Below are 57,008 nucleotides of genomic sequence, written 5' to 3'. Positions count from 1 at the left end.
CACCTGTGAGCACCACACCTGACCTGCTCGCCCTCGGCGACGACGCGCTCATCGCGGCGCAGCGGCTGGCCGAGTGGGTGTCGCGCGCGCCCACGCTGGAGGAGGACGTGGCGCTGGCCAACATCGCCCTCGACCAGCTCGGCGCCGCCCGGCTGCTGCTGACCGCGGCGGGCGAGCGGCTGGACCCGCCGCGCACCGAGGACGAGCTCGCCTACCTGCGCGCCGACCACGAGTTCCGCAACTGCCTGCTGGCGGAGCTGCCGCTCGGCCCGGCCCGCGGCGACCTGGACTTCGGCTGGACCACGGCCTGGCTGCTGCTGCTGTCGGCGGCGCAGCTGCTGCGCTACACCGACCTGGCCGCCGGGGACGACGTGCTGGCGGCCGCGATCGGGGCGAAGGCGGTCAAGGAGTCGACGTACCACGTGGACCACGCGACGCAGTGGGTGCTGCGGCTGGGCGACGGCACGCCGGAGTCGCACCTGCGCATGCAGGAGGCGCTCGACGCGGTGTGGCCGTACGCGCACGAGCTGACCGAGGGCATCCGGGAGCGCTGGCTGGCACTGGTGGAACCGGTGCTCGCGCAGGCGACGCTGACCCGCCCCGCCGACCGGTGGCAACCGTCCGGCGGCCGCACCGGGCAGCACACCGAGCACCTGGGCTTCCTGCTGGCCGAGATGCAGTCACTGCACCGCGCCCACCCCGGGGCGTCGTGGTGAACACGACCGCGCTGCGTGACCCGCTGGAGCTGGCCGGGGCCGTCCCCGACCCGGAGCTGCGCGTGATCACCATCGCCGAGCTGGGCATCCTGCGCGGCGTCGAGACCGGCGCGGACGGGCGGGTCACCGCGGTCATCACGCCGACGTACTCGGGCTGCCCGGCGATGGACGCCATCGCCGACGACGTACGCGCGGCGCTGGCCGCGGGCGGCTACCCGGACGCGCGGGTGCGGACCGTGCTCAGCCCGGCCTGGTCCACCGACATGATCACCGAGTCGGGGTGGGCCGCGCTGCGCCGCACGGGCATCGCCGCGCCCGGCGAGGGCGGCACCCCGTCCTGCCCGCACTGCGCGGGCGGCTCGGCCGGTGCCGACGGACCGGTGGTGGTGCAGCTCAGCCGGTACGCCTCGACGCCGTGCCAATCGCTGTGGCGCTGCCACGGCTGCCTCGAACCGTTCAACGCGATCAAGAAGCTGTGAGCCGTGAGCCCGACTTTCCATGAGCTGACCGTGGCCGCCGTCGAGCAGCTGACCCCGTCGGCGGTGGCGCTGACCCTGGCGGTGCCCGAGCCGCTGCGCGAGGTGTTCGCGTTCCGGCCGGGACAGCACGTGACGGTGCGCCTCGACGAGGCGGAGCGGCGGTCGTACTCGATCTGCTCGACGCCTGCCGACCTGCGTGAGCACGGCCTGCTGACGATCGGGGTGAAGCGGGTGCCGGGCGGTGCCTTCTCGACCCGGGCGCAGGAGCTCGCGCCCGGCGAGCCGCTCGCGGTGCTGCCGCCGCTCGGCCGGTTCACCACCGAGCTCGACCCGGCCCGCGCCCGCCGCTACGGCGCGATCGTGGCCGGCTCCGGGGTCACCCCGGTGCTGTCGCTGGCCGCCACCGCCCTGGGCACCGAGCCGGGCAGCACGTTCACGGTGCTGTGCGGCAACCGCAGCGCCGCCGAGGTGATGTTCGCCGACGCGCTGGCGGACCTGAAGGACCGCTTCCCGGGGCGGTTGCAGCTGGTCCATGTCCTGTCGCGGGAGATGCAGCCCAGCGAGCTGCTGTCCGGGCGGCTGGACGCCGACCGCACCACGGCGCTGCTGAAGGCGTTCGAGCTGGCGGCGGTGGACGAGTGGTTCCTGTGCGGGCCGCTGGGTGTGGTGCGCTCGGCGCGCGAGGCGCTGGCGGCGGTCGGTGCCGCCGGGCGGGTGCACGTGGAGCTGTTCCACGCCGAGGAGCCGCCGCCACTGGCGGCCGCGGTCGAGGGCGGCGGGACGGTCGGCGTCCGGATCCTCCTGGACGGACGGTCGACCGAGTTCGCGATGGAGCGGGGCGAGCGGGTGCTGGACGCGGCGCTGCGGCACCGCGGCGAGCTGCCGTACGCCTGCAAGGGCGGCGTCTGCTCGACCTGCCGCGCCAAGGTGGTCTCGGGCTCGGTGGAGATGGCGGCGAACTGGGCCCTTGAGCCCGACGAGCTGGCCGCCGGATACGTGCTGACCTGCCAGTCGACCCCCACCAGCGACGACCTGGCCCTCGACTTCGACGCCTGAGCTGGAGAGACGAGGAAGGGCACCTTCTCACCGCATCACGCGGTGGAAGGTGCCCTTCCTCACCTCACCTCAGGGCAGGGGGTGGTGGGTGAAGAAGTCCCAGATGAGGGTGTCGGCGTCTACCGGGTGATCGCCCCCGACGGGCCAGTCGTGGCCCATGTCGATCACGCTGTAGACGACGTGTTCGGTGCCCCCGGCGCAGGCGGCGGTGTAGCGGTGGGCCTTGCCGTGCGGGCCGTTCAGGGTGCGGACGGCGGGTTCGCCGCAGGCGGCCAGGCGGCGCCACAGGTTGTTGGTGCCCGGCCAGGAGCCGGCGAACCGGTCGACGCTGCCCTGGAAGGTCAGCAGGGAGACCGGCGTCGCCAGCGGCGGGGCGGCGTCCCGCTCGGTCTCGATGCGGCCGCTGACCGGCGCGAGCGCGCCGAAGCGCCCCGGCAGGTCGCGGGCGAGCCGGTAGGTGAACGCGGCGCCGTTGGAGAAGCCCGCCGCGTACGTCCGCTTCGGGTCGGCGCCCCAGTCGCGCGACAGGTGGTCGAGCAGGGCGGCGACGAAGCCGACGTCGTCGGCGCCGCCGGAGGCCGAGGTGTTCCAGCGCTCACCGAACCCCTGGGGGTACGCGACGAGGAAGCCCTTCGCGTCGGCGACCGGTGTCATCCGGCTGATCCTTTCGGCGTCCGCGCCGGTCCCGGGCTGTCCGTGGAAGACCAGCACCAGCGGCAGCACGGTGCCCGGGGTCCAGCCGGGCGGGGCGTGCAGCCGGTAGTCGCGGCGCACCCCGCCGTGCAGCAGGGCGAGGTCGTGGCCGCCCGGCCCCGGGTGCTCGGGCGGCAGGCTCACGGCCGGGCTGGGCGGGGCGGCGGTCGTGGGTGGCTCGCCGGTGGCGGCGCAGCCCGTGAGTACGGTGGCGAGGGTCAGCAGCACGGCGAAATGTTTCACGTGAATCCCCCCTATGTCAGAGTCGACATGTCAGAAGTTACATAGTGAGGAGGCGCGATGCGGGCGCGCGACGGTGACGATTCGGCATCGGTGTCCGGTTCGGCGCTCGGTTACGCCCTGCTCTCGCTGCTCACCCGGGGTCCGGCGACCGGTTACCAGCTGACGCAGCGGATGAAGTCCCCGATCGGCCACTTCTGGACCGCCAAGCACAGCCAGATCTATCCGGAGCTGGCCCGGCTCGCGGCGGCGACGTGGGTCGAGCTGGCCGAGGGTGCCGGTCCGGGCCCCCGGGCGAAGAAGACGTACACGCTGACCCCGGCCGGGCTGGCCGCCCTGGGCGAGTGGCTGGTGCGGCCGCCGGTGGTGGCGCCCCGCAGCGAGACCGTGCTGAAGGCGTACGCGGCGAACAGCGCCGATCCGGTGGCCATGGCCGACCTGTACGCCCGCATCGCCGCCCGCCAGCGCGACCTGCTGGACGAGTGGGAGCAGGAGGCGGCCATGCTGCGCGGCACCGGCCACGACCGGCCCGACCACCCGGGGTTCGGCAACTACGCGGTGCTGCTCATGGGGATCGAGTCGGCCCGCGCGACGGGCGCGTGGGCGCAGTGGCTCGCCACCTGCCTGCGGACCGGACGTGCCGCGGCGTTCGGCGACCCGATACCCTCGGGGACGTGACTGGGAACCGGGAGATCGACAGCATCGTGCAGCGGGCCGCCGACGGTGGCCGCATCAGCGCCGAGGAGGCGCTGCTGCTCTACACCGACGCACCGTTCCACGCGCTCGGCGAGGCGGCTGACGCGGTGCGGCGGCGGCGCTACCCGGACGGCATCGTCACGTACCTGATCGACCGCAACATCAACTACACGAACGTCTGTGTCACCGCGTGCAAGTTCTGCGCCTTCTACCGGGCGCCCAAGCACGCCGAGGGCTGGACCCACGACACCGCCGAGATCCTGCGCCGCTGCGGCGAGGCGGTCGAGCTCGGCGCGACCCAGGTGATGCTCCAGGGCGGCCACCACCCCGAATACGGCGTGGAGTACTACGAGAACCTGTTCTCGTCGGTGAAGCAGGCGTACCCGGACCTGATGATCCACTCGATCGGGCCGAGCGAGATCCTGCACATGGCCAAGGTCTCCGGCGTCTCCATCGAGGACGCGGTCGTCCGGATCAAGGCCGCGGGCCTGGACTCGATCGCGGGCGCAGGCGCCGAGATGCTGCCCGAGCGCCCCCGCCGGGCGATCGCCCCGCTCAAGGAGTCCGGCGAGCGCTGGCTGGAGGTCATGGAGGTCGCGCACCGCCACGGCGTCGAGTCGACCGCCACCATGATGATGGGCACCGGCGAGACCAACGCCGAGCGGATCGAGCACCTGCGGATGATCCGCGACGTGCAGGACCGCACGGGCGGCTTCCGGGCCTTCATCCCGTGGACGTACCAGGCGGAGAACAACCACCTCAAGGGCCGCACCCAGGCCACCACGCTGGAATACCTGCGCCTGATCGCGGTGGCCCGCCTGTTCTTCGACAACGTCAACCACCTCCAGGCCTCCTGGCTCACCACCGGCAAGGACGTGGGCCAGCTCGCGCTGCACATGGGCGTCGACGACCTCGGCTCGATCATGCTGGAGGAGAACGTCATCTCCTCGGCCGGTGCCAAGCACCGGTCCAACCTGGTCGACCTGGTGCAGCTCATCCGCACCGCCGGGCGCATCCCGGCCCAGCGCGACACGCTCTACCGCCACCTGGACGTGCACTGGACCCCGGCGGACGACCCGACCGACGAGCGCATCACCTCGCACTTCTCCTCGATCGCGATCCCGGGCGGCGGCGTCGGCAAGACCCTGCCGCTGGTCGAGGCCCGCTGACGGTTCCGGGTTCCGGTGGCGTCCCGGCGCCGGGTACGGGCGGCGGACATCGGGCTGTAGTGAGCGACGGCATATGCCGAAGTGACCGATCAGCCCATGTTCCGGGCGGTTGTCCCTATCTATCGTCCACGCGTGCGTGAACGGGGAACGTCTCTGGCGGCGCGGGCCGCGACGGTGCTGCTGTCGGCGGCCGTGCTGGTGCTCGGCGCGGCGCTGCCGTCCTGGGCCGACGGCAAGGCCGACCTGGCGGTGCGGGCGATGGCGGTGCGCGAGGTGAAGCTCGGCGACACCGTCACCATGCGGCTGGGCGTGGTCGACTACGGCCCGGCCGCGCCCGCGTCGAGTGCGCGCCTGACGTTGCAGGCGCCGCGCGGCACCAGGTTCGTACGCGGCTCGGTGGACCACGGCGGCGGTGCCTGCGAGATCAACTCCCTGGACACCAGGGTCGTCTGCGGGCTGACCCGGACCCAGCAGTGGAAGGACGTCCAGCCGGGCGGCCCCATGGTGTGGGGCACCTTCCAGCTGGTGGTGGTCGGCAAGATCGGGTCGGTGGGGTCGGCGGTGGTGAGCTGCTCCTGCGACCCGTACTCGCCGAACAACCGGACCGCCCTGGTGCTCAACGGCAACAACCCGCCCGCGCCCAAGCCGGGCCCGCACACCTCGCCCACCCCGTCGAAGTCGGCCTCGCCCTCGGCCACGCCCAGCCCGACCCCGGTCGAGATGCCGACCGAGGCCAGCCCCGTGGTGCCGACCGACGTGGCTCCCGGCGCCGACGGTTCCGGGTCCGCGCCGGAGGACGACTCCGGCGTCGACCTGCTGTTCGTGATCGGCGGCGCGGCCGTGGTGCTGGCGCTGGGCGGGCTCGGGTTCGCGGTCTACCTGTGGCGCAACAGCAGCGACGACGAGGACGACGAAGCCGGCGAGTAGCCGGTCGCGGCGGGTATCGGCCGATCAGCCCATCCCCCGCCCAGTGACGCCCGCCTATGGTCCACTGGTGATCAGGCGGGGATGGGCGGCAGTGCTGGGCGTGCTGGCCGTGGCGGCGTCGGCGGTGCCGGCGTACGCGGCCGGAGGCTCGGATCTGGCCGTGGGCGCGCGCCCGGCCGTCGGGAAGGTCAACGGCGTCGTCGGGCTGGAGCTGTCGATCGCCAACTTCGGCCCGGACCAGGTCGGCGCGACGGTGAAGGTCCGCTTCGACTACACGGCCCCGCCCGGCACCCGGTTCGTGGGCGGGTTCGAGGGCGAGGACTGCAACCTGCGCGAGGACTCGACGCGGGCGGAGTGCTACACGGTCGGGCCGTGGCCCGGCGTCGCGCCCGACGGCAAGGCGGTGTGGCGCACGGTCCAGGTGCGCATCGACGGCCCGGTCACCGGCCGGGGCTCGCTCAAGGTGACCTGCTCATGCGACCCGAACGCGGCCAACGACCAGGTGCCGCTGCTCGTCAACGACCCCGGCCCGGCTCCGTCGGCCACCCCGCAGGCATCCCCGGCCGCCGCCTCGGCGCCCGCCCGGTCCAGCATGGCGCCGTCCGTCTCGCCGCAGGCCTCGGCGGTGCCGGTGGCGGAGTCGCCTGACTCCGGCACGGGCGTCGTCGCGGTGCCGGAGGCGGTGCCGGCGGCTGCCGACCCAGACCTGAGCAGCGCCAGCCGTACGCTGATCATCGTCATCCTGTGCGTGGTGCTGATCGGGCTGCTCGCGCTGGCGGTCGCCGTCTACGTGCTGCGGCGCGGCGCCGAGCGCGACGGCTGACCAGCGCTCGCGGCAGCGCCGCGCGGGTGGCGCGGCAGACGGCGGGGTGAGCCGGATGCCGGGTCACCGGAGCCGTTTGGCAGAGTGACGCCATGACGCGCGCAGACCTGGACAAAGAGCCGAACGAGATCGCCGCGATGTTCGACGGCGTGGCCGAGAACTACGACAAGACGAACTCGGTGCTGTCGTTCGGTCAGGACAAGTCGTGGCGGCGCGCGACCCGCTCTGCGCTGGACCTCAAGCCGGGTGAGAAGGTGCTCGACCTCGGCGCGGGCACCGGCGTCTCCACCGAGGAACTGGCCCGCTCGGGGGCGTACGTCGTGGGCGCGGACCTGTCGCTGGGCATGCTCAAGGTCGGCCGGCGCACCCGCCCGCACGTGCCGCTGACGGCGGCCGACGCGCTGGCACTGCCCTTCGCGGACGAGACGTTCGACGCGGTCACCATCTCGTTCGCGATCCGCAACGTGGCGAACACCCCGGCGGCCCTGCGCGAGCTGGCCCGGGTCACCAAGCCCGGCGGCCGCCTGGTCATCTGCGAGTTCTCGCACCCGACCAACGGCGCGTTCCGCACCGTCTACCTCCAGTACCTCATGCGCTCGCTGCCCGCGGTGGCCCGCCGGGTCGCCAGCAACCCCGAGGCGTACGTCTACCTGGCCGAGTCGATCCGGGCCTGGCCCGACCAGCGCGAGCTCGCCGCGATCATCGGCGAGAACAACTGGTCGCAGGTGAAGTGGCGCAACCTGACCGGCGGCATCGTCGCCCTCCACCGCGCCACCCGCCCCTGACGGGCCCGCGTCGCCCCGGCGCGCGCCCGCCCCGCCGCCGCGCGGGGCTGTTCGTGCAGTTTCGGGGAAACTGCACGAATCAACGCGGCCATTCCAGCACTTTCCCCGAAACTGCACCCTGCCCAGCCCCGCCCCGGGGACGATCGGGGTATGGGGTACGAGGAGAGTGCGGTGCTCGGCACCCTCGGCGGGGGGTACGGGGAACCGCCGGTGCGGGTGGCCGACCTGGAGGCGGCGGCGCGGCGGCGTGCGGCCGCGCGGCAGGCTGAACGCGAACGCCTCGCGAAGGCGGACCGGCCTGATCCTGAACCGGCGGCACCGGCGGCGAGCCCCGAATCCTGACCACCGCCGACGCGTCCGGGCGGCTGTGCCGACGGGTGCGGGCATCCTAGTGGCTTGATCGCCGCGGCGGGCCGGAAACGCCGCCATACCTGCCGTCCCTTAGGTACTTAGGCTCACCTAACCACTACGTGGTCTCGGCGCAGTTCTAGACTGCACGCCGGACTGGCTTGTGAAGACTTTCACGAGCCCGGAACGAGCGTTAAGGCCGAGGTGGAGGTGAGCATGACACCGACCGATGTCGATGCAGATGTGATCGTCGTAGGTGCCGGTCCGGGGGGCTCCGCCACCGCGTTCCACCTTGCCAAGCACGGTGTGAAGGTCCTGCTGCTGGAGAAGACCGAGTTCCCCCGGGAGAAGGTCTGCGGCGACGGCCTGACCCCGCGCGCGGTCAAGCAGCTGATCGACATGGGCGTGGACGTCAGCCCCGAAGCCGGCTGGCTGCGCAACAAGGGCCTGCGCGTCATCGGCGGCGGCGTACGGCTGGAGCTGGACTGGCCCGAGCTGGCCAGCTTCCCCGACTTCGGCCTCGTCCGCACCCGCATGGACTTCGACGACATGCTCGCCAAGTGTGCCGTGGCCGCCGGTGCCGACCTGCGGACCGGCCACAACGTGACCGGCCCGGTGCTCGACGCCGAGGGCCGCGTCGTCGGCGTCGAGGTGAAGACGGCCGAGGGCGTCAAGGTCATGCGCGCGCACCTGGTGGTCGCCGCCGACGGCGTCTCGGGCCGGTTCCCGCTCGCGCTGGGCATCACCAAGCGCGAGGACCGCCCGATGGGCGTCGCGGTGCGCCGCTACTACCACTGCGAGGCCAAGGCCAACGACGACTACCTGGAGTCGTGGCTGGAGCTGCGCAGCCGGGAGGCGGGCAGCGCGCAGCTGCCCGGGTACGGCTGGATCTTCGGTCTCGGCGACGGCCGGATCAACGTCGGCCTGGGCGTGCTCAACTCGTCCAAGGCCTACCAGCAGACCAACTACCGCACGATGCTGACCGACTGGCTCACCGCGACCCCGCCGGAGTGGGGCCTGACCGAGGCCAACGCGGACGGCAAGATCCTGGGCGCGGCGCTGCCGATGGGCTTCAACCGCGTTCCGCACTACACCCGCGGCATGGTGCTGGTGGGTGACTCCGGCGGCATGGTCAACCCCTTCAACGGCGAGGGCATCGCGTACGCGATGGAGTCTGGCCAGCTCGCAGCCGAAGTGATGATCCAGGCGCTGGCGCGCCCGGCCGGTCCGGCCCGGGAGCTCGCGTTGCAGGGGTACGGCACCGAGCTGCGGCGCCGGCTCGGCGGGTATTACCGCATCGGCGGCGTCTTCGTGAAGCTGATCGGCAACCCGCAGGTCATGAAGGTCGCCACCAAACACGGCATGCCGCACCCGACGCTGATGCGCTTCGTACTGAAGCTGCTGGCGAACCTGACCGATCCTCGCGGTGGCGACGCGATGGACCGGATCATCAATGCCCTGTCCCGCGTGGCACCCGCTGTCTAGCGGAACGCCGCGCGAGGATCTTACGAGTACCGCAACCAGGCGAAACAGCCCGCCTGAACCAGAGGAAGGGACGCAGGCAAGTGTCGCTCTCCGCGTACATCCCGATTGTGGGGCTCTTCGCGCTCGCCGGTGCCTTCGGGCTCTTCTCGGTGGCGGCTGCACCCTTCATCGGACCCCGTCGCTTCAACAAGGCGAAGCTGGACGCCTATGAATGCGGCATCGAGCCGACCCCTCAGCCGGTCGGCGGCGGACGCTTCCCGGTCAAGTTCTACCTGACCGCGATGCTCTTCATCGTCTTCGACATCGAGATCATCTTCCTCTACCCGTGGGCTGTCAGCTTCAACGCGCTGGGCAGCTTCGCGTTCTGGGAGATGATCATGTTCATTGGCACGGTGTTCGTCGCGTACGCCTATGTGTGGCGTCGCGGCGGCCTGGATTGGGACTGACATGGGACTCGAAGAGAAGCTCCCGAGCGGGGTGCTGCTCACCACCGTCCAGGGGCTCGTCAACTGGACTCGCAAGGCCAGCTTCTGGCCGGCCACCTTCGGCCTGGCCTGCTGCGCCATCGAGATGATGGCCACCGGTGCGGCCCGGTTCGACTCGGGCCGCTTCGGCATGGAGGTCTTCCGGGCGTCGCCCCGCCAGGCCGACCTGATGATCGTGGCCGGCCGGGTCAGCCAGAAGATGGCCCCGGTGCTGCGCCAGATCTACGACCAGATGCCCGAGCCCCGCTGGGTGCTCTCGATGGGTGTCTGCGCGTCGTCGGGCGGCATGTTCAACAACTACGCGATCGTGCAGGGCGTCGACCACGTCGTGCCCGTCGACATGTACCTGCCCGGCTGCCCGCCGCGGCCGGAGATGCTGCTCGACGCGATCCTCAAGCTGCACGACAAGATCCTGGCCGAGCCGCTCGGCGCCGGTGGGCGCAAGATGCTGGCCGCCAAGGAGGCCCGCGAGGGCAAGCCCGTCGTCGCGCCGGGCGCCATGCCCTCCAGCTACCGGTACAACAAGCAGCTGCGCCACGAGTGGGAGCAGGCCGCTGCCGAGGGCCGCGAGGAGCAGCTGCGCATCGAGAAGTGGATGGAGCGCAACCGATGACTCAACCTGAGGGCCTCTTCGGGGTCACCGGGTCCGGTGACACGTCCGGCTTCGGCGGCCTGGTCCGCAAGCGGCCGGTGGTGCTGGAGGCGCAGCGCCCCCTGGGCGGCGACTTCGACGAGATCGTGGACGCGCTGGAGGAGGCGTACCCCGGCTTCGGCGACGCCATCGAGCGCATCGTGATCGACCGGGGCGAGCTGACCCTGCACATCGTCCCGGCGAAGATCGCCGAGGTGTGCCAGGTGCTGCGTGACGACGCGTCGCTGCGCTACGAGCTGTGCAGTTCGGTGTCGGGCGTGGACTACCTCAGCGAGGAGCGCCGCCTGCACGTGGTGTACCAGCTGACCTCGATGACGTACCGCCGCCGGCTGCGCCTGGAGTGCGCGGTCACCGTCGCCGACCCGCACCTGCCCAGCGTCACCCAGGTCTACCCGACCGCGGACTGGCAGGAGCGCGAGGCGTACGACATGTTCGGCGTCATCTTCGACGGCCACCCCAACCTGACCCGGATCCTGATGCCGGACGACTGGGACGGCCACCCGCAGCGCAAGGACTACCCGCTGGGCGGGGTCCCGATCGAGTACAAGGGCGCCGAGATCCCGCCGCCCGACGCGCGGAGGTCATACCGATGAGCAACGCTGGTTACGCGCAGGAGCGCGAGACGACCGAGGGCAAGGTCTTCACCGTCACCGGTGGCGACTGGGACTCCATCGTCTCGGGCCACGACCCGCTGCACGACGAGCGCATCGTCGTCAACATGGGTCCGCAGCACCCGTCCACGCACGGCGTGCTCCGCCTGGTGCTGGAGCTGGAGGGCGAGACGGTCACCGACGCCCGTACCGTCGTCGGCTACCTGCACACCGGTATCGAGAAGAACATCGAATACCGCACCTGGACCCAGGGCACGACCTTCGTGACCCGGATGGACTACCTCGCCCCGATCTTCAACGAGACGGCGTACTGCCTCGCGGTGGAGAAGCTGCTGGGCATCGAGGACCAGATCACCGAGCGCGCCACCACCATCCGCGTGCTGATGATGGAGCTCAACCGGATCTCCTCCCACCTGGTGTGGCTGGCGACGACCGGCATGGAGCTCGGCGCGCTGTCGATGATGATCTACGGCTTCCGCGAGCGCGAGTTCATCCTCGACATCTTCGAGATGATCACCGGTCTGCGCATGAACATGGCGTACGTCCGGCCCGGCGGCGTGTCGCAGGACGTGCCCCCGGAGGCGGTCAAGAAGATCCGCGAGTTCCTGGGCTTCATGCCCAAGCGGATCAAGGAGTACGAGGACCTGCTCTCCGGCCAGCCGATCTGGACCGCGCGCACCAAGGGCGTGGCCGTGCTCGACGTCACCGGTTGCGTGGCGCTCGGCATCACCGGCCCGGTGCTGCGCAGCTCCGGCCTGGCCTGGGACCTGCGCAAGACCATGCCGTACTGCGGTTACGAGACGTACGAGTTCGACGTCCCGACCCAGCCCGACGGCGACGTGTGGTCCCGCTACCTGGTCCGTCTGGCCGAGATGCGTGAGTCGCTGAAGCTGGTCGAGCAGGCGCTGGACCGGCTCAAGCCGGGCCCGGTCATGGTCGAGGACAAGAAGATCGCCTGGCCGGCGCAGCTGGCCGTGGGCAACGACGGCCTGGGCAACTCGCTGGAGCACGTCGCGCACATCATGGGTCAGTCGATGGAGTCGCTGATCCACCACTTCAAGCTGGTCACCGAGGGCTTCCGGGTCCCGGCCGGCCAGGTGTACGTGCCGATCGAGGCGCCGCGCGGCGAGCTCGGCGCGCACGTGGTCTCCGACGGCGGCACCCGGCCCTTCCGGGTGCACTTCCGCGAGCCGAGCTTCGTCAATCTCCAGGCCATCCCGGCGATGGCGGAGGGCGGCCTGCTGGCCGATGTGATCGCGGGCGGGGCCAGCCTCGACCCGGTGATGGGTGGGTGTGACCGATGACAGCGCCGAAGACTGACGTCTTCACCGAGGAGACCCTGGAGCGGGCCCGCGAGATCGTCGCGCGCTACCCCGAGGGCAAGCAGCGCTCGGCGCTGCTGCCGATGCTGCACCTGGTGCAGTCGGTCGAGGGCTACGTGTCGCCGAACGGCGTGACGTTCTGCGCCGAGCAGCTGGGCCTGACCAAGGCCCAGGTCGGCGCGGTCGCGACGTTCTACACGATGTACAAGCGCCGCCCGACCGGTGACTACCTGGTCAGCGTCTGCACCAACACGATGTGCAACGTGCTCGGCGGCCAGGCCGTCTACGACGAGCTGTCGCAGGCGCTGGGCGTCGGCCACGACGAGACCACCGAGGACGGCAAGATCACGCTGGAGCACGCCGAGTGCCTCGCCGCGTGCGACTACGGCCCGGTGCTCACCGTCAACTACGACTTCTTCGACGGGGTCACCCCGGAGAGCGCGCTGGAGCTGGCCGCGGGCCTCAAGTCGGGCAAGCGCCCGATGCCGACCCGCGGCGCCCGCCTGTGCACCCTCAAGGAGATGTCGTTGCAGCTGGCGGGCTTCGCCGACGAGCGCGAAGGCGCGGTCGCCGACGGCCCGGCGGGCGACGCCACCCTGCGCGGCCTGCGCCTGGCGCAGGAGCACGGGATCAGCCCGGCCGGTTTCGACATCAACACCCCGATCCCGACTCCCTCGAAGGAGGCGGCGAAGTGACCACGCCAAGCAAGGCCGTGCTGGAGAAGCTCACGCCGGTCCTGACCAAGCGCTGGCTGTCGCCGGACGCGTGGCGCCTGGACGTGTACGAGCGCCTCGACGGCTACGCCGCCCTGCGCAAGGCGCTGGCCGTGCACCCCGACGACCTGATCGCCCTGATCAAGGACTCCGGCCTGCGCGGCCGCGGCGGCGCGGGCTTCCCCACGGGCCTGAAGTGGGGCTTCATCCCGCAGAACGACGGCAAGCCGCACTACCTGGTCGTCAACGCCGACGAGGGTGAGCCGGGCACCTGCAAGGACCTGCCGCTGATGACGCACGACCCGCACTCGCTGGTCGAGGGCGTCATCATCGCGTCGTACGCGATCCGCGCCAACCGCGCCTACATCTACATCCGCGGTGAGGCGGTGCACGCCGCGCGGCGGCTGCGCCACGCGGTGCAGGAGGCGTACAAGGCCGGCTACCTGGGCAAGAACATCCTCGGCACCGGGTACGAGCTGGACCTGGTGGTGCACTCCGGCGCGGGTGCCTACATCTGCGGCGAGGAGACGGCGCTGCTGGACTCGCTGGAGGGCTTCCGCGGCCAGCCCCGGCTGCGCCCGCCGTTCCCGGCGACGCACGGCCTCTACGCCAGCCCGACCGTGGTCAACAACGTCGGCACCATCGCCAGCGTGCCGTACATCGTGCTCGGCGGCGCGGCGTGGTGGAAGACGATGGGCACGGAGAAGTCGTCCGGTCCGATGATCTACTCGCTGTCCGGCCGGATCAAGAACCCGGGCCAGTACGAGTGCTCGATGGGCATCACCCTGCGCGAGCTGATCGAGCTCGCCGGCGGCATGCAGGACGGCCACAAGCTGCGGTTCTGGACCCCGGGCGGGTCGTCCACGCCGCTGCTGGCCGCCGAGCACATCGACACCGCGATGGACTTCGAGTCCGTCGCGGCGGCCGGTTCCATCCTCGGCACCACGGCGACGCAGATCTTCAGCGACCAGGACTGCCCGGTCTACGCGACCTACCGGTGGCTGGAGTTCTACCACCACGAGTCGTGCGGCAAGTGCACCCCGTGCCGCGAGGGCAACTACTGGATGGTCCGGGTCTACCGCCGGATCCTGTCCGGCGAGGGGACCCTGGAGGACCTGGACACGCTGCTGGACACGGCCGGCAACATCCTGGGCCGTTCGTTCTGCGGTCTCGGTGACGGCGCCACCAGTTCGGTGACCTCGTCGCTGCAGTACTTCAAGCAGGACTACCTCGACTACATCGAAGGCCGTACGGCGCCGAAGCTCAGCGCCGCCGCCCTGGCGGGAGCACACTGATGAGCCAGGAAGTACAGAAGCACACCGACACGGTGAAGCTGACCATCGACGGGATCGAGGTGGTCGCGCCCAAGGGCGAACTGGTCATCCGGACCGCCGAGCGGCTCGGCATCGACATCCCGCGGTTCTGCGACCACCCGCTGCTGGCCCCGGCCGGCGCCTGCCGCCAGTGCCTGGTGGACGTCGAGGGCCAGCGCAAGCCGGTCGCGTCCTGCACCCAGACCGTCGCCGACGGCATGGTGGTGCGTACGCAGCTCACCTCCGAGGTCGCCCGCAAGGCGCAGGAGGGTGTGATGGAGCTGCTGCTCATCAACCACCCGCTCGACTGCCCCATGTGCGACAAGGGCGGCGAGTGCCCGCTGCAGAACCAGGCCATGCAGGTCGGCCGGTCGGAGTCGCGGTTCCACGAGCACAAGCGCGAGTACGAGAAGCCGATCAACATCTCGTCGCAGGTGCTGCTGGACCGCGAGCGCTGCGTGCTCTGCCAGCGCTGCACCCGGTTCTCCGAGGAGATCGCCGGCGACAAGTTCATCGACCTGATGGACCGGTCCTCGGCCGAGTCGATCGGCATCTACCGCGACGCCGCCTTCGGTCACGCGCACGTGCACGGCACGACCGACGAGCTGGCATACGACCAGGACGACCCGGAGTCGGGCGACGTGCCCTTCAACTCCTACTTCTCCGGTAACACGATTCAGATCTGCCCCGTCGGCGCTCTGACGAGCGAGCAGTACCGCTTCCGCGCCCGCCCGTTCGACCTGGTGTCGAGCCCCAGCGTGTGCGAGCACTGCTCCTCGGGCTGCGCCCAGCGCACCGACCACCGCCGCGGCAAGGTGCTGCGCCGCCTGGCCGGGTCCGACGCGCAGGTCAACGAGGAGTGGAACTGCGACAAGGGCCGGTGGGGCTTCCGCTACGCCACCGCCTTCGACCGGCTCACCACCCCGCTGGTGCGCGACGCCGAGAGCGGTGAGCTGCGCGAGGCGTCCTGGACCGAGGCGCTGCGCGTCGCGGCCGAGGGCCTGCGCGCGGCGCGCGACGGGGCGTACGGCGTCGGCGTGCTGACCGGCGGCCGCCTGACCGTCGAGGACGCCTACGCGTACGCCAAGTTCGCCCGCGTCGTGCTCAACAGCAACGACGTCGACTTCCGGGCCCGGCCGCTGAGCGCCGAGGAGGCCGACTTCCTGGCCTCGTCGGTGGTGGGCGAGACCGGCGTCACCTACGCCGACCTGGAGCAGGCCAAGCACGTGGTGCTGGTCGGCTTCGAGCCGGAGGAGGAGAGCCCGATCGTCCTGCTGCGCCTGCGCAAGACGGCGGCGAAGCGCAAGCTCAAGGTCACCTCGGTGGCGCCGTTCCTGACCCGCGGCTCGGAGAAGGCCGGCGCCTCGCTGGCCGAGTGCGTGCCCGGCCAGGAGCCTGCGGTGCTGAGCAACCTGGAGGGTATCGACCCGGGCACCGTGATCCTGGTCGGCGAGCGCCTGGCCACCGTGCGCGGCGGCTTCTCGGCCGCGGCGGCGCTGGCCGCGCGGACCGGCGCGAAGCTGGCCTGGGTGCCGCGCCGCGCCGGTGACCGTGGTGCGGTCGACGCGGGCTGCCTGCCGAACCTGCTGCCCGGCGGCCGCTCGGTGGCCGACGCCGCCGCGCGGGCCGAGCTGTCCGGTGCCTGGGGTGTCGCCGCGGGCGTCATCCCGAGCAAGCCGGGCCGCGACACCGACGCGATCCTGGCCGCCGCCGCGGCGGGCAAGCTGGGTGCGCTGGTCGTGGCGGGTGTCGACCCGTCCGATCTGGCCCACCCGCAGGCCGCCGAGGAGGCGCTGGACAAGGTCGGCTTCCTGGTCTCGCTGGAGCAGCGGATGAGCAGCGTCAGCCGCAAGGCCGACGTGGTCTTCCCGGTCGCCGTCGACGCGGAGAAGTCCGGCTCGTACGTCAACTGGGAGGGCCGCCTGCGCACGTTCGAGCAGGCGCTGGAGACCCCGAACACCGGGGCCAAGCTGACCGACGCCCGGGTGCTCGACGCCTTGGCGGCGCAGCTCGGCACGACGCTGGGCGTCGCCGACGTCCAGACCGTGCGCCGTGAGCTGGGCAGCCTGCCCGCGACCGCCGCCCCGCGCCCGTCGGCTCCGGCCGAGGTCGGCGCCGCGGCCCCGTCGCTCAAGGACGGCGAGGCCATCCTGGCCACCTGGGCGCAGCTCATCGACCTGGGCAGCATGACCGACGGCGACGAGGTGCTGGCCGGCACCGCCCGCCCGCCGGTGGTGCGCCTGTCCAAGGCCCGCGCCGCCGCGCTGGGCGTCGCCGACGGCGACCCGGTGACGGTCGGGACCGCGCGGGGTGCGATCACCCTGCCGGCCGCCCTCACCGAGATCTCCGACGACGTCGTCTGGCTGCCGACCAATTCGCCGGGCTCCACCCTGCGGCGCGCGCTCGGCGTGTCGGCCGGTGCGGTGGTCACCGTTAGCGGAGGAACCAAGAAATGATCCTCTCCTTTTTGTCCGACGTGCCGCCGCTGACTCCGCTCGGCGGCGACCCGACGCTGGAGGACTTCGGCAAGGACCCCTGGTGGATCGTCCTCATCAAGGTCCTGGCGGTCTTCGTCTTCCTCGTCGTGATGACCCTGTTCACCATCTGGTACGAGCGCCGCGTGGTCGCCCGGATGCAGGTGCGCCCCGGCCCGAACCGGCACGGGCCCTTCGGTCTGCTCCAGTCGCTGGCCGATGGTCTGAAGCTGGCGTTCAAGGAAGACATCATGCCGCTCAAGGCGGACAAGATCGTCTTCTTCATCGCGCCGGTCATCTCGACGGTCTGCGCGTTCACCGCCTTCGCGATCATCCCGTTCGGGCCGATGGTGTCGATGTTCGGTGTGAAGACGCCGATGCAGCTCACCGACATCCCGGTGGCGGTGCTGCTGGTGCTGGCCTGCTCCGGCATGGGCATCTACGGCATCGTGCTGGGCGGCTGGGCCTCGGGCTCGACCTACCCGCTGCTGGGCGGCCTGCGCTCCAGCGCGCAGCTGATCTCGTACGAGGTCGCGATGGGTCTGTCCTTCGTGGCGGTCTTCATGACCGCGGGCACCATGAGCACCTCCGGGATCGTCGCCGCGCAGGCGCACGGCGGTCACGCGGGGCCGGTGCCCACCCCGGGCTGGTTCGCGCTGCTGCTGCTCCCGAGCTTCGTGATCTACTCGATCGCGGCGGTCGGTGAGACCAACCGCGCCCCGTTCGACCTCCCCGAGGCCGAGTCGGAGCTGGTCGGCGGCTTCCACACCGAGTACTCGTCGCTGAAGTTCGCGCTGTTCTTCCTGGCCGAGTACATCAACATGGTGACCGTCTCCGCGCTGTGCACCACGCTCTTCCTGGGCGGCTGGCGCGCTCCGGCGCCGATCACCACGGTCTGGGCGGGCGCCAACGGCGGCTGGTGGCCGCTGCTGTGGTTCACCATCAAGGTGCTGCTGCTGCTGTTCGTCTTCGTGTGGCTGCGCGGCACGCTGCCGCGGCTGCGCTACGACCAGTTCATGCGCTTCGGCTGGAAGGTCCTCATCCCGGTCAACCTGGTGTGGATCCTGGCCCTGGCCGGGCTGAAGACCCTGCAGAAGTCGACCTTCTCCACCACCGACCGGCTGCTGATGCTGGGCATCCCGCTGGGTGTGATCATCCTGCTCGCGCTGCTGTGGCCGTCCAAGCCGCAGGAGGAGCCGAAGACGATCGAGGAGCAGGTCGCCGAGCGTCCCGAGGGCAGCTTCCCGCTGCCGCCGATGGACCTGCAGGTGCCGGTCAGCCCGCGGGCCAAGCGCCTGACGGCCGAGCGCGAGACCGTGCCCGCTTCGACCGACAAGGAGGTGTGACATGGGTACGTTCCTGGGCGGCGTGAAGAGCTTCGGCGTGACCTTCTCGCACATGTTCAAGAAGACCGTCACCACCGAGTACCCGGAGAAGCCGGACGCCACGGCCCCGCGCTACCACGGTCGGCACATCCTCAACCGGTGGCCGGACGGCCTGGAGAAGTGCATCGGCTGCGAGCTGTGCGCGTGGGCCTGCCCGGCGGACGCCATCTTCGTCGAGGGCGGCGACAACACCGACGAGCAGCGCTACTCGCCCGGCGAGCGGTACGCGTCGAACTACCAGATCAACTACGCGCGCTGCATCTTCTGCGGCCTGTGCATCGAGGCGTGCCCGACCCGCTCGCTCACCATGAGCAACGAGTACGAGCTCGCCCGCGACAGCCGCCAGGACCTGATCTTCACGAAGGAGCAGCTGCTCGCGCCGCTGCTGCCGGGCATGGAGCAGCCGCCGCACGCGATGCGGCTGGGCGCGACGGAGAAGGACTACTACCTGGGTTCGATGAGCAACCCGGGCACGTCGGCGGGAGCTGAGACCCGATGACACTCGCAACTGAGGTGCTCGCCGCGGCGGCCGACCACGTGTCGACCGGCGAGGCGGTTACCTTCTGGATCTTCGGCGTGATCGCCGTGGTCGGCGCGCTCGGCATGGTCATCGCCCGCAACGCGGTGCACTCCGCGCTGTGGCTGGTGCTGACCATGCTCAGCCTGGGCGTGTTCTACATCGTCCAGCACGGCCCGTTCATCGGCATGGTGCAGATCATCGTCTACACCGGCGCCATCATGATGCTGTTCCTCTTCGTGCTGATGCTGGTCGGCCGGGACTCCAGCGACTCGGTGATCGAGACGCTGCGGGGCCAGAAGGTGGCCGCGATCATCCTGGGCGCGGGCCTGGCCGGGCTGCTCGGCTTCGGCGTGTTCCGCGCGACCCAGCACATCAAGCCGGCGGGCCTGGCGGGCGCCAACGCCAGGGGCAACGTCGAGGGCATCGCGGACCTGCTGTTCAAGCAGTACATCTGGGTGTTCGAGGTCACCAGCGCCCTGCTCATCACCGCGGCCGTCGGCGCGATGCTGCTGGCCCACCGCGAGCGGGCCAAGGGCGAGAAGGTCGGCCAGGTCGCCAAGATGCGCGAGCGCTTCGAGCCGGGCAACTACCCCGGCCCGAAGGCCGGCCCGGGTGTCTTCGCGAACTCGACGTCGGTGGCGACCCCGGCGAAGCTGCCGGACGGCACCCCGTCCGAGCGGAGCATCTCGCCGATCCTGCCGACGCGCGAGCTGACCGCGGCCGAGATCGCGAACAAGCCCACCGAGGGGAAGTAAGCGATGACCCCCATGTACTACATCGTGCTGGCCGCCGTGCTCTTCAGCATCGGCGCGACCGGCGTGCTGATCCGCCGCAACGCCATCGTGCTGTTCATGTGCATCGAGCTCATGCTGAACGCGGCGAACCTGGCCCTGGTCACCTTCGCCCGGATGAACGGGACGCTGGACGGCCAGGTCATGGCGTTCTTCTCGATGGTGGTCGCCGCGGCCGAGGTCGTGGTCGGTCTGGCCATCATCATGTCCATCTTCCGCACGCGGCGCTCGGCGAGCGTCGACGACGCCAACCTGCTGAAGTACTGAGGCGGACATGGTTGCAACTCTGATGACCGAGCAGGCGGAGGCGGTCGTGTACGCGCCCGCCACCGGCCTGCTGTCGTACATGTGGCTGCTCATCGCCATCCCGGCGGTCAGCGCGCTGATCCTGCTGCTGGCGGGCAAGGCCGCGAACCGCTGGGGCCACTGGCTGGGCGTCGCCGCTGTCCTCGCCTCCTTCATCCTCGGCCTGACCCTGTTCTTCCAGCTGCGCAACCTGGAGAACCGGGCGGTCGTCGAGAACCTCTACAGCTTCATCCCGGTGGGCAACCTCCGGGTGGACTTCGGGCTGCTCTTCGACCCGCTGGCGGCGTGCTTCGTGCTGCTGATCACGGGCGTCGGCTTCCTGATCCACCTGTACGCCACCGAGTACATGTCGCACGACGAGGGACGTCGCCGCTTCTTCGGCTACTTCAACCTCTTCATCGCGGCGATGCTGCTGCTGGTGCTCGGCAACAACTACGTGATGCTGTACTTCGGCTGGGAGGGCGTCGGTCTGGCGTCGTACCTGCTGATCTCCTTCTGGTACGGCCGTCCGGCCGCCGCGACCGCGGGCAAGAAGGCGTTCCTGATGAACCGCGTCGGTGACGCGGGCCTGGTGCTGGGCATCTTCCTGATGTTCGCCTACCTCGGCTCGGTCAACTACGAGGTCGTCTTCAACAACATCGGGACGCTGGGCAGCACCACGATCCTGCTGATCGGCCTGGCGCTGCTGGCCGGCGCCGCCGGCAAGTCGGGCCAGTTCCCGCTGCAGGCCTGGTTGCCCGACGCGATGGAGGGCCCGACCCCGGTCTCGGCCCTGATCCACGCCGCGACGATGGTGACCGCCGGTGTGTACCTGATCGCCCGCTCCAACCCGATCTTCTCGGCCAACGCCACGCTCCAGACGGTCGTGGTCAGCGTCGGCGCGATCACGCTGCTGCTGGGGTGCATCATCGGCGCGGCCAAGGACGACATCAAGCGGGTCCTCGCCTGGTCGACCGTGTCGCAGATCGGCTACATGTTCCTGGGCGTCGGGCTGGGCGGCGGCGCGTACGCGCTGGCCATCATCCACCTGCTGGCGCACGGCTTCTTCAAGGCCAACATGTTCCTCGGCGCCGGTTCGGTCATGCACGGCATGAACGACCAGGTGGACATCCGCCGCTTCGGCGGGCTGTCGAAGTACATGAAGATCACCTGGCTGACCTTCATGATGGGCTGGCTGGCGATCATCGGCATCCCGCCGCTGAGCGGCTTCTTCACCAAGGAGCCGATCATCGTGGCCGCGTTCTCGCGGCCCGGCTGGACCGGCTGGCTGTACGGCCTGGCCGCCCTGCTCGGCGCCGGTCTGACCGCCTTCTACATGACCCGCCTGTTCATCCTGACCTTCCACGGTCCGAAGCGGTGGACCACCGCCAAGGAGGGGTCGGTCGACCAGCACCCGCACGAGTCGCCGCCGGCCATGACGATCCCGCTGATCCTGCTGGCCCTCGGCTCGATCGTCGCCGGTCTCCTGATGAAGACCTCGGTGGTGCAGTGGCTGGAGCCGGTGCTCGGCCCCGAGACCGCCGAGCACCCGAAGCTGGGCCACCTCACCATCACCGTCCTGAGCCTGGTGCTGACGGTCGCGGGTGCGGGCCTGGCGTACGCCCTGTTCCGCAACGGCACCGCGCTGGCCCCGCAGCCCGCGGGCGTGCTGGTCACCGCGGCCCGCAACAACCTCTACACCGACGCCTTCAACGAGGCCGTGTTCGAGAAGCCCGGCAACTGGCTGACCCGTCTGCTGGTCTTCGTCGACAACAAGGGTGTCGACGGTCTGGTCAACGGGCTCGCGGCGGCGGTCGGCGGCGGTTCGGGCCGGCTGCGGCGGCTGCAGACCGGGTTCGTCCGGTCCTACGCGCTCTCAATGCTGGTCGGCGGGGTCCTGGTGCTCGGCGCCTTCCTCGCGGTGCAGCTCGGCTGGATGGGATAACGATGAAATACCTGTCAATCCTGACCCTGGCGCCGCTGGTCGGTGCGCTGGCGGTCGCGTTCGTGCCGCGCAGCAAGCCGCAGCTGGCCAAGCAGCTGGCGCTGCTGGTCTCGGTGGTGGTGTTCGGCGTCGCGGTCGCCACGTGGCTGGCCTTCAAGACCGGGGCGGGCGCGCCGCGCCTCCAGCTCCAGGAGTCCTTCAGCTGGATCCCGGCCTGGGGCGCGAACTTCTCGTTCGGCGTGGACGGCATCGCCCTGGTGATGATCGCGCTGATCGCGCTGCTGGTCCCGCTGGTCATCCTGGCCAGCTGGCACGACGCCGAGCGCAGCCAGCGCAGCGTCCCGGCGTACTTCGCGCTGCTGCTGGCGCTCGAAGGCATGATGATCGGCAACTTCGTCGCGACCGACGTGCTGATGTTCTACCTGTTCTTCGAGCTGATGCTGGTCCCGATGTACTTCCTCATCGGCTCCTTCGGCTCCGACGTGCAGCCCAAGCAGCGCCAGTACGCCGCAGTGAAGTTCTTCCTGTACTCGCTGGTCGGCGGCCTGTTCATGCTGGCCGCCGTCATCGGCCTGTGGGTGCTCGGCGGGCACACCTTCGACTGGCAGACGCTGACCAACGCGGAGTTCGCCACCACCACGCAGCGGTGGCTGTTCCTCGGGTTCTTCCTGGCGTTCGCCATCAAGGCGCCGTTCTTCCCGTTCCACACCTGGCTGCCGGACGCTGGCGGTGCGGCTCCGGCCGGTGCCGCGGCGCTGCTGGTCGGCGTGATGGACAAGGTCGGCACCTTCGGCATCCTGCGCTACTGCCTCCCGCTGTTCCCGGAGGCGTCGCGCTGGTTCGCGCCGTGGGCGATCGCGCTGTCGCTGGTCGGCATCATCTACGCGGCGCTGCTGGCGGTCGGCCAGAACGACCTCAAGCGCCTGGTGAGCTACACCTCGATCGCGCACTTCGGCTTCATCGGCATCGGCATCTTCGCCTTCACCATCCAGGCCGGCAGCGGCTCGGTGCTGTACATGCTGAACCACGGGCTCGCCACCGGCCTGCTGTTCCTGGTCGTGGGCATGTTCGTGGCCCGGCGCGGCAGCACGATGATCAAGGACTTCGGCGGCGCGGGCAAGCTGCTGCCGATCCTGGCGGGCGTCTTCTTCATCGCCGGTATGGCCTCGCTGGCCCTGCCGGGCCTGGCCCCGTTCGTCAGCGAGTTCCTGGTGCTGATCGGCACGTTCACCGTCAACAAGACGGTGGCGGTGATCGCGACGGCCGGCATCATCCTGGCCGCGGCGTACGTGCTGTGGATGGTGCAGCGCACCACGCAGGGCACGCTCAACGACAAGCTGCGCGACATCGAGCCGATGAAGCGGGACCTGTCGCTGCGCGAGGGCGTCGTGGTGGCGCCGCTGATCGCGCTGCTGCTGATCCTCGGCTTCTACCCGAAGCCGGTTCTTGACGTGATCAACCCGGCGGTGCAGGCCACGCTGAACAGCGTGGTCAGCCCGGAGCGGGCCGACCCGGCGCCCGCCACCACTGTGGAAGCAGGAAAGTGACCATGGGCGACACCGTGAACTCATTGCCCGACATCGACTACACCGCCGTGGCGCCGATGCTGATCCTCTTCGGCGCGGCGTGCCTCGGTGTGCTCGTCGAGGCGTTCGTGCCCAGGTCGGTGCGCAACGCGGTGCAGCTGGTGCTGAGCCTGCTGGCCATGGCCGTCGCGCTGTTCGTCGTGATCAAGCGGGCGACGGCCGGCGTGTCCGCGGCGACGGCGCACACGGCCGCCCAGGCGATCTCGATCGACAAGGCGGGCCTGTTCCTCGAAGGCACGCTGCTGGTGCTCGGCATCGTCTCGCTGCTGCTGATCGGTGAGCGGACGCTGGAGACCGGCGGCCCGTTCGTGGCGCAGGCCGCGATCACCGTCGGCTCCGAGGCCGACCGCCGCCAGGCCGCCCGGGAGTCCGGCGCGACCGAGGTGTACCCGCTGGCGCTGTTCGCGCTGGGCGGCATGCTCCTGTTCGTGTCCTCGAACGACCTGCTGGTCATGTTCGTGGCGCTGGAGGTCTTCTCGCTGCCGCTGTACCTGCTCTGCGCACTGGCCCGCCGCAAGCGGCTGCTGTCGCAGGAGGCCGCGGTGAAGTACTTCCTGCTCGGCGCGTTCGCCTCGGCGTTCTTCCTGTTCGGCCTGGCCATGGTGTACGGCTACGCCGGCGCGGTGGACTTCAACTCGATCCACGACGCCGTCAACACCTCGGACAAGCCGTTCGTGCTGCTGATGATCGGCCTGGCGATGCTCTCGATCGGCCTGCTGTTCAAGGTCGCCGCGGTGCCGTTCCACGTGTGGACCCCCGACGTCTACCAGGGCGCGCCTACCCCGATCACCGCGTTCATGGCGGCGTGCACCAAGGCGGCCGCCTTCGGCGGCCTGGCCCGCGTGCTGTACGCCGGGTTCGACCGGGCCAGCTGGAACTTCACCCCCGTGCTCGGCGTCATCGCGGTGCTCACGATGCTCGTGGGCGCGGTGCTGGCGGTGACCCAGACCGACCTCAAGCGGCTGCTGGCGTACTCCTCGGTCGCCAACGCCGGTTACCTGCTGGTCGGTGTGCTGGCCGGCGGCCGTGACGGCCTGAGCAGCATGCTGTTCTACCTCGTGGCGTACGGCTTCTCGATCATCGCCGCGTTCGCCCTGCTGACCCTGGTCCGCGACGCCGACGGTGAGGCCACCCACCTGTCCCGCTGGGCGGGCCTGGGCCGGCGGTCGCCGTTCTTCGCCAGCATCTTCACCTTCCTGCTGCTGGCCTTCGCCGGTCTGCCGCTGACCAGCGGCTTCACCGCGAAGTTCGCGGTGTTCGGCGCGGCCATCGGCGGCGGCCAGACCTGGCTGGTGCTGTTCGGCGTGCTCAGCAGCATCATCCTGGCCTTCCCGTACCTGCGGGTGGTCGTGATGATGTGGCTGTCCGAGCCCGGCGACACCACGCCGAGCGTGTCCATCCCGGGCGCGCTGACGTCGGCCGCGCTGATGATCGGCGTACTGGTGACGCTGGTGCTCGGTGTGGCGCCCAGCAAGCTGCTGGAACTGGCGAACGACGCGGCGACCTTCGTCCGCTGACCTTTCGCCCGGTAAGAAGTGGAAAGTCCGAAGCTCCTCCCATGTCGTCAGATAGGCATGGGGGGAGCTTCGATCATGTGTAGGTCATGTGGCATCGTGGGGGCGTGGTGAGCAGCGTTAACGGTCGTACTGCCCGGGGGGCCGGCGTGAGTTTCGCCGACCCGGAGCTGGAGGCGACGGTAAACACGACGCTGGCGCAGGTGGAGGCACGTCTGCGCGAGTCCGTCGAGTCCGCCGACCCCTTCGTCGCCGAGGCTGCCCGGCACCTGCTGGATGCCGGCGGCAAGCGGTTCCGCCCGATGCTCGTCTCGGTCTGCGCGCACTTCGGCGACCCGCACGCGCCCGAGCTGATCGACGCCGCGGCGGTCCTGGAGCTGACCCACGTCGCGACGCTCTACCACGACGACGTGATGGACGAGGCCCTGGTGCGGCGCGGCACCCCGAGCGCCAACGCGCGCTGGGGCAACTCGCTGGCCATCCTGGTCGGCGACTTCCTGTTCTCGCGCGCCGCCGAGCTCGCGGCCGGCCTCGGCCCGGAGGCTGTGAAGATCCAGGCGCAGACCTTCGCCGCCCTGGTGCACGGCCAGATCGCCGAGACCGTGGGCCCGCGCGACGCCGACCCGGTCGAGCACCACCTCTACGTGCTGGCGGGCAAGACCGGTTCGCTCATGGCTACCTGCGCCACCTTCGGCGGCATGTTCTCCGGGGCGTCCCCGGCCGTCACCGCCAGCCTCACCGAGTATGCCGAGACGCTGGGGCTGGCCTTCCAGCTCTCCGACGACCTGCTCGACATCGCCAGCGACAGCTCGGACTCGGGCAAGACCCCGGGCACCGACCTGCGCGAGGGCGTGCCGACCCTGCCGGTGCTGTACGCCCTGGCCAGCCAGGACGCCGACCCGGCCGCGGTGCGGCTGCGCCAGATCCTGTCCGACGGCCCGGTCACCGACGACGAGATGCACGCCGAGGCGCTGGAACTGCTGCGCGAGAGCGACGCGATGCGCCAGGCCCGCGAGACCGTCCGGGGGTACGCCGAGCGCGCCCGCGCGCAGTTGGTCGATCTTCCCGACAACGCCGCCAAGGCCGCCCTGGAGGCCCTCTGCGACGTCGTGGCGGACAGGATCAGTTGACGTCCGTGTCGTAAGTGGATCGACCTAAGTCGCTACCTTTCGGCCCTTCACCTGAGCCGTGCATTTGCATATCGTAGGTGCGGCTGCCTGGGAGGTGCTGACGATGCGAGATTCCACAGTCCCGCCATCGGACATGGTCAGCAGCGTCGCCCGGGCGCTGCGCGTGCTCGAAGTGGTGGGCGAGTCGCCCGCCGGGCTGTCACCCAAGCAGATCGCCCGCCGCTGCGACATCACCCCCGCCGCCGCGTACCGGATGCTGCGCACCCTGGCCCATCAGGGCTACGTGATGCGGCGTGCGGACGGCGGCTACACCCTGGGCCTGGCCGTGGCCGACCGGTTCCGCGAGCTCGTCGTCGCGATGCGCGGGCCCGCCGAGGTCGGCACCGTGCTGCGCCGCGCGTCGGCCGAGATCGGGTACAGCCACTACCTGGGCAGCTTCGTCGACGGCAACGTCGCCATCACCGCGGTCGCCGAGGGCATCCGCTCCCCGCACGTCGAGGACCTGGTGCCCGGGTTCGACGACGGCGCCCACGCCACCGCGCTCGGCAAGACCCTGCTGGCCACGCTCGACCCCGCCGCCCGCGAGCGCTACCTCAAGGAGCACGGCATGCGGGCGTTCACGCAGGCGACGATCCGGTCGTCGTCGGCGCTGGACGCCGACATCGCCGCCGGGATGCGGCGCGGCATGCAGGTGGAGATCGGCCAGTTCCGCTCGGGCGTCGCGTGCGCCGCGGTGGCCGTGCAGACAGCCGGGGACCTCTCGCAGCGCTACGTCGTCGCCTGCGCCCTGCCCGCCGTGGACCTGGTGGCGCAGGCACCCGTGATCCGCGAGCGCCTCTACGGCACCGCCAGGGCCCTCGCCAGCGCCCTCAACCCGCCCCTGTCCGCCGCCGCCTGACCCACCGGGGATCTTGGGCTGAGATGGGGAACGGCGCCCGGGGCGGGGCCGCGGGCGCCGTCGGAACAGGGTGGGTCAGGAGCCGGCGGGCTTGCCGTCCAGGCGCCATACGCCCACGATGCCGGGCTTGCTGTAGTCGCCGTCGGGCCAGGTGCTGGCCGGCTTGTCGAACGACGCGCCGGTGAGCTCGCCGGGGTGCTGCACCGCGGCGAAGACCGTCCGGTTGTCGGTGCTGATGAACGGGCCGCAGGTCTCGGCGCCGCGCGGCACGGTCAGGAACTGCTTGAGGTGGCCGGCCTCCGGGCCCGAGAGGGCCGTGGCGAACAGGCCGTCATTGCTGAGCAGCGCGTTGCCGTCCGTGGAGATCCACAGGTTGCCCTTGCTGTCGAAGGCGACGTTGTCCGGGCAGGAGATCGGGGAGACCTTGGTCTTGTCGTACCCCATGAAGTAGGTCGACGGGTCCGCCGGGTCGCCGCAGACGATCGGGATCGCCCAGGTGAACGTGGCGCCGGTGTGGTCGCCGCCGTCCTCGGTCAGCTCGAAGATGTGGCCGTGCTTGTTGGCGTTGCGCGGGTTGGCCTCGTCGGCCAGGACGCCCCGGCCGGTGGTGGTGCCCCGGGCGGTGTTGTTGGTCAGCGCGGCGTAGATCCTGCGGTTGACCGGGTTCGGCTCGACGTCCTCGGGCCGGTCCATCTTGGTGGCGCCGACGGCGTCGGCGGCCTGGCGGGTGAAGACCAGGATCTGCTCGACTGTCCAGCCGGGGACCATCGAGCGGCCGTCCTTGACCAGCGGCAGCCAGGTGCCGGTGCCGTTGAAGGCGCCGTCGGCGGGCAGCTTGCCGGTGCCGTCGATCTCGGCGGCGCTGGTGAAGTCGAGCTTGGCGACGTACAGGTCGCCGGACTCCAGCAGCGTCATGTTCTGCTTGCGCGCCCAGTACGAGTCGCCCCGGGCGATCTTCCTGCTGGAGACGAACTTGTACATGTAGTCGAAGCGCTCGTCGTCGCCCATGTACGCCACGACGTGCCCGTTGTCGGCCACGATGACGTTGGCGCCCTCGTGCTTGAACCGGCCCAGCGCGGTGTGCTTGCGCGGGGCCGAGTCCGGGTCGAACGGGTCGATCTCCACGATCCAGCCGAAGCGGTTGACCTCGTTCGGGTTCGCGGTCAGGTCGAACCGGGCGTCGACCCGGTCCCACTTGCGCGAGTCGGCGGGGTAGCGGGCGGTCGTGGAGACGCCGTAGCGGCTCAGGGCCGCCTTGGCCTCCTCGGGCACGCCGTCGCCGCCGACGAAGTACTGGTTCCAGTTCTCCTCGCCCGACAGCACCGTGCCCCAGGGGGTCACGCCGCCCGCGCAGTTGTTCAGCGTGCCGACGACCCGCTTGCCGGTCGGGTCGGCGGCAGTCTTGAGCAGGGCGGAACCGGCCGCGGGGCCGGTCACCGAGAACACCGTGGACAGGGCGGTGATACGCCGGTTGTACGGGCGGCGCCCGCGGTCGACGACGGCCCACTGTCCCGTACGCCCGACGCGCTCCAGCTCGACCACGGACATGCCGTGCGCCGCGATCGCGGCCCTGACCTGCTCGTCGCTCAGCGCGTCCAGCGTGGTGAACCCGGGGAACATCAGGTTCTCGTTGGTGTACTCGTGGTTGCAGACCAGTAGGGCCCGGTCGTTGCCCCGGCCCAGCGGCAGCACCGCGACGAAGTCGTTGTTGTAGCCGAACTGCTTGGACTGGCTCGCGCCCGTCTGGGCGGCCGGGTCGAAGTCCGGCGCGCCGGGCACGACCTCGTCACCCCAGCGGATGATCACGTTGTGGTCGTACCCGTTGGGGACGACCAGGTTGTCCAGGGTGTTCGGCGGGATCGGGGAGAACGTCAGCGCGGCCGGGCCGCCCGAGGTCTCCAGCGACGCGGCCGAGAAGCCCTCGGCGGCACCGGACTGTCCGGACTCGGCGAACGCGGGCACCGCACCGGCCACGGCACCGGCGGCGGCACCGGCGAAGCCCAGCGCGATCGCACCGGCCGAGCCGGCCTTCAGCACGCCCCGGCGGGTGACCTCGGCCTCGATCCGGTCGCCGAGGTACTCGTTGCCCGAGGTGTTGGGGGCGGGGTGGTCGCAGGCGTTGCCGCAGCGGTACTGGCAGGTCATCGAGGACCGGCTGCCTCCGCTGTGGCCGTCCCCGCCGAGCAGGGGGAGTCGGCGGCGGGATTCGTTCATAGAGCAATTCCTCCATGCGTGGGATCGGCACATGCCTTCCGTCACGCAAGGTAGGGACGCCGGATGATCCCACCCCTGACCCACGATGAACGCGGGGTGAACGTCTCCGCGAACCCGCTCGCCAAGGGCGCCCCGCCCCGCACCGCCCTCAAGATCGCGACACTTTCGGGGAAAGTGCTGGAATCTTGGCGGGGATTTCGACACTTTCCCCGAAACTGCACCCTTCCTTTGCTTGTCAGGCGGCGGGGAGGGGAGCGGGGCGCAGGCGGGTGGCGCGGGCGGAGCGCAGCCCGTCCCAGGTGAAGACGGCCAGTGCCACCCACACCAGCCCGAACCCGAACAGCCGCACCGGCGGCATCGGTTCGTGGAAGAGGAACACGCCCAGGGCGAGTTGGAGGGTGGGGGCGACGTACTGGAGCATGCCGAGGCTGACCAGGGGGAGGCGGTTGGCGGCGCCGGCGAACATCAGCAGCGGGATGGCGGTGAGCGCCCCGGCGGCGGCCAGCAGCAGGCTGTGACCGGTGCTGAGGTGGCCGAAGGTGAGCTGGTCGTGGCGCGCGTACCAGATGAGCAGGGCCAGGGCGGGGAGGCTGAGGACGGCCGACTCGACGAAGAGGCCGTCGGTGGCGGGCAGGCCCAGGCGCTTCTTCACCAGGCCGTACATGGAGAAGCTGAAGGCCAGGATGAGGGCGACCCACGGCGGGTGGCCGTAGTCGACGGTGAGCACCAGCACCGCGACGGTGCCGATGCCGACAGCGGCCCACTGCGCCGTGCGCAGGCGCTCGTGCAGGATCACGACGCCCGCGACGATCACCACGAGCGGCGTGATGAAGTATCCGAGCGACGTCTCGACGACCCGGTTGATGTTGACGGCCCAGATGTAGGTGGCCCAGTTGACGCCGATGAGTACTCCGGCCAGGGCGACCCCGGCCAGGGTCGCCGGGCGGTGGCGGAGTTCGGCGATCCGGCGCCAGCCGCGTACGGCACTGAGCAGGATGATCATGAACAGCACGGACCAGACGACGCGGTGCGCGAGCACCTCGAACGGTCCGGACGGCCGCAGCAGCTTGAAGTACGCGGGGAAGAAGCCCCACATGATGTACGCGCCGAGCCCGTACAGATAGCCGAGGCGAAGCTCACTCACCATCGAATCGTAAGGGGCAATCGCCGCTACGGTACTGACTATGTGACGGTGATCGCTGCCCCGGGGCGGAACCGGCACTCAGCGTGCGGGTTCCGCCCCGAAACGGCGATCTTGGACCGTGCTGGGAGGCTGCGGCGTGGCGCCGCGGCGCAGGGGTCAGTCCTTGTCGGGGATGAGCAGGTTGAGGGCCCAGCTGACCAGGCCGACGACCAGTGCGCCCAGCAGGGCGGAGAGGAAGCCGTCGACGTGGAACGGCACGTCCAGCACCCCGGCGATGGCGCTGGTCAGCCAGAACAGCAGGCCGTTCACCACGAGCGCGATCAGGCCCAGGGTGAACACGTAGAAGGCGCAGCCGACCGTCTTGACGATCGGGCGCAGCAGCGCGTTGCACACGCCGAAGATCACGGCGATGGCGACGTAGGTGCCGATCTTGCCGGCAGTGGTCTCTGCGTTCACCGTGATGCCGTCGATCAGCAGCGTCGCCACCCAAACGGCGGCCGCGCTGGCGGCCAATCGGAGGATGATGCCCATGGAGCGGCATCGTGCCACGTATCGGCAAGGAAAGCATCCCCCGGCTCAGCGCGTCCCGCGCGACGCCGATCCGATGAGCTGCTGCTCGTACGAGGTCAGCGACAGTGCGGCCCAGCGCACCGAGCGCCGGTGCACCACGCCGATCATGCCGGGCTGGGCCCGCGACAGCCACGCCTCCTGGTCGCGCGACAGCCCCAGCACCGACACCGCGACCGCGGCCTCGGCCGGTTGCAGCGGCTGGAGCAGGGCCAGGTCGGCGCGGCCGAGCACGTCCACGTCCACCGGGGACAGGTCGTCGCGCACCACCAGCGTGCTGTGCCAGGGCGTGCCCGGGGTGCGGTCGGCGGCGACCGGCCCGATGTCCACGATCGTAAGCAGCGGCCGCAGCGGCGTGCCCGGCGGCACCGTCACCGGGCCGGGCGCCATCACGGTCAGCGGCGCCCCGGCGCCCAGGCCGCGCGCGAACGCCTCCCAGGCCCACGGGCGGGTCGTCTGCACCAGCACGTAGCCGCCCAGGGCCATGGCGCGCACCGCGACGGTCTGCGCAACCGGCACGCCGCCGATCAGCACCGCCCGGGTGGCCTCCGGCCGGAACAGCCGGAACGCGACCGCCTCGTTGTGCCGGTTCACCCCGATCATGAGCCCGCTGCCGCCGTACGGCGTGATCAGCGCGCCCACGGCGGCGCCGCGCCGGGCCGGGCCGAGGTGGCCGCCGGGCGCGATCCCGGCCGGGGTCGGACCGCCCAGCGGGAGCGTGGCCAGGTAGCCGTCGAGCTGCTCGCCGTCGAGGCGGCGGGCCTGGGCGTGGTCGGCGGTGAGCACCTGGCGCAGCGCGCCCGCGGCGTTGCCCAGCGACGTCTGGTCCGGGGCGGTGAGCCGCACCGCGAGCTGGGCGTGCAGCTGGTCGCCGTGGCCGGTCCACGGGCCGGCGGTCAGCGAGACCGCCACCGTGGTCGCGGGCAGGCGGAGCAGGCGCGGCAGCAGCGCGTGCGCGGGGTCCGGGTGCGACTGCGGCCACCGCTCCACGGTGTGCACGGTCTGGAGCAGGCCGCCCGCGTACAGCGCGGACCAGCCCTCCTGGACGGCCTGGCCGCTGTCGTGCCCGGCCGTCTCGCCGATCACGCGCAGCGCGGCGACCTCGCCGAGCACCCGGTGCGGGACGCTGCCGAGCCGGGCGCGCACCTTGCGCACCACCCCGGCCAGGGCGCGCTGGAGGTCGCGCTCGTCCCAGCCGTCGGCGCGCTGGACCCGTACGCACAGCACGGCGCGCTCGTCGGCGAGCAGGCGCCCGCCGGTGAGCTGGCGGTAGGACGAGGCGGCCGGGGAGGAGCCGTTGGCGGCGTTGGCGAGCAGCAGCAGTTGCAGGCGCACCGGCGGCGCGTCCGGGGCCGGGGCGGGCAGCAGCGACGCCGGGGACGGCAGCGGGTGCCACGCCTTGGTCGGCAGCACCGCCTGCTCACCCAGCTCCAGCAGCACGACCAGGCCCTCGGCGTCGGCGAGCACCGCGCACTGCTGGCCCTCGATGTCGGCGGTGCCCACCCGGGAACCGGGGTGCACCAGGCCGAGCAGGTCGGCGACGTCGGCGCCGGCCTCGACGCGCCGGCGGCGGGCGCGGAAGCGGGTGTACACCGAGAGCCACTGGGACACCCAGCGGCCGCGCCAGCGCCCCCAGCCGAGCACGACCAGCGCCGCCGCGACCGGCACGGCCGCCGCGACCGCGCCGTAGCCGACCCGCGTGGCGCCGACGAGCAGCACCAGTGCGATCTGGACAGTGACGATCTGGCCGCCGCTGAGTCCCAGAAAACGCCTTGGCGGCAACGGATATGCCATCGGGGCCGGCTCGATGGTGCTCGCCTCCGGCCCGGTCACCGTGTCGACCGACATCGCGATAGCCTCCCCTTGGCGCGTACCGCCGCACTCCGCCCGGCTCATGTTAGAGCTGCGCGCCGATCCGTGGGGAGGGCCCATGCCGTCGAGACAGGACCAGCTGCACTCGTACCAGTTCAGCGTGCAGCGTGTGGTCTCGGCTCTGGTGATGCGCGACACCGATCCGGCGCAGTCGCCGTTCCGGCGCGCCGCCAGCAGCACCGTGGCGAGCATCTGCCTGGCCGTGGTCGTCGCGGCCGGATTCGGGGTGTACGGCGTGTTCAGCGAGCGCGGTGACGTCGGCTGGCAGGCCGACGGCACCGTCGTCATCGAGGACGGCACCGGCGCCAAGTACGTGTACCGCAACGAGAAGCTGCACCCGGCGCTGAACCTCGCCTCGGCCCTGCTGGCCTCCGGCCAGTCCGCGCCGCAGATCAAGACGGTGTCGCGCAAGTCGCTGGCGGGCGTGCCGCGCGGGCTGACCGTGGGCGTGCCCAACCTGCCCGACTCGCTGCCCGACGGCGACACCCTGCTCGGCGCGCCGTGGTCGCTGTGCTCGGTCAACGGCGAGAAGAAGCCGCTGGCCGCGGTGGCCGTCGGCGACACCGCGCTGGCGGCCAAGGGTCGCCCGATGGGCGACGACGCGCTGTTCGTCCAGGGCGGCGGGCAGTACTACCTGCTCTGGCACGGCCGCCTGTTCAACACCGACGCCTACGTCGCGCAGACGCTCGGCGGCGGCAGCCCGGCCGTCGTGGTGCCGCCCGCCTTCGTCAACCCGCTGGCCAAGGGGCAGCCGCTGGCGCTGCCGCAGGTCGGCTCCCCGGGTGCGGTCTCGACGGCGCTGCCGCGCTACCGCAACGGGCAGGTGCTGAAGATCAAGGATCTCGACGGCGCGATCAAGCAGTACGCCGTGGTGCTCGACGACGGCCTCGCGCTGATCACCGCCGTACAGGCCACGCTGCTGCTCGGCGGCTTCCACAACGAGCACGGCATCCCGGCCGAGCAGGAGATCGACAAGAGCCGCCTGTCCGAACTCGACGCCACCCCGAAGAACCTCGTGCCCGACCCCAACGACCAGCGCCAGCCGCCCGCGGTCCTGCCCGCGATCGCGCAGTACGGCACCGGCGCCCTGTGCGCGGTGTTCCGCGACGAGACCGGGGTCGTGGAGGCGCGGCTGGACGTGCCGGTGGATCTGGCCGGGCGCCCCGCCACGGTCGCCCGCGGCGACAACGGCGCACCGTACGCCGACTATGTGCTGGTGCCGTCGGGCCAGGGCGCGATCGTCGCGGCGGGGACCACGCTGAGCCTGGTCACCGACCAGGGCGTGCGCTTCGCGGCCGCGAAGGCGGAGGTCCTGACCACGCTGGGCTACAGCGGCAAGCCGCCGGTGAAGCTGCCGCCGAAGCTCGTCGACGTGCTGCCGGAGGGGCCTGGGCTGGACCCGCAGACGGCCGCCGCACAGCTCGCGCTGGGCTGAACCGGCGCCGTACGGGCGCGGTTATCCACAGGTCACATCGACCGGGCTGGCAAGAGTGGGCATCGGACGCTACCGTCACCGAGACAGGCGCACCACCATCAACAGTCCGCATGGGACGGTGGGCGCGCAAGTGCACAAAGGGAGTGGGGTGACGCAAGACAATGTCCGGTAGCTCGTCTTCCGAGGCCGCCATCATGGCGCAGACCGCTCAGAAGTTCGACCACGCCAACGACGCCCTGCAGAGCATGCTCAGCCGACTGCTGAGCGAACTCGAGGGTCTGCAGACGTCGTGGGTCGGTCGCGCCGGCACCTCGTTCGAGCAGGTGAAGCGTTCCTGGGCTGAGGACCAGAAGGCGCTGCACCAGTCGCTGGGCGAGACCGCCAGCGCGATCCGCACCGCCGCACAGGAGTACACCCGCGCCGACGAGGACCAGGCCAGCAAGGTCGCATCCAAGAACAGCGGCGGCATCAACCTGAACCTCTGATGGCAGCCCGCAAGGGGGAGGAACTGACATGAGCGACAGCAGACTTGTCGTCGATTTCCAGGCGCTGCACTCGGCCAGCGAGCACATCCAGAAGGCGATCAACAGCCTCGACTCGCACCTCGACCAGCTCGAGAGCGACGCGAAGCCGCTGATCTCCACGTGGAGCGGTGCCGCGCAGACGGCCTACCACGAGCGCCAGCACAAGTGGCGCAGCGCCGCCAACGACCTGTCGGCGATGCTGCGTGACATCAAGGGCGCGGTCGACGAGGCCGCCGTCCAGTTCAAGGACGCCGAGGACCGCAACACCCGGCTGTTCCAGCAGCACTGACCAGCACCATCCCGCACGCCCGGGCCCCGGGTGCCACGGCACCCCGGGATCCGGGCGTCCGCACATCCCCACCCGCCACATCCCCACCCGCTGCCGCACCCCCGGCCCCGCCCGGCCCCGCCCGGCCCCGCCCGGCCCCGGCCGGCCCCGGCCCCGCCCGGTCGATCATGAACTTATGGCAGGGTTCGACGGCGTGTCGCCGCCCCAGCACCGTGATCGACAGCGCTGCCCGGCGGACCTGCCGCATGAAAGCGGGCTGCGGCAGCGGGCTGCCGCGATGATCGCCGTCCCCGGTCAAGACCTCTGCTCAGACAGCACCGATTGACCGCAATCCGCGATCATCGCGGCCTGCGCGGCCTGCGCGGCCTGCGCGATCATCGCGGACCGCGCGGGATGCGGCCGGGTGGGCAGGTTAGGGGGTGCCGGCGGGGCGCCAGCGGCGGCGGATGCCGTTCGGGAGGGCCAGGGCCAGGCCGAGGACCAGCACGGCCAGGGCTACGCCGATGCCGGCCAGCCACAGCGAGCGGCCGCGCAGCTCGACGGCGTCGGCGGCGGCCGCCTCAGCGGCCGGGTCGGTCTTCGGCGGCACCAGTGCGGCCGGAGTGGCCCGCACGCCGTCGTCGAGCACGTCGGTGACCGCGCGGACCGGGTCGACGATCCCGGCGCCGTAGTCCTCGCTGCCCAGGCCGCCGGGTGCCGGGTCGGCCGTGGCGAGCAGGCGGCGCACCACCTGCTCGCGGTTGAGGTGCGGGAACTGCTGGCGCACCAGCGCGGCGGCGCCCGCCACCATCGGGGCGGCGTAGCTGGTGCCGCTGAGGTTCGCCAGCTGGCCGCCGCCGGGCCAGGCGCCGGTGACGTTCTCGCCGGGGGCCACGATGTCGACGTACGGCCCGGTCTGCGACTGGGCCAGGCGCTGGCCGTCGGGGCTGATCGCGCCGACGCCGAGCACCCCCGGCCAGGCGGCCGGGTATGGCGTCTTGTTGCCGCTGGTCTTGCCGTTGCCCGCGGCCGCGACGACGACCACGTCCTTGGCCAGGGCGTAGTCGATCGCGGCGCGGACGTTGGGCAGGCTGTCGGGGCTGACGTCGGTGTAGCTGAGCGACAGGTTCATCACCGTGGCGCCGTGGTCGACCGCCCACCGGATGGCCCGCGCCAGGTCGGGCTCCTCGGCGTGGCGGGCGTTCTCCTGCTTCTCCTGGCCGCCGACCCGCTCGCTGACCCGCACCGGCAGGATCCGGGCGCCCGGGGCGATGCCGCGGAACTCGACCCCCGGCACCGGCCGGGCCGCGATGATGCTGGCGACCTCGGTGCCGTGGCCGACGCAGTCCTGCCGCCCGTCGGTGCCGCCGCCGGTCAGCACGTCCAGGCCCGGATCGACCCGGCCCGCGAGCTGCGGATGGGACGCCGCCACGCCCGAGTCCACCACGGCCACGGTCTCGGTGCGGCCGTCGATGCCGGCGGGCAGGCGGCTCAGGTCCCACAGCTGCTGCGCCCACGGCTTGGCGGTGGCGCGCGGGACGGGTTCGGGGCTGCCGCCGGGGCACGGCGCGGCCCAGGCAGGGGCTGTCGTCAATCCGACGAGTGCCGCGGTGCAGGCGAGCGCGGTTGCCGACGCGGCGGACAGGGTACGGCTGAGATGCAAGGTCGTGCTCCCGGGCGGACCAAGGGGTGAAGGGGTGACGCGAGCGTTCTCAGCGCCGATGCTACCGAAGCCTCCCCGATCGGCTCGTCCCGAAGCGCGACCGTTCGTACGGCATCACCGGCGACTCGTGACGTGCCGCCTAGACTGCCGGTTGCGGCGCGCCTACTCGGCGCAAGGTAAGTTGTGTGACGTACTCTCCCGGCGGGCAGGAGGTGAGCGCACGATGGGTTGGCAACCGGCCAACGACATCGAGATCGCGCTGCTCGAGGCGTTGCACGCCGGCGATCAGGAACAGTACTTCCGGGTGCTGAGCCGATGCGAGCTGATCCTCCCGGTGGCCGGCGACGCCCGTCCCGGCGGTGCCGCGGGCTGGGGCACCTGGGTCGCCGACGGCCGCACCCACGTGCTGTCGTTCACCTCGGCGTCGTCGATGCGGGTGTGCCTGGCCGAGCATGCCGGGCCCGCGCGCCGGATCGGGTTCCAGGAGCTGGCCTCGGCCTGGCCGAACCACGAGTGGTGGCTGGCGGTCAACCCCGGCCTGCCGATCGAGGGCTATCTGCCCGCCTGGTTCGTGACGCAGATGGTGCGCGGCGACGTGCGCATCGCGGGTGCGCCCGCCGAGGCGCGCGGGCGGCTGGAGCGGCTGGAGGCGCTGGAACGCGCCAAGGCCGCGCGCTCGGCGATGCCGCCGCAGCAGCGCCCGACGCACCCGCCCGCCCCGGCCGCCGACCCGACGATCGTCGACGCGGAGGTCATCGAGGTTTCGGACCACCCGCCCGCGATCGCCCCGCCCCGCAGATACGAAGCGCCGCCGCTGCCCGCGGCACCCGCCCCGCCGCTCGTGCCGCCGGTGAACCCGCCCGCGCCCCGGATCGAGGACAACTGGCCCGCCCCGGCCGCGCCGCCCGTCGCGCCGCCGCCCGTCGCCCCGCCGGCCGCGCCGCCGGTGCACGCGCCCGCCGAGCCGGAGCAGGCCGGCGGCCGCTACGGCCAGGCGCCGCGCCGCGAGGTGCCCGCCGGGTCGCCCCGGCACGTGCTGCCCACCGACGAGCCCGACTTCACCCCGGCCAACAGCGTCGAGGAGCAGCTGCTGGAGGCGGCCGAGGCGGGCAACACCGATGCGTTCCTGTCCACGCTGCTGCTGGCCACCGTGCTGGTGCCGACCGCGGGGCCGGGCGGCCCGCAGCCGGGCGAGGAGGGCTTCTCCTGGCAGCCGACCGACATCGACGGCGAGCCGCACATCGTCAGCTTCACCTCGGCGCAGTGCATGCCCGCGCCCGGCGACACGATCCCGGTGCGGTTCATCAAGCTGATCAAGACCTGGCCGGACCCGTCCTGGTCGTTCGCGGTCAACCCGGGCACGCCGATCGGCGCGTCCCTACCCGGCGACCAGCTGCTGGAGCTGGCCCGCTGGGCGGGCGAGATGGGCCTGGGCGGCGACGAGCGCGAGCCGGTCATGCCCGCGCCCACCGCAGGGTCGGCGCCGCCGCCGGTCAAGCGCGACGAGGTCACCGAGATGCAGAAGGTGATCGCGGGCAGCCAGGTCGGCTACTACCTCGACCGCGGCTACGACCGGGTCTCCGGGTTCGTGCACCGCGCCCGCGAGGTCGGCCACCTGCGCGGCCCGCAGGCGCTGCGCGGCGCGCTGGGCCTGAGCTGGGCCGGGTCGCCGTTCAAGCCCGACGACACCGAGATCTTCGTGCTGCGCTGGCCGGCGTTCCGGCCGAGCCTGTACCGGATTCCGTACGGCGGGCAGCACGAGGCGGCGATGCGGGCGATGGAGGGCTGGGTCATCGAGCGGGCCCCGTTCCGGGGCAACGGTTTCGCTCCGGGCGACAGCTCGGAGATCATCGCCGAGTTCAAGGTGGACAGCATCCGCCTGCCCCACGGCGCGCGCCTGCTGCGCGTGGACGCCGAGGGCAAGGAGGAGATGGTCGCGGTGCTCGACAGCGACGGTCCCCGCTGGCTGCGCACCGACGGAGGCGAATGATGCGCGACGGCTTCATCGCGTCATACCTGGGGCGAGAGTACGAGGCGAGCCCGGACGGCGACAGCGTGCGGCTGTACCGCCCGGAGGGTGCCGACGGCTTCGAGGAGGTGCGCCCCGGCCGGTACGTCCGGGTGGTGCCCGCCGCCGAGGTCGACGAGCTGGCCTACGTCCGCACGGTGTGCACCTGGCGCGGCCAGCCGTTCATCGTGCTCGCCGAGCACGAGGGCTGGCTGCGGGTGGAGTACACCGGCGGCAAGGCCCCGGTCGCGGCCGAGCTGGGCCTGGAGGAGTTCGACTACGGCGTCTACCAGGGGTGGGCGGCGCGGGCCGACGTCACCGAGCTGCGCGAGACCCGAGCCTGACCAGCGCACAGCGCGCCCGCGTCAGCGGCCGCTCGGTGGCATCCGGAGCGCAGCGGAGGATGCCGCCGATTAAGGCCGCGTAAGCGGTCGCGCCATGTAACAGCTACTTCGCCCAGCGGATGATCTCTCCGGCGACGAGGTCGGGGCGCTCCACGTGCAGGAAGTGGCCCGCGTCCTCGATCAGGTGCCACTCGTAGTCGGCCAGGACATACCGGCCGGAGCCCTGCGCCGTGGCGGTGAGCGTGATCGGGTCCAGCGCGCCCTGGAGTTGCAGCGTCGGGGTGATGATCGGCTGGCGCACCGCCCGGATGAACCGGTAGCCGTGCAGCCGCAGCGTCGACCGGAACGCCCACCGGTACGCCTCCATCGCGCAGAAGGCGGCCTGCGGGATGCGCAGGGCCTCGCGGCAGCGCGCCTCGTACTCCGCGTACGCCGCGGTGGTGCGGAAGGCCGGGCCGGTCCACGAGCGCATCAGGTCGCCCGCCAGCTCGGCGCCGTCCCGGGTGAGGACGTGCTCGTAGCGGGGCAGCTGGAAGCGCAGCAGGGCACGCCCCGCGCGGCGCTGCGCGGCGTCGGCGACCAGCGCCGAGCGCAGCCGCAGCGGGTGCGCCGAGCCGAGCACCACCAGCCGGTTGACGAGCTTCGGGTGCAGCGCCGCCGCCGACCACGCGATCAGCCCGCCCGCGCCGGCCCCGACGACGGTGGCGCTGCGCTCGCCCAGGGCCCGGATCAGGCCGACCACGTCGCCGGCGAGCGTGAAGCCGTCGTACCCCCGTGGTGGCTTGTCGGTGGCGCCGTAGCCGCGCAGGTCGACGGCGACCGCCCGGAAGCCCGCGTCGGCCAGCAGCGGCAGCTGCTCGTGCCAGGCCCACCAGAACTCGGGGAAGCCGTGCAGCAGCACCACCAGCGGCCCGGTGCCGAGTTCGGCGACGTGGAACCGGCTGCCGTTGGCGCTGACGAAGCGGTGCGTCCACGGACCCTCGGTCAGCACGCACGCCTCGTCCACCGGGGCGTTCCCGCCGCGGTGACTCATGCCGGGATCACCCATCGCTGCCCGCACTCACTCATAGGTGCAGGCTAGCGTGCCCGTACTCGGACCTGTCTGCGCAGCAGGGCGGCGGCCAGCAGCGAGGCGATCAAGGACCCCAGCAGCACCGCCTCCTTGATCAGGATCTGCTGCTCGCCCGCCGGGAAGGCGAGCTCGGCGATGAGCAGGCTCACCGTGAACCCGCACCCGGTGACCACCGCGACCGCGAGCAGGTCGCGCCAGGTCAACCCCTCGGGCAGCTGGGCCAGGCGCGACCGGACCGCGACGGCCGCACCGCCGAGCACCCCGACGGTCTTGCCGACGACCAGGCCGATCAGCACGCCGAGCGCGGCGCGGTCGGTGAACAGCGCCGCCAGCGTGCCCACGCTCACGGCGATACCCGCCGAGAAGAACGCGAACAGCGGCACGCACACGCCCGCGGAGATCGGCTGGAGCGTGTGCTCCAGCTGCGCGGCCGGGGCCTCGTGCTCGCCCTCGTCGGGTTTGACCCGGGTGAGCAGGCCGATCGCGACGCCCGCGATGGTGGCGTGCACGCCCGAGGCGTGCACCAGGGCCCAGGCCGCGACCGCGAGCGGCAGGTACAGCCACCAGCCGCGGATGCGGAACTGCTGGAGCAGGCCGTAGGCGGCCAGGGCGGCGGCGGCGCCGAGCAGGGGCAGGAAGGCCAGGTGCGCGGTGAACACGATCGCGATCAGCAGGATCGCGCCCAGATCGTCCACGATGGCCAGGGACAGCAGGAAGACGCGCAGGCCGGGTGGCAGGTCGCGGGCGCAGATGGCGAGTACGGCCAGCGCGAACGCGATGTCGGTGGCGACCGGCACGGCCCAGGCGCTCGTGCCGCCGGGGGCGCCGTACGCGATGAGAAAGCAGGTGAGCGCCGGAATGATCATGCCGCCGATCGCCCCGGCGATGGGCAGCGCCGCCTGGCGCGGGCTGCGCAGCTCGCCGACGACCAGCTCGCGTTTGAGCTCCAGCCCGGCGACGACGAAGAACACGGTGAGCAGGCCGTCCTGCGCCCACGCGGCGACCGACAGGTTCAGGTGCAGCGCCTGCGGCCCGAACGTGTAGTCGCTGAGCCGCTGGTACGCCCCGGCCAGGGGCGAGTTCGCGACGATCAGCGCCAGCGCGGTCGCGCCCAGCAGCACCAGGCCGCCGATCTGCTCGGTGCGCAGGAACCGCACCACTTCCGCGGCGGCGGAGCGGGCCGCCTGGGCCCGGCGCCGCTTCATCCGCTTCATCCGCGGGCTCGGCTGCGGCCGGGTCCGGCTGTCATTCATGATTCGGATCCTACGGTTCGGACCAGCAGATTTCGGGCGCCTGGCACAACTGGCCGGGGCGGCCATAACCCCTGGCGCGCCCGCGGCGGGGTGGGGCAGAGTTCCCGGTCATGACCACCCCCCTGCGTGTCGTCGACGTGAGCGGCACCCCCGAGCAGATGGGCGAGGCGTACGGCGCCGCCGCCACCGACCTGATCCAGGCCAACGTCGCCACCTACCTGGCCCGCTTCTCCCGGTCCGCCGGGCTGGACCGGCAGACCGTGCTGACCCGGGGCGCCGCCTTCCGCGACACCACCCGGGCGCTGGCCCCCCGGCTGGCGCGGATGCTCGACGCGACCGCCGGCGCGGCCGGGCTGGCGCCGGAGCTGATCTACGCCGTCAACGCCCGGTCGGAGCTGCTCTACGGCGACCCGTCCTGCGGCGCGCCCGGCGGCGCGGGGGCGGAGCTCGGCGAGTGCACCAGCATCGGGGTGCTGGACTCGCGCACCGCCGACGGCCACACGGTGCTGGCGCAGAACTGGGACTGGCACCCGGACCACCGCGACGGCAACCTGCTGCTGGTCACCCGCGACGAGCGGGGGCACGTGGTGGCCGCGCTGACCGAGGCGGGCATGCTGGCCAAGGCCGGCCTCAACGGCGCGGGTCTGGGGGTCTGCGTCAACCTGCTGGGATGCGACCGCGACGGGCGGCCCGGTGGATTGCCGTACCACGTGCTGCTGCGCTCGGTGCTGGAGGCCGACTCGCTGTCCTGGGCCACCCGCAACGCGGTGCGCGCACCACGCTCGGCATCCATCAATCTCCTCATCGGACAGGCCCATCCGTCCGGCGGTGAAATCATCGACCTGGAGCTGGCTCCGGGCGAGGCGGGCTGGCTCCATCCGGTCGACGGCCTGCTCACGCACGCCAACCACTTCGAGACGCCGCTGCCGGTGTACGACACCGTCAAGGACTGGGGCGGTTCGTCGCTGTTCCGCTCGGCGCGGGCGCGGCGGCAGCTGGCGGCTGCGGGGGATCGGCTGCGGCCCGAGGACATCCTCGGCGTACTGCGCGACCACCACAGCTACCCGGTGTCACTTTGCCGCCATGTCGATCCGCGCGACGAAGAGGCCGATCGCTCTGAGACGATTTGGACTGTTTTCCTCGACCTAGATGCCCGATCTATGCAGCTGATTCCCGGGCCGCCCTGTATCGGTCGGGAAGGTATGAGATTCACCATCCAATAGGGACGGTTAAAAATCTGAGAACGTTCCAACTGATGACAGCGACGGTCAGTTATGCAAGGCTGCTTTCATAATCGACGACACGGCCAGGCCGACCAACCATGCCGTGCTGACCGCGTCGTCTCCGTCAAAGGGAGGGAGGACCCTTTGCGAATCCGCAAAATTGGCAGCGCAGTCGGGATCACCGCCGCGTTGGTCGCTGCCAGTCTGACGGGTGCCCCCGCAGACGGCGCGCCGAAGCCGGTCAATCCGCAGGAACCGTCGTACGCACATCAGGCCGACAACCTGCCGAACCCGCTGGCCGAGTCGAAGACCGACCTGACCGAGCAGGCCATCGCCGCGGTCATCTCGGGCAAGGCGAAGGCTATCGAGCGCAACGGTTCCCAGGTCGTTCGCGTGGGTGGCAACCGCTGGGCCGAGCTCAAGAAGAAGGCCGACAAGGTCGACCCCATCTTCGTGGTGCTCTCGCAGTTCAGCGACACGACTCACCCCGTGATCGGCGGCACCCCTGGTCCGCAGAAGAACGAGATCCCGGAGCCGGACCGCACGCAGGACAACTCGACGAACTGGAAGTCGGACTTCAACCAGGCTCACTTCGACCAGGTCTACAACGGGTCGACGGAGTCCGTGGCTGACTTCTACTACCAGCAGTCGGGTGCCAAGTACACCACCAAGGCCTCAGTGTCCGACTGGGTGCAGGTGCCGTACAACGAGGCTCGTTACGGCAGCAACAACTTCAGCCAGACGAGCACCTACTGGCCGTTCATCCGGGACACGGCGAACGCGTGGTACAACGCGCAGATCGCGGCGGGTAAGACCCCGGCCGAGGTCGCGGACTACCTCAAGCAGTTCGACGTGTACGACCGGTACGACGCGGACGGTGACGGCAACTTCAACGAGCCGGACGGCTACATCGACCACTTCCAGGCTGTGCACGCTGGAGAGGGCGAGGAGGCCGGTGGCGGCGCCCAGGGCGCCGACGCCATCTGGTCGCACCGCTGGTACGCGTACTCCAACGGCGCCGGCTCGACCGGTCCGACGGGGGCGCTGCTGGGCGGCACCCAGATCGGCACCACGGGCATCTGGATCGGTGACTACACCATCCAGCCCGAGAACGGTGGTCTCGGCGTGTTCGCGCACGAGTTCGGCCACGACCTCGGTCTGCCGGACCTGTACGACACCGCCGGTGGCGACAACAGCACCGCGTTCTGGACGCTGATGTCGGGCGGTTCCTGGATGAGCCACAGCACCACGGAGATCGGCACCTCGCCGGTCTACATGGGGCCGTACGAGAAGCTCTTCCTGGGCTGGCTGGACTACACCACGGTCGAGAACGGCAAGACCAAGATGGTCTCGCTGGGCTCGGCGGCGACCCCGAAGGGCCTGCCGCAGGCGGTTCTCGTGCCGCTGCCGCAGCAGACCCTGACCACCAACTGGAACACGCCGTTCTCCGGCTCGTACGAGTGGTGGGGCGGGTCGGCTGACGACCTGAACAACACCCTCGAGCGGACCATCGACCTGACCGGCGCCACCTCGGCGTCGCTCAGCACCAAGGTGATGTACGACATCGAAGAGGGTTTCGACTACCTCTACGGTGAGGTCAGCACCAACGGCGGGGCCAGCTGGACGAACGTCGGCGGCCGCACCGACGGCAGCGTGGATGTCACCGAGGGCCTGGACGGCAGCTCGGCTGGGGCGTGGGTGGGGCGTTCGTACGACCTGTCCGCGTACCTCGGCCAGACCGTCAAGTTCCGGTTCCGCTACCAGACCGACGGCGGCGTGCACTACTCGGGTCCGTTCCTGGACAACATCACCCTCACCACCGATGGCGTCGGCGCTTTCTCCGACGACGTCGAGGCTGGCGTGGGCGCCTGGACCGCCGGCGGGTTCACCCGCTTCACCGGTACCAGCACCCGCACCGCGGACCACTTCTACCTCGCGGAGTACCGGTCCTACACCGGCTACGACAAGAACCTGAAGACCGGTCCGTACAACTTCGTCGGCGGCTCGAAGCCGGACTGGGTGGAGAAGTTCCCGTACCAGGACGGCCTGCTGGTGTGGTACGTGAACTACGCGTACGGCGACAACAACACCTCGGCGGACGACCAGGCCGGTCACGGTCTGGCGCTGCCGATCGACGCCCGCCCGGCGCCGCTGACGTTCTCGGACGGCAGCCTGCTGGGCAACCGGCGCCAGCCGTTCGACGCGACCTTCGGTCTGCAGAGCACTGACGCCGTCACGCTCCACCGCGGCGACATGACGCTCAACATTCCGTCGCGGCCCGGCATCCCGACGTTCGACGACTCGGACCCGAACCGTTACTGGTCGGCTGCGAACCCGTGGAACTCGGCCAAGGTCGCCGGTGACGGCGTGAAGATCACGATGTGGCTCGAGATCCCCGGCTCGCTGCCGGTGGTCCTGCTCCAGGTCAAGAACTGAGTAAGTAGGTAACAGAAGGGGCCTGCCCTCCGGGGCGGGCCCCTTCTGCCATGTTCCGACCCGTCAGCTCCAGCCGCCGTTCTGCGACGGCTGTCCGAGCGGCGGAGGCCACCGGTGGCACGCGGCGAGGCGGACACCGGGAAGTCGCCCGCACACCGCACCGCCTCTTCGAAGACCTCGCGCGAGGCGGCCACGCCGTCGCGGTGCTCAAAGACGAGCTGCACGCCGAGCATCGGTCAGCTCAGGGCGTCGTCGTGACCGGAACGGAATGCCATTCGCTCGTCAACCCGAGCACAGACACTGAACCACCGGGATGGCTCGATGTCATGAGGTTCGACTGGCAGCAACATGCCATTGACAGCTAGTTACCGGAGTATCAGGTTCGCTCTCTTTCGTGATCTTCATGGGACCGGCTCGCGGAGAGGTCGGTACGGCCGATCGGATACTGCGCAACGCGCAACGAGCCGAGTGCGACGCCGAGTTGGAACCGGTTCTCCACGCCGAGCCGGTCCATGAGGTTGCGCAGCAGATTGGAGACGGTCCGCTCGCTGATCTGCAACTGCTGTGCCGCACCGGCGTCGGTCAGCCCCTGCACCAGCAGGCTGACGAGCGCCTCCTCCCGCGGCGTGAGCGGGAACACGGGCATGGGAACCTCCTGGGGAGACTGAGCAGCGGACCAGCATCGTTCGAACGTCTCCACCAGCGATGCGACCAACGCGGTCTGGGCGACTTCGAGGTAGCCCCGTTCGTAGTTGTGCGGGTCGACCGGGAACAGCGCGACGCGGCGGTCGATGACGATCAGTTTCATAGGCACGTCCGACCGCACCCGGTAGCTCGCCCACGGTCTGGACGACAGGCCGCCGTAAGGAACCAGCCGGTGAGGGTCCGCAGCCTGAACGCCGATGATCCGGGTCGGCACACCGCGTTCGCCGAGATGCCGGCCAGCCGTTGCCCCGCCCCGCATGGACGCGACCTCGAACGCCTGTTCCGGGTTGAGGGTGAGCACCTCATGCCGCGCGTGCGAGAACAGGACCACCAGCCGCTTGCGGGCCTTGTCTCGGCTGGTGAGGTGTCGGATGTCGGGGCTCAGACCGACCGCGTCGGCTCGCGGGACCGAGCAGCGCACCTGTGGCTGGACTGCGGCTCGGTGCTGGCGGCGGCGCAACCGCTGGACGACGCTGTCAGTCGATCCGGCGCGCCACACCGCCTCCTCGCGCGGCCCAGTCCGCCGCCCCGCCGGTGCGACGGACTCGGCGCCGTACAGGTCCTCCAGCGCGTCGTCGACGCGTCTGCGAGACATGCCCAGTGACCGGGCGAGGCCTGCTGCGGTGTCTGGGCCGCAGGTGGCCAGGGTGCGGAACACCAGGTCCGCGTCCGGGGTCAGCCCCCACCTGGTCAGCAGCGGCACCGCGGCCCCCGCGGGGATGCTCTGCGACGTCATGTTCGACCTCCTTGACGGCAGAAGGAAATCACCGGGTATGGCCGGGCGTCTGCCGTCGTGATCGAACTGAGACCGGGAGATTGCGGGATCCCGCAACGGCGGGCCGAAACCTGGCGGCCGGAGGCGCCCCTCCACGAACATCTCCACAGCAGCAACATCCCGGCGATCCTGCCGGAAGGGGCTCCACGGGGGAGCCCCTTCCGGCACTTCACAAACCTGTTGGCGCCGTTGCCCTTGATAAATTGCTACAGCCTGACTACGTGCGGTTCAAGTGGAACACCGAGTACAACCGGGGCCAGATCGACAACAAGTTCCGGTCGGACATGGGCATCATCTGCGATGGAAAGATCATCGGGCTCCGGACGCACTGCCGCAGCTGGGCGCTGACGTACTACACGGCCGTCCGCAACGGCGGAGCAAGCCACTTCCGTTGATCGACCGACTGACCTGCCTTGACTGAAGGCGGGTCGACCGTGGCGGCCGGGGATGATCCGGCCGCCACGGTCACGACGAAAGGAGAATGTCGATGCGGAACTCGGCCAAGGCTGTCCGGATCGTGACGCTGGCAGTGGCCGCTCTCATCGCCGGGGTGGTCTGCCTGCCGTTCCGGCACGAACTTGTTCCGGTGGAGCCGGGTTCGGTGAACTACCACTACCTGACCACCTGGGGCGAGATCGCCCTGCCTTTCGTGCTCGCCGTCCTCGCCGTGGCAGGCGGGTGGTGGCTGCGAACGCTGGGAGGCGCCGCCTGGACGGCCGTGGCGATCAGCCTGCCGCCGCTGGTTCTCTACGCATTCCTGGGCGAGTTCCGCTACGAGTCCATGGGCGCGGACCTGTGGATGCTGGGCACGATGATGCTGAGCCCGTTCGTGCTGTTCGGGGCGATGCTGTTCGCGCTGGCCGGGTTCGGCCTGCGCCGCTGGACGGATCGCCCCCGCACCGCCTGAACGACGAAGCGGGGGCAGCCCCTGGGCCGCCCCCGCTTCGCGTGTAAGTCCTTGTACGCTGGTCAGTCCTCGTTCGAGGAACCGGAGTTCATTCCGGCGGCGATGAGGTTCATGACCGCCGAGTCCTGCAGCGTGGTGACGTCGCCCAGCGACCGCTTCTCCGCCACGTCGCGCAGCAGGCGCCGCATGATCTTGCCGGACCGGGTCTTGGGCAGCTCGGTGACCAGCATGATCTGGCGCGGCTTGCAGATCGGGCCGAGCGTCTTGGAGACGTGCTCGCGCAGCTCCGCCACCTCGGCCTCGGCACCGCCGCGCAGGATCACGAACGCCACGATGGCCTGGCCGGTGGTCGGGTCGGTGGCGCCGACGACCGCGGCCTCGGCCACCGCCGGGTGCGCGACCAGCGCCGACTCCACCTCGGTGGTGGAGATGTTGTGGCCCGACACGAGCATCACGTCGTCGACCCGGCCCAGCAGCCAGATCGCGCCGTCCTCGTCGCGCTTGGCGCCGTCGCCGGCGAAGTAGAAGCCCTGCTCGGCGAAGCGCGACCAGTACGTCTCGATGAACCGCTTGTCGTCACCCCAGATGGTGCGCAGCATCGACGGCCACGGGCCGGTCAGCGCCAGGTAGCCGCCGCCGCCGTTGCCCACGATCGAGCCGTCGTCGGCCACGACCTCGGCCTTGATGCCGGGCAGCGGGCCCATCGCCGAACCGGGCTTGCAGCTGGTCACGCCGGGCAGCGGCGAGATCATGATGGCGCCGGTCTCGGTCTGCCACCAGGTGTCCACGATCGGGCACCGGTTGCCGCCGATGTGCTCGCGGTACCACATCCAGGCCTCGGGGTTGATCGGCTCGCCGACCGAGCCGAGCAGGCGCAGCGAGCTCAGGTCGAACTGGGCCGGGATGTCGTCGCCCCACTTGGCGAACGTGCGGATCGCGGTCGGCGCGGTGTAGAGGATCGTGACGCGGTACTTCTCGACGATCTCCCAGAACCGGCCGCGGTGCGGGGTGTCGGGGGTGCCCTCGTACATCACCTGGGTGGCGCCGTTGGACAGCGGGCCGTACACGATGTAGCTGTGGCCGGTGACCCAGCCGATGTCAGCGGTGCACCAGTAGACGTCGGTCTCCGGCTTGAGGTCGAAGACCGCGGAGTGGGTGTACGACGCCTGCGTCAGGTAGCCGCCGGTGGTGTGCAGGATGCCCTTGGGCCGCGCGGTGGTGCCCGACGTGTACAGGATGAACAGCGGGTGCTCGGCGTCGAAGGCCTGCGGCTCGTGCTCGGCCGACGCGGTGCCCACCACGTCGTGCCACCACAGGTCGCGGCTGTCGTCCCACGCCACGTCCTGCCCGGTGCGCCGCACGACCAGCACCTTCTCGACGGTCGGGCACTCGGCCACGGACTCGTCGACGGTCGGCTTGAGCGCGCTCGGCGCGCCGCGGCGGTAGCCGCCGTCGGCGGTGATGACTACCTTCGCGCTCGCGTCCTGGATGCGTCCGGCCAGCGCGTCCTTGCTGAAGCCGCCGAACACCACCGAGTGGGTGGCGCCGACGCGGGCGCAGGCCAGCATGGCCACGGCCGCCTCGGGGATCATCGGCATGTAGATCGCGACGCGGTCGCCCGCGTTCACGCCCAGCGAGGTCAGCGCGTTGGCGGCCCGGCACACCTCGGCGTGCAGCTCGGCGTACGTGATGGTGCGGGTGTCGCCCGGCTCGCCCTCCCAGTGGATGGCGACGCGGTCGCCCAGGCCGTTGGCCAGGTGCCGGTCCAGGCAGTTGTACGCGATGTTGAGCTTGCCGCCGACGAACCACTTCGCGAACGGCGGGTTCGACCAGTCCAGCACCTGGTCCCACGGCTGAGCCCAGTCGAGGCGGCGGGCCTGGGTCTCCCAGAAGGCGAGGCGGTCGGCGTCGGCCTCCGCGTACGCCTCAGCGGTGACGTTGGCCTGCGCCGCGAGTTCCGCCGGCGGGTCGAACCGCCGCGACTCATGCAGCAGGTTCTCCAGGGTCTCGCTCACTGCCGCGCCTCCTTGGGGTGTCAAATTAGCCTGTGACGTCGGTCTCGGGCTGATGTTACGTCGCCGTGACGCGGCTTTACAGTTAGGGTCCCTAACAATTTCGGGCGAAGTGCCTACAAGCCGTTTTCGTTCCGGCGGCTAGTCTCCGGGCATGACTATGGACCCCCTGGCGCCGCTGCTGAACCTGGCCGACGTCGAATCTGCGGTGAACGGTGCCCGCGCTGCGGTGGATGGCGCGTACCGGCACCGCGCGCTGCGGCGGCAGGGCGGGGCGGTCGCCGCCGAGATCAGCCTGCGGTGCGCGGTCGCCAGCGCCGCGCTGGAGGGCCACCGGTACGACCTCAGCGCCGTACGCGGCGGCACCGTCCTGGACGCGGTCCTCCAGGGTTCGCTACGCGTCGCCGAAGCACTGCCCACCCTGCACGAACGCTGGCACAAGTCGCCCCGCCAGGTGCTCGCCCGCCTCCACCTGCTCGCGGGCACCGGCGTGCTCCCCGAGCACGACCTGGGCAAACCCCTGCCCGAGGCCGCCGCCCGCCTGGACACCCTGCTCGAACTGGTGGCAGCAGAGGCAGGCGACCCGCTCATCCGTGCCGCGGTGGTTCACGGCGAACTCCTGGCGCTGAAAGCCTTCCCCGGCGTCAACGGCGTCGTGGCACGGGCCGCCGCCCGCCTCACGCTGGTCGGCAGCGGCTTCGACCCGCGCGGCGTGATCCCCGTGGAGACGGCGCACCTGGACCGCGAGCCCGAGTACATCGGCGCCGCGAACGCATTCGCCACCGGCACCCCCGACGGCCTGCGCTCCTGGCTCCGCCACTACACCACCGCCGTAACCCAGGCCTGCACCGACTTCCCCACCCTCGCCGACCCCCTCCTCTAAGGACCCGCGCCGCCCCGCCCCGCCCCGCCCCGCCCCGTGCCGCGCCGTGCCGCGCCGACGTCGGGCAAGCAGCACTTTCGGGGAAACTGCTGGAATCTTGAGCCGAATTCCACCACTTTCCCCGAAACTGCACCACGCGAACGAAGCCACACCCATGCGCAGCCGTACCCACGCGAATGAAGCCGCACCCACGCACAGCCGCACCCACGCGCAGCCGTACCCACGCGAATAAAGCTGCACCCACGCGTAGCCGGACACGTGAACGAAGCTGTACCCACGCAAAGAAGCCGCACCGTCACACGGAAGCGCACGCACGGGAAAAGCCCCCGACCCCAGCCACCGCGCGCTCGCCGGCGGCGTCTGGACTGAGGAGCGTGCCCGAGCCGAAGGCTCGGCAGCGACGAGGGAAGACGCCGCCTGAAAGGCGAGCGCGCCGCGCCCCGCGAAGGCGGGGCGCAAAATTATGGATGGCGCCGCATGTTCGCGACGCCATCGCGCACGTCCCTCCGGGTTACCAGGCGTGCACCTCTGGCTAACTGCCCTCGACGGACCCGAGAGTCTCGCCGGGACTTTGCCTTCACGACGGCTAGATCGCGCGTGGGTGCCCGGTGGCCGTGCTCGAAAGCTGGCTTCTGCCAGCTACTTTCGGCTGCAGAACGCTTCCGTACCCACTTTTCTACGCCCGTTTCGCGCCGATGGCCAGCCCTCGCCGCGAATGTGTGACAGATGGGGCTGTTGTGGCACTTGTGTCACTCGGGCGGTGGGGCGGGCGTTCAGCCCGCGGCTGCTGCTGCGGCGCGGGCGCGACGGCGGCGGCCGTACCAGGCGATGCCGATCGCGACGCCGACGCCGAGCCCCAGCGCGGCCGCGGCCATGGGCACGGCGGGCCTGCTGCGCAGGCGTTTGGCCAGCGGCACGGGGTGCCGGAACTCCAGCACGGGCCAGCGCCGTTCGTTGGCCTCGCGGCGCAGCGCCTTGTCGGGGTTGACGGCGCTGGGGTGGCCGACCGCCGCGAGCAGCGGAATGTCGGAGACCGAGTCGGAGTACGCGTAGCATTCGGAGAGGTCGTAGCCGCGCTCGTCCGCGATGCGGCGCACCGCCTCGACCTTGGCCGGGCCGGCGGCGTAGAAGTCGATCTCGCCGGTGTAGCGGCCGTCGGCGATCTTCATCCGCGTGGCGATGACGTCGGAGATGCCGAGCTGGGCGCCGATGGGCGCCACCATCTCCTCGCCGGAGGCCGACACCAGGATGATGTCGCGGCCTGCCGCCTGGTGTTCCTCGATCAGGATGGCCGCCTCGGCGTAGATGTACGGATCGATCAGCTCGTGCAGGGTCTCGCCGACGATCTGGCGCACCTGGTCGACCTTCCAGCCGCGGCACAGCTCGGCCATGTAGTCGCGGGTGCGGACCATCGACTGGTCGTCGGCGCCGCCGCGCTTGAACATGAACTGCGCGTACGCCGTCTTGACGACGTCACGCTTAGTGATCAGACCGTCCCGGTAGAACGGCCTGCCGAACGCCAGCGCGCTCGAAGTCGCGATGACGGTCTTGTCCAGGTCAAAAAACGCGGCGCTGCGGCCCACGGCGAGAAAGTGTAGCCGGGATGTTTCGTCCGCGTCGCCCGGTGGGTTGCGCTCGTCCTGCCGGACCGCGTTACTGAGCGGCGAATCAGTGATTGCGCAGCGTAGGATCTTGGCATCATCTACGGCGTGTCGGGGCGTGTCGGGACAGATGCCTCTCGACGGAGCCCCGTCGAGTGGGGCATGCTTTCGCACACAAGCCCTCAGCGGTCGCCACCCCCCCCGCGGCCGCTGGGCGGGTTCCGGCCCACATCCCCCCTTTGGCCGGACCCCAGGACGACCCCCGTCTCCCCGGACGGGGGTCGTCGTCTTTCCGGCGGAAACCTTTACGTCATAGCAGATCAACCTGCCGGTCGGCGTGTCGTCCACAAGCGACCCGCCGTCCACAGCCGGGCCCTGCGCGACGTGGAGTCCGGATCGGATCGCGGCGCACAGTGCCCGCATGAGCCGTAGCCACCACCGATCCGGCGACACCGCCCGCGTACTGGCGGTGACCGCCGACCCCGATCTGCTCGACCACGTGCTGCGCATCGCGGCCGCCGCCGGAGTCGAGGTCGAGGTCGCGCACGACCCCGGCGCGGCCCGCCTGCGGTATGGGCGCCCGCCACTGGTCCTGCTCGGCGGCGACCAGGTCGGCGCCTGCGTCCGCGCCCGCCTGCCGCGCCGTCCCGGCGTCGTCATCGCCTGCCGCGACGGCCGCGACTCCCGCCCCTGGGACGACGCCCACCTGCTCGGCGCCGAACACGTGGTGCTGCTGCCCGCCGCCGAACCCTGGCTGCACGAACGCCTCGCGGGCACCCGCACCGCACCCGCCGGCGGCCGGGTGCTCGCCGTGCTCGGCGGCCGGGGCGGCGCCGGGGCCAGCGTGCTCGCCGCCGGGCTCGCCGTCACCGCCTGCCGGGAGCGGCTGCGCACGCTGCTCGTCGACGCCGACCCGCTCGGCGGCGGCGCCGACCTGCTGCTCGGCTGGGAGGAGATGCGCGGCCTGCGCTGGCCGCAGCTGGCCCGCACCAGCGGGCCGGTCGACCCGGCGGCGCTCGTCGAGGCGCTGCCCCGCCGCGGTGACCTGGTCGTGCTGTCCTGCGCCCGGGACGTGCCCGACGAGGAGTCGCCCGCCATGCCCGCGCTGCCCGCCGACGCCATGGCGGCGGCCCTGGACGCCGGGCGGCGCGGCCGCGACCTGGTCGTGGTGGACGTGCCGCGCCGCCTCGACGAGGCCGCGGCGGTGGTGCTGCAAGCGGCCGACCGGGCCCTGCTGGTCGTTCCGGCCGAGCTGCGCGCCGCCGCCGCGGCGGCCCGGGTCGTCGACCTGGTCCTGGCCCAGCGCCGCGAACTGTCCGTCGTCGTACGCGGCCCGGCGCCCGGCCGCCTCGGCGCCGCCGAGATGGCGCAGGCCCTCGGCCTGCCGCTGGCCGGGATGCTGCGCCCCGAACCCCGGCTCGCCGCCGCGTTGGAACGCGGCCAGCCGCCCGCCTCCGCGCCCCGGGGCCCGCTTGCGCTGCTGTGCGCCCGGCTCATCCGCGAGGTGACCGCGTGAGCGAGCGCGGCGATCTCGTCGGCGCCGGGGTGCTCGCCCCGCTGCTGAGCGACCCCGACGTCACCGACGTGCTCGTCAACGGGGTGCAGGTGTGGACCGACCGGGGCCACGGCTTGATGCGCGAGCAGCTGACCATGGCGTCGGCCGACGCCGTACGGCGGCTGGCGCAACGGCTCGCGGCGGCCGCCGGGCGCCGCCTCGACGACGGCACCCCGTTCGTCGACGCGCGGCTGGCCGACGGCACCCGCCTGCACGCGGTGCTGCCGCCGGTGGCCACGTCCGGGCCGTACCTGTCGCTGCGCACGTTCCGGCAGCGCTCGCTGTCGCTGGCCGAGCTGGTGCCGCCGCCGCTGGCCGAGCTGCTGCACGCGGTGGTGACCGCCCGGCTGACGCTGCTGGTCTCGGGCGGCACGGGTTCGGGTAAGACCACGCTGCTCAACGCGCTGCTGGCCCAGGTCCCGACCCGGGAGCGGATCGTGGTGGTGGAGGACTCCGCCGAGCTGCGGCCGGTGCACCCGCACGTGATCGGACTCCAGGCCCGCACCGCGAACGTGGAGGGCGCGGGTGGCGTCGGCCTCACCGAGCTGGTCCGCCAGGCGCTGCGGATGCGGCCGGACCGGCTGGTGGTCGGCGAGTGCCGGGGCGCCGAGGTCGTCGACCTGCTGGCCGCGCTGAACACCGGCCACGAGGGCAGCGCGGGCACGCTGCACGCGAACGCGCCCGGGGACGTGCCCGCGCGGCTGGAGGCGCTGGGCCTGCTCGGCGGGCTGCCCCGGGCCGCGCTGCACGCGCAGGTCGCGGCGGCGGTGCGGGTGCTGCTGCACCTGCGGCGTACGCCCCGGGGGCGGGTCCTGGAGGCCGTCTGCCTGCTGGAAGCCGACGGCCCGAACCGGCTCGTGACCGCCCGCCCCGCCTGGACCCACGACGCCGGGCTCGGCTCGGCCGCTCCTGGCCTGTGTCGCCTGCTGCGCGAACGCGACGTCGCCCCACCGACCTGGCTGGTCGGCCCGTGACCGCGATCCGGGCCCGCGCGGCGGTCGCGGGCGCCGCCGGGCGGCTGGGGCAGCTGCGGTCGCGTCGAGCCCGGCGGCTGCTGGGATTCGACCGGGACCTGCCTTTTCAGCCGTCTCGGCGAGCGGCGACCGTGGCGGTCACGGCTGCCGCGGCCGCCGGGGCGGGGCTGCTGCTGGGATCTGCGGCGGCCGGGGCGATCGCCGCCTGGTACGCCCTGCTCGGCCTGCGCCTGCGGCGGCGCGCCAGCGCCGACCGGCATCGGTCACGGCTGCGGGTCGACGCGCTCGACCTGCTGGCGGCGACGGCCGCGCAGCTGCGCGCCGGTGCCCCTACCCGGACGCTGCTGCTGCCAGACGAGGAGATCGACCGGCAACTCCACGCCGCCCGGCGGCTGGCCGACAGCACCGGCGCGCCACTGGCCGACCTGCTGGAACGGCTCGAAGCCCAGTGCCGGGCCGCCGACCGGGCCGACGCGGCCGCCACCGCCCAGGCAGCGGGCACCCAGCTCACCGCGATCCTGCTCGCCGGGCTGCCGGTCGGCGGGCTCGGGCTCGGCTACCTCATCGACGTGGACCCGCTGGCGATCCTGCTGCACACCCCGCTCGGCCTCGGCTGCGCGTTCGCCGCGGTGCTGCTCCAGGCGGCCGGGCTGGCCTGGACGCAGCGGCTGGCCCGGGGCGGCCCGGCGCCCGCGGTCGGCCGGGCCGCCGGACGGCGGCTGCGCAGGCTGCGGCTGCGACCGGGGCAGCAGTCGGCCCCGGGGCGTACGCGGTGGCTGCTCGCGCTCGCCGCCGGGGCCGGCACCTGCCTGATCGTGCCGCAGCCGGCCGGACTGGTCGCGGGCGCGGCGGTCGCCGCCGCCACCGAACTGCTGCTGCGCCGCCAGGAGCCGGCCGCCGTCCGGCTCGAACGCGAGGAGGCCGTCGGCGCCCTCGCCTGGGCGGCCGACCTGGTCGCGGCGGCGCTGCGTGCCGGTGTGCCGCTGGACGGCGCCGTCCTCGCCGTCGCGGCCGCCCTGCCCGGACCGCTCGCCGTACGGCTGCGCCGAATCGGGCGCAGCCTGCGGCTGGGCGCGACACCGGTCGAGGCGTGGCAGCACCTGGCCGACCTGCCGCCTGCCGCGCGCCTGCTCGCCGCCGTCGAGCGCAGCGCCGCCAGCGGCACCGCGCTGGCCGGGGCGCTGCACCGGTGCGCCGACGACCTGCGCGCCGACGCGGGGTTCCGGCGGCAGGCGACGGCGCAGCGCAACGCCGTCCTCGTCGTGCTGCCGCTCGGGCTGTGCTTCCTGCCCGCCTTCGTGCTCGCCGGCCTGGTGCCGGTGGTCCTCGCCGTGCTCGGCGAGGTGCTCTGAAACCGCAACCGAAAGGAGTTCGCCCATGCGGCGACGCCCGTCCATCACCGCGACCGCGCCCGAGCCCGATCTGCTCCCGCCCGTCGCGCCCGACCTCGACAAGCCCGATCTGCTCCCGCCCGTCGCGCCGGACCTCGACGAGCCCGACCCGGCCGAGCTCGCCGACCCCGCCGACTTCACCGAACAGTCCGACCCCGACCCGGCCGACTCCGCGGACCGGTCCGACCTCTACCCGGCCGATCAGTCCGACCCCGGCTCCGTCGACTCCGCCCTCCCGGCGGGGACCGGCGTGGGTCGGCCCTCCGGCCGGGCCGCGTCGCGGCGGCGCGGGTTCGCGGCGTCCGACGCGGGCATGAACACCGCCGAGTACGCCGTCGGCACGCTCGCGGCCGTCGCGTTCGCGGGCATCCTGCTCAAGGTGCTGACCAGCGACAGCGTGCAGGCCGCGCTGGCCGGCGTGGTCCAGCGGGCCCTCGGGTGACCCGACGAGACCGGGGTAGTGCCACCGCCGAACTGGCGGTGGCACTACCCGCCGTCGTCCTGCTGCTCGTCGCCGGGCTGGGCGCGGTCGCGGCGGTCACCACCAAGCTCGGCTGCGAGGCGGCCGCTCGGGACGCGGCACTGGCCGCTGCCAGGGGCGCCGACGTGCCCGCTGGGGCGAGCGTCACCGCGACCGAGGACACGGTCACCGCGACCGTCCAGCGGTCGATCAAGGTGACGACGCTGACGTGTGCGGCGACCGCCGCCCGGGAACCGGGTGCGCCGTGAGCACGCTGACGGCCCTCGCGCTCGGGCTGGTGTTCGTGCTGGCGGGGACCTCGCTCGCCGCGACCGGAGCGCAGCTGGTCGCCCGCGAGCAGGCGCAGACCGCCGCCGACCTGGGCGCACTGGCCGGGGCGGCGCGCGCGGTCGAGGGTGCCGACGCCGCGTGTGCGCGGGCGCGGCAACTGGTCGCCGCCAACGACGGCACGGTCCTGCGCTGCGAACTGGACGGTCTCGATCTCACCGTCGAAGCGCAGGTGGTGACCGGCGCCGGCGGCGCGGCGGCGACGGCGGTCGCGGGCCCGGTCCGCATCACCGAGGACACCGATCCGTGACCGTTGGCTCGGGACAGGAGGCGAAGGTGGATCCAGGCCGGGAGCTGACTGGTGGTTCCAAGGCGCGACCCGGCCCCGGCGAT

General features: G+C 71.6%; 52 protein-coding genes and 2 pseudogenes (1 of these 54 only partly in view). 43 read left to right on the top strand and 11 right to left on the bottom strand.

All coding sequences use genetic code 11. From position 1 onward, the window contains the following. The 4 genes in view from paaB to Cs7R123_RS39195 are tightly spaced (at most 3 nt apart) and all read left to right on the top strand, a layout consistent with a single transcriptional unit that may run on beyond the window. Positions 1-9, top strand: the end of a protein-coding gene (paaB, locus tag Cs7R123_RS39210) for a 1,2-phenylacetyl-CoA epoxidase subunit PaaB (RefSeq protein WP_212834206.1). The gene continues 273 nt to the left of window position 1, outside the view; 9 of the gene's 282 nt are visible here — the last part of the coding sequence; its start codon lies off the left edge, out of view; its stop codon occupies positions 7-9. After that, entirely contained in the window at positions 6-716 is a 711-nt protein-coding gene (gene paaC, locus Cs7R123_RS39205) for a 1,2-phenylacetyl-CoA epoxidase subunit PaaC (RefSeq protein WP_212834204.1), read from the top strand. Before paaB ends, paaC begins: the two co-directional genes overlap by 4 nt. Continuing rightward, positions 713-1,195: a 1,2-phenylacetyl-CoA epoxidase subunit PaaD gene (paaD, locus tag Cs7R123_RS39200; protein WP_244872424.1), complete on the top strand. Its 483-nt coding sequence runs from the start codon at positions 713-715 to the stop codon at positions 1,193-1,195. Before paaC ends, paaD begins: the two co-directional genes overlap by 4 nt. A 3-nt stretch (positions 1,196-1,198) precedes the next feature. Next, on the top strand, positions 1,199-2,251 hold the full coding sequence (locus Cs7R123_RS39195) for a 2Fe-2S iron-sulfur cluster-binding protein (protein ID WP_212834203.1): 1,053 nt from the start codon (positions 1,199-1,201) through the stop codon (positions 2,249-2,251). A 69-nt stretch (positions 2,252-2,320) separates the two neighbouring features. Here the strand turns inward: Cs7R123_RS39195 and Cs7R123_RS39190 are convergent, their stop codons facing one another. Next, positions 2,321-3,187 (bottom strand): PHB depolymerase family esterase, encoded by an 867-nt coding sequence (locus tag Cs7R123_RS39190; protein ID WP_212834202.1) that lies wholly within the window; start codon positions 3,185-3,187, stop codon positions 2,321-2,323. A gap of 57 nt (positions 3,188-3,244) precedes the next feature. On the opposite strand from Cs7R123_RS39190, the gene Cs7R123_RS39185 reads away from it, so the two are divergent. The 23 genes and pseudogenes from Cs7R123_RS39185 (at position 3,245) to Cs7R123_RS39075 (ending at position 27,041) form a co-directional block, all read left to right on the top strand. Then, a complete protein-coding gene (locus Cs7R123_RS39185; protein ID WP_212834201.1) occupies positions 3,245-3,862 on the top strand; it encodes a PadR family transcriptional regulator in 618 nt (205 codons plus the stop codon). Then, on the top strand, positions 3,859-5,049 hold the full coding sequence (mqnC, locus tag Cs7R123_RS39180; protein WP_212834200.1) for a cyclic dehypoxanthinyl futalosine synthase: 1,191 nt from the start codon (positions 3,859-3,861) through the stop codon (positions 5,047-5,049). Before Cs7R123_RS39185 ends, mqnC begins: the two co-directional genes overlap by 4 nt. 132 nt (positions 5,050-5,181) lie before the next feature. Continuing rightward, complete coding sequence (locus Cs7R123_RS39175) at positions 5,182-5,976, top strand: hypothetical protein (protein ID WP_212834199.1); 795 nt, start codon at positions 5,182-5,184, stop codon at positions 5,974-5,976. A gap of 67 nt (positions 5,977-6,043) precedes the next feature. Then, on the top strand, positions 6,044-6,799 hold the full coding sequence (locus Cs7R123_RS39170; RefSeq protein WP_212834198.1) for a hypothetical protein: 756 nt from the start codon (positions 6,044-6,046) through the stop codon (positions 6,797-6,799). A 92-nt stretch (positions 6,800-6,891) separates the two neighbouring features. Beyond that, on the top strand, positions 6,892-7,584 hold the full coding sequence (locus tag Cs7R123_RS39165) for a demethylmenaquinone methyltransferase (RefSeq protein WP_212834197.1): 693 nt from the start codon (positions 6,892-6,894) through the stop codon (positions 7,582-7,584). Positions 7,585-7,734: 150 nt separating this feature from the next. After that, a complete protein-coding gene (locus Cs7R123_RS39160) occupies positions 7,735-7,926 on the top strand; it encodes a hypothetical protein (protein WP_212834196.1) in 192 nt (63 codons plus the stop codon). Positions 7,927-8,148: 222 nt separating this feature from the next. Next, a complete protein-coding gene (locus Cs7R123_RS39155) occupies positions 8,149-9,417 on the top strand; it encodes a geranylgeranyl reductase family protein (protein ID WP_212834194.1) in 1,269 nt (422 codons plus the stop codon). Positions 9,418-9,497: 80 nt separating this feature from the next. Further along, positions 9,498-9,863 (top strand): NADH-quinone oxidoreductase subunit A, encoded by a 366-nt coding sequence (locus Cs7R123_RS39150; protein ID WP_212834192.1) that lies wholly within the window; start codon positions 9,498-9,500, stop codon positions 9,861-9,863. Between the two features lies 1 nt (position 9,864). Continuing rightward, positions 9,865-10,515: an NADH-quinone oxidoreductase subunit B family protein gene (locus Cs7R123_RS39145; protein WP_212834190.1), complete on the top strand. Its 651-nt coding sequence runs from the start codon at positions 9,865-9,867 to the stop codon at positions 10,513-10,515. After that, on the top strand, positions 10,512-11,147 hold the full coding sequence (locus Cs7R123_RS39140; RefSeq protein WP_212834189.1) for an NADH-quinone oxidoreductase subunit C: 636 nt from the start codon (positions 10,512-10,514) through the stop codon (positions 11,145-11,147). Before Cs7R123_RS39145 ends, Cs7R123_RS39140 begins: the two co-directional genes overlap by 4 nt. Next, positions 11,144-12,469 carry an NADH-quinone oxidoreductase subunit D gene (locus Cs7R123_RS39135; protein WP_212834188.1) on the top strand — a complete coding sequence of 442 codons (1,326 nt, stop codon included), beginning with the start codon at positions 11,144-11,146 and terminating at the stop codon, positions 12,467-12,469. The genes Cs7R123_RS39140 and Cs7R123_RS39135 overlap by 4 nt, the downstream gene beginning before the upstream one ends. Continuing rightward, positions 12,466-13,152: pseudogene (gene nuoE / locus Cs7R123_RS39130) on the top strand (NADH-quinone oxidoreductase subunit NuoE); the annotation flags it as partial. The gene Cs7R123_RS39135 and the pseudogene nuoE, both read left to right, overlap by 4 nt. Positions 13,153-13,178: 26 nt before the next feature. Then, positions 13,179-14,495: an NADH-quinone oxidoreductase subunit NuoF gene (nuoF, locus tag Cs7R123_RS39125; protein ID WP_212834186.1), complete on the top strand. Its 1,317-nt coding sequence runs from the start codon at positions 13,179-13,181 to the stop codon at positions 14,493-14,495. Continuing rightward, a complete protein-coding gene (locus tag Cs7R123_RS39120; protein WP_212834185.1) occupies positions 14,495-16,969 on the top strand; it encodes an NADH-quinone oxidoreductase subunit G in 2,475 nt (824 codons plus the stop codon). Before nuoF ends, Cs7R123_RS39120 begins: the two co-directional genes overlap by 1 nt. 29 nt (positions 16,970-16,998) lie before the next feature. Next, complete coding sequence (gene nuoH, locus Cs7R123_RS39115; protein WP_212835112.1) at positions 16,999-18,333, top strand: NADH-quinone oxidoreductase subunit NuoH; 1,335 nt, start codon at positions 16,999-17,001, stop codon at positions 18,331-18,333. A gap of 1 nt (position 18,334) precedes the next feature. Further along, a complete protein-coding gene (gene nuoI, locus Cs7R123_RS39110; RefSeq protein WP_212834184.1) occupies positions 18,335-18,871 on the top strand; it encodes an NADH-quinone oxidoreductase subunit NuoI in 537 nt (178 codons plus the stop codon). Beyond that, complete coding sequence (locus Cs7R123_RS39105; protein ID WP_212834182.1) at positions 18,868-19,647, top strand: NADH-quinone oxidoreductase subunit J; 780 nt, start codon at positions 18,868-18,870, stop codon at positions 19,645-19,647. The genes nuoI and Cs7R123_RS39105 overlap by 4 nt, the downstream gene beginning before the upstream one ends. A 3-nt stretch (positions 19,648-19,650) precedes the next feature. Then, positions 19,651-19,950, top strand: a complete 300-nt coding sequence (gene nuoK, locus Cs7R123_RS39100) for an NADH-quinone oxidoreductase subunit NuoK (RefSeq protein WP_212834180.1) — start codon at positions 19,651-19,653, stop codon at positions 19,948-19,950. A 22-nt stretch (positions 19,951-19,972) separates the two neighbouring features. Further along, positions 19,973-21,913: an NADH-quinone oxidoreductase subunit L gene (nuoL, locus tag Cs7R123_RS39095; RefSeq protein WP_374707088.1), complete on the top strand. Its 1,941-nt coding sequence runs from the start codon at positions 19,973-19,975 to the stop codon at positions 21,911-21,913. A 2-nt stretch (positions 21,914-21,915) separates the two neighbouring features. Further along, positions 21,916-23,460, top strand: coding sequence for an NADH-quinone oxidoreductase subunit M (locus Cs7R123_RS39090; RefSeq protein ID WP_212834176.1), 1,545 nt, complete (start codon positions 21,916-21,918; stop codon positions 23,458-23,460). Between the two features lie 2 nt (positions 23,461-23,462). Beyond that, positions 23,463-25,016 carry an NADH-quinone oxidoreductase subunit NuoN gene (gene nuoN / locus Cs7R123_RS39085; RefSeq protein ID WP_212834174.1) on the top strand — a complete coding sequence of 518 codons (1,554 nt, stop codon included), beginning with the start codon at positions 23,463-23,465 and terminating at the stop codon, positions 25,014-25,016. A gap of 86 nt (positions 25,017-25,102) precedes the next feature. After that, positions 25,103-26,143, top strand: coding sequence for a polyprenyl synthetase family protein (locus tag Cs7R123_RS39080; protein ID WP_212834172.1), 1,041 nt, complete (start codon positions 25,103-25,105; stop codon positions 26,141-26,143). A gap of 103 nt (positions 26,144-26,246) precedes the next feature. Further along, positions 26,247-27,041 carry an IclR family transcriptional regulator gene (locus tag Cs7R123_RS39075; RefSeq protein ID WP_212834170.1) on the top strand — a complete coding sequence of 265 codons (795 nt, stop codon included), beginning with the start codon at positions 26,247-26,249 and terminating at the stop codon, positions 27,039-27,041. A gap of 75 nt (positions 27,042-27,116) precedes the next feature. Here Cs7R123_RS39075 and Cs7R123_RS39070 read toward each other — a convergent pair whose 3' ends face one another. From Cs7R123_RS39070 to Cs7R123_RS39055, 4 genes are all read right to left on the bottom strand, one after another. Further along, the gene (locus Cs7R123_RS39070) at positions 27,117-29,255 is read right to left on the bottom strand and encodes a PhoX family phosphatase (RefSeq protein WP_212834169.1); all 2,139 of its coding nucleotides are present in this window, start codon (positions 29,253-29,255) and stop codon (positions 27,117-27,119) included. Between the two features lie 235 nt (positions 29,256-29,490). Further along, positions 29,491-30,399 carry an EamA family transporter RarD gene (gene rarD, locus Cs7R123_RS39065; RefSeq protein WP_212834168.1) on the bottom strand — a complete coding sequence of 303 codons (909 nt, stop codon included), beginning with the start codon at positions 30,397-30,399 and terminating at the stop codon, positions 29,491-29,493. Between the two features lie 156 nt (positions 30,400-30,555). Beyond that, the gene (locus Cs7R123_RS39060) at positions 30,556-30,930 is read right to left on the bottom strand and encodes a phage holin family protein (protein ID WP_212834167.1); all 375 of its coding nucleotides are present in this window, start codon (positions 30,928-30,930) and stop codon (positions 30,556-30,558) included. A 45-nt stretch (positions 30,931-30,975) separates the two neighbouring features. Then, complete coding sequence (locus Cs7R123_RS39055; protein WP_212834166.1) at positions 30,976-32,814, bottom strand: type VII secretion protein EccE; 1,839 nt, start codon at positions 32,812-32,814, stop codon at positions 30,976-30,978. A gap of 82 nt (positions 32,815-32,896) precedes the next feature. Between Cs7R123_RS39055 and eccB the strand changes: the two genes are divergently transcribed. The 3 genes from eccB to Cs7R123_RS39040 all read left to right on the top strand — a co-directional run bounded on the left by eccB (position 32,897) and on the right by Cs7R123_RS39040 (position 35,086). Continuing rightward, a complete protein-coding gene (gene eccB / locus Cs7R123_RS39050; protein WP_212834165.1) occupies positions 32,897-34,273 on the top strand; it encodes a type VII secretion protein EccB in 1,377 nt (458 codons plus the stop codon). 194 nt (positions 34,274-34,467) lie between these two features. Beyond that, a complete protein-coding gene (locus tag Cs7R123_RS39045; RefSeq protein WP_212834163.1) occupies positions 34,468-34,758 on the top strand; it encodes a WXG100 family type VII secretion target in 291 nt (96 codons plus the stop codon). Between the two features lie 28 nt (positions 34,759-34,786). After that, on the top strand, positions 34,787-35,086 hold the full coding sequence (locus Cs7R123_RS39040; RefSeq protein ID WP_212834161.1) for a WXG100 family type VII secretion target: 300 nt from the start codon (positions 34,787-34,789) through the stop codon (positions 35,084-35,086). 412 nt (positions 35,087-35,498) lie between these two features. Here the strand turns inward: Cs7R123_RS39040 and mycP are convergent, their stop codons facing one another. Continuing rightward, positions 35,499-36,728, bottom strand: coding sequence for a type VII secretion-associated serine protease mycosin (gene mycP / locus Cs7R123_RS39035; RefSeq protein WP_212834159.1), 1,230 nt, complete (start codon positions 36,726-36,728; stop codon positions 35,499-35,501). Between the two features lie 223 nt (positions 36,729-36,951). Between mycP and Cs7R123_RS39030 the strand changes: the two genes are divergently transcribed. Together Cs7R123_RS39030 and Cs7R123_RS39025 are read left to right on the top strand one after the other, a co-directional pair. Then, positions 36,952-38,718, top strand: a complete 1,767-nt coding sequence (locus Cs7R123_RS39030; protein ID WP_212834157.1) for an SseB family protein — start codon at positions 36,952-36,954, stop codon at positions 38,716-38,718. Beyond that, the gene (locus Cs7R123_RS39025; RefSeq protein WP_212834155.1) at positions 38,715-39,080 is read left to right on the top strand and encodes a hypothetical protein; all 366 of its coding nucleotides are present in this window, start codon (positions 38,715-38,717) and stop codon (positions 39,078-39,080) included. Before Cs7R123_RS39030 ends, Cs7R123_RS39025 begins: the two co-directional genes overlap by 4 nt. Positions 39,081-39,183: 103 nt before the next feature. Here the strand turns inward: Cs7R123_RS39025 and Cs7R123_RS39020 are convergent, their stop codons facing one another. Together Cs7R123_RS39020 and nhaA are read right to left on the bottom strand one after the other, a co-directional pair. Next, positions 39,184-40,113, bottom strand: coding sequence for an alpha/beta fold hydrolase (locus tag Cs7R123_RS39020; RefSeq protein WP_212834153.1), 930 nt, complete (start codon positions 40,111-40,113; stop codon positions 39,184-39,186). 44 nt (positions 40,114-40,157) lie between these two features. Further along, the gene (gene nhaA / locus Cs7R123_RS39015; protein ID WP_244872423.1) at positions 40,158-41,405 is read right to left on the bottom strand and encodes a Na+/H+ antiporter NhaA; all 1,248 of its coding nucleotides are present in this window, start codon (positions 41,403-41,405) and stop codon (positions 40,158-40,160) included. Between the two features lie 110 nt (positions 41,406-41,515). Here nhaA and Cs7R123_RS39010 point away from each other — a divergent pair, with 110 nt between their 5' ends. After that, on the top strand, positions 41,516-42,628 hold the full coding sequence (locus tag Cs7R123_RS39010) for a C45 family peptidase (protein WP_212834151.1): 1,113 nt from the start codon (positions 41,516-41,518) through the stop codon (positions 42,626-42,628). A gap of 189 nt (positions 42,629-42,817) precedes the next feature. Beyond that, positions 42,818-45,064 (top strand): immune inhibitor A domain-containing protein, encoded by a 2,247-nt coding sequence (locus Cs7R123_RS39005; RefSeq protein WP_244872422.1) that lies wholly within the window; start codon positions 42,818-42,820, stop codon positions 45,062-45,064. A 376-nt stretch (positions 45,065-45,440) separates the two neighbouring features. On the opposite strand, the gene Cs7R123_RS39000 is transcribed toward Cs7R123_RS39005, so the two are convergent. Continuing rightward, a complete protein-coding gene (locus Cs7R123_RS39000; protein ID WP_212834147.1) occupies positions 45,441-46,505 on the bottom strand; it encodes a LuxR C-terminal-related transcriptional regulator in 1,065 nt (354 codons plus the stop codon). Between the two features lie 260 nt (positions 46,506-46,765). Between Cs7R123_RS39000 and Cs7R123_RS38995 the strand changes: the two genes are divergently transcribed. Both Cs7R123_RS38995 and Cs7R123_RS38990 read left to right on the top strand, forming a co-directional pair. Continuing rightward, complete coding sequence (locus Cs7R123_RS38995; RefSeq protein WP_212834145.1) at positions 46,766-46,939, top strand: phospholipase A2; 174 nt, start codon at positions 46,766-46,768, stop codon at positions 46,937-46,939. 92 nt (positions 46,940-47,031) lie between these two features. Continuing rightward, entirely contained in the window at positions 47,032-47,451 is a 420-nt protein-coding gene (locus tag Cs7R123_RS38990; RefSeq protein ID WP_212834142.1) for a hypothetical protein, read from the top strand. 62 nt (positions 47,452-47,513) lie between these two features. Here the strand turns inward: Cs7R123_RS38990 and acs are convergent, their stop codons facing one another. After that, entirely contained in the window at positions 47,514-49,466 is a 1,953-nt protein-coding gene (gene acs / locus Cs7R123_RS38985) for an acetate--CoA ligase (protein WP_212834140.1), read from the bottom strand. Positions 49,467-49,617: 151 nt separating this feature from the next. On the opposite strand from acs, the gene Cs7R123_RS38980 reads away from it, so the two are divergent. Further along, entirely contained in the window at positions 49,618-50,346 is a 729-nt protein-coding gene (locus tag Cs7R123_RS38980) for an oxidoreductase (protein WP_212834138.1), read from the top strand. Between the two features lie 773 nt (positions 50,347-51,119). On the opposite strand, the gene Cs7R123_RS38975 is transcribed toward Cs7R123_RS38980, so the two are convergent. Then, entirely contained in the window at positions 51,120-51,929 is an 810-nt protein-coding gene (locus tag Cs7R123_RS38975) for an HAD family phosphatase (RefSeq protein WP_212834136.1), read from the bottom strand. Positions 51,930-52,416: 487 nt separating this feature from the next. Here Cs7R123_RS38975 and ssd point away from each other — a divergent pair, with 487 nt between their 5' ends. The 6 genes and pseudogenes from ssd (at position 52,417) to Cs7R123_RS38945 (ending at position 56,925) form a co-directional block, all read left to right on the top strand. Then, positions 52,417-53,463 (top strand): septum site-determining protein Ssd, encoded by a 1,047-nt coding sequence (ssd, locus tag Cs7R123_RS38970; RefSeq protein WP_212835108.1) that lies wholly within the window; start codon positions 52,417-52,419, stop codon positions 53,461-53,463. Next, positions 53,454-54,476: pseudogene (locus Cs7R123_RS38965) on the top strand (TadA family conjugal transfer-associated ATPase); the annotation flags it as partial. The gene ssd and the pseudogene Cs7R123_RS38965, both read left to right, overlap by 10 nt. A 650-nt stretch (positions 54,477-55,126) precedes the next feature. Then, positions 55,127-55,828, top strand: a complete 702-nt coding sequence (locus Cs7R123_RS38960) for a type II secretion system F family protein (RefSeq protein ID WP_374707105.1) — start codon at positions 55,127-55,129, stop codon at positions 55,826-55,828. Positions 55,829-56,180: 352 nt separating this feature from the next. After that, on the top strand, positions 56,181-56,309 hold the full coding sequence (locus Cs7R123_RS38955; RefSeq protein WP_212835103.1) for a DUF4244 domain-containing protein: 129 nt from the start codon (positions 56,181-56,183) through the stop codon (positions 56,307-56,309). After that, positions 56,306-56,596, top strand: coding sequence for a TadE/TadG family type IV pilus assembly protein (locus Cs7R123_RS38950; RefSeq protein ID WP_212834132.1), 291 nt, complete (start codon positions 56,306-56,308; stop codon positions 56,594-56,596). Before Cs7R123_RS38955 ends, Cs7R123_RS38950 begins: the two co-directional genes overlap by 4 nt. Then, on the top strand, positions 56,593-56,925 hold the full coding sequence (locus tag Cs7R123_RS38945) for an Rv3654c family TadE-like protein (protein WP_244872421.1): 333 nt from the start codon (positions 56,593-56,595) through the stop codon (positions 56,923-56,925). Before Cs7R123_RS38950 ends, Cs7R123_RS38945 begins: the two co-directional genes overlap by 4 nt. Positions 56,926-57,008: the final 83 nt, after the last annotated feature.

This window comes from Catellatospora sp. TT07R-123 (genome assembly GCF_018327705.1).
GTDB lineage: Bacteria > Actinomycetota > Actinomycetes > Mycobacteriales > Micromonosporaceae > Catellatospora.
This window is presented reverse-complemented; position numbering and strand designations above follow the sequence as displayed.

Coding starts and splice junctions, on each gene's coding strand:
- Cs7R123_RS39185 (WP_212834201.1), top strand. CDS start 3,245: ATGCGGGCGCGCGACGGTGACGATTCGGCATCGGTGTCCGGTTCGGCG.
- Cs7R123_RS39165 (WP_212834197.1), top strand. CDS start 6,892: ATGACGCGCGCAGACCTGGACAAAGAGCCGAACGAGATCGCCGCGATG.
- Cs7R123_RS39160 (WP_212834196.1), top strand. CDS start 7,735: ATGGGGTACGAGGAGAGTGCGGTGCTCGGCACCCTCGGCGGGGGGTAC.
- Cs7R123_RS39155 (WP_212834194.1), top strand. CDS start 8,149: ATGACACCGACCGATGTCGATGCAGATGTGATCGTCGTAGGTGCCGGT.
- Cs7R123_RS39145 (WP_212834190.1), top strand. CDS start 9,865: ATGGGACTCGAAGAGAAGCTCCCGAGCGGGGTGCTGCTCACCACCGTC.
- Cs7R123_RS39140 (WP_212834189.1), top strand. CDS start 10,512: ATGACTCAACCTGAGGGCCTCTTCGGGGTCACCGGGTCCGGTGACACG.
- Cs7R123_RS39135 (WP_212834188.1), top strand. CDS start 11,144: ATGAGCAACGCTGGTTACGCGCAGGAGCGCGAGACGACCGAGGGCAAG.
- Cs7R123_RS39120 (WP_212834185.1), top strand. CDS start 14,495: ATGAGCCAGGAAGTACAGAAGCACACCGACACGGTGAAGCTGACCATC.
- nuoI (WP_212834184.1), top strand. CDS start 18,335: ATGGGTACGTTCCTGGGCGGCGTGAAGAGCTTCGGCGTGACCTTCTCG.
- Cs7R123_RS39105 (WP_212834182.1), top strand. CDS start 18,868: ATGACACTCGCAACTGAGGTGCTCGCCGCGGCGGCCGACCACGTGTCG.
- nuoK (WP_212834180.1), top strand. CDS start 19,651: ATGACCCCCATGTACTACATCGTGCTGGCCGCCGTGCTCTTCAGCATC.
- nuoL (WP_374707088.1), top strand. CDS start 19,973: ATGACCGAGCAGGCGGAGGCGGTCGTGTACGCGCCCGCCACCGGCCTG.
- Cs7R123_RS39090 (WP_212834176.1), top strand. CDS start 21,916: ATGAAATACCTGTCAATCCTGACCCTGGCGCCGCTGGTCGGTGCGCTG.
- nuoN (WP_212834174.1), top strand. CDS start 23,463: ATGGGCGACACCGTGAACTCATTGCCCGACATCGACTACACCGCCGTG.
- Cs7R123_RS39080 (WP_212834172.1), top strand. CDS start 25,103: ATGTGGCATCGTGGGGGCGTGGTGAGCAGCGTTAACGGTCGTACTGCC.
- Cs7R123_RS39075 (WP_212834170.1), top strand. CDS start 26,247: ATGCGAGATTCCACAGTCCCGCCATCGGACATGGTCAGCAGCGTCGCC.
- Cs7R123_RS39070 (WP_212834169.1), bottom strand. CDS start 29,255: ATGAACGAATCCCGCCGCCGACTCCCCCTGCTCGGCGGGGACGGCCAC.
- Cs7R123_RS39060 (WP_212834167.1), bottom strand. CDS start 30,930: ATGGGCATCATCCTCCGATTGGCCGCCAGCGCGGCCGCCGTTTGGGTG.
- Cs7R123_RS39055 (WP_212834166.1), bottom strand. CDS start 32,814: ATGTCGGTCGACACGGTGACCGGGCCGGAGGCGAGCACCATCGAGCCG.
- eccB (WP_212834165.1), top strand. CDS start 32,897: ATGCCGTCGAGACAGGACCAGCTGCACTCGTACCAGTTCAGCGTGCAG.
- Cs7R123_RS39045 (WP_212834163.1), top strand. CDS start 34,468: ATGGCGCAGACCGCTCAGAAGTTCGACCACGCCAACGACGCCCTGCAG.
- Cs7R123_RS39040 (WP_212834161.1), top strand. CDS start 34,787: ATGAGCGACAGCAGACTTGTCGTCGATTTCCAGGCGCTGCACTCGGCC.
- Cs7R123_RS39030 (WP_212834157.1), top strand. CDS start 36,952: ATGGGTTGGCAACCGGCCAACGACATCGAGATCGCGCTGCTCGAGGCG.
- Cs7R123_RS39025 (WP_212834155.1), top strand. CDS start 38,715: ATGATGCGCGACGGCTTCATCGCGTCATACCTGGGGCGAGAGTACGAG.
- Cs7R123_RS39020 (WP_212834153.1), bottom strand. CDS start 40,113: ATGAGTCACCGCGGCGGGAACGCCCCGGTGGACGAGGCGTGCGTGCTG.
- nhaA (WP_244872423.1), bottom strand. CDS start 41,405: ATGAATGACAGCCGGACCCGGCCGCAGCCGAGCCCGCGGATGAAGCGG.
- Cs7R123_RS39010 (WP_212834151.1), top strand. CDS start 41,516: ATGACCACCCCCCTGCGTGTCGTCGACGTGAGCGGCACCCCCGAGCAG.
- Cs7R123_RS39000 (WP_212834147.1), bottom strand. CDS start 46,505: ATGACGTCGCAGAGCATCCCCGCGGGGGCCGCGGTGCCGCTGCTGACC.
- Cs7R123_RS38990 (WP_212834142.1), top strand. CDS start 47,032: ATGCGGAACTCGGCCAAGGCTGTCCGGATCGTGACGCTGGCAGTGGCC.
- Cs7R123_RS38980 (WP_212834138.1), top strand. CDS start 49,618: ATGACTATGGACCCCCTGGCGCCGCTGCTGAACCTGGCCGACGTCGAA.
- Cs7R123_RS38955 (WP_212835103.1), top strand. CDS start 56,181: ATGAACACCGCCGAGTACGCCGTCGGCACGCTCGCGGCCGTCGCGTTC.